This is a genomic window from Streptomyces sp. NPDC005017, assembly GCF_042873115.1.
Taxonomy (GTDB): Bacteria; Actinomycetota; Actinomycetes; order Streptomycetales; family Streptomycetaceae; genus Streptomyces.
Genome location: NZ_JBIALD010000022.1, coordinates 1 through 56,545 on the forward strand (window position 1 = coordinate 1; position 56,545 = coordinate 56,545).

The following is a 56,545-nucleotide window of genomic DNA, read 5'->3' on the forward strand; positions in this document are numbered from 1 at the left end:
TCGCACCGTCCAGGCATACACACTGGAGGTGCAGATCATCCAGGACGGCGTCCTTGACACCACCCCCAAAACCTAAAAGCAACGGTGTTGCACGTCAAGGGACATGACCGGTGAAGGTCGCGTCCCCTGCGTGGTGTAGCCGATCACCCTTGCCGTCGCTTGCGGCCGTGAGCGTCCACGTCGTACAGGAGTTGGCACCCGTGAGGGTGATGGCGGTGTCGCACTCGGGCGTCTTGCGTCCCGAGGTGGGGGCCGAGTCGGCGGCGACGAGGCTTCCGGTGCGCCGCGGATGGCATCGACGGCCCGGGGCGTCGTGGCGGTCACTGCACCTCCGGCGCCGTTCACGGCGAAGGCCGGCCCGTTCCGGGAGCTGCGGCTGACACCGGCGGAGCCGCCCAGCCTGATCCGGTCTGCGGCCGCATGGGCGGTTTGGCGGACGGCGATGGGCAAGGCCATGGCGGCAAGGGTTGTGGCTGTCGGTGGGATGCGCCGTGTGCGACGAAGCGTCACAGGACCTCCGGGTTCTGCGAGTTGGCCTCTCCTCGTCGGGCCGCTCCTGTCGCTCCGGATGGCGCGTGTCGGGTTGGTATCGGAAGATACAAGTCATGCGGTGAGCCCAGTAGATGTAGGGGCCTTGGTGGTCACCTCACTCGCCTCGCGAGGCAGACTCTCAGGACAAAGCGCCATCAATCTCGAAGGCGGTGCCACTCGGGGCGCGTTACCTGAATGAAACGTGCGATACATCTAGCCAATTTTCGGCTCGCTCTGTAACTTCCCTGGTGTGCGGCCGGCGGCACAGGCGCGTCGGCACAGATCCCGAGAGGCTCCCTCACGATGAACGTTCGTCTCGCCCGGCGTGTCTCGACCGCCGCTGTGGCGGCCGTGGCCCTGACGACCCTGTCCGCCTGCGGGGACGGTGACGACGCCGCGCCCGCGGCGGCGGACGCGAAGGTCACCGTCGCCGGAACGGTGATCAAGAAGGACCAGGCCCTGCACGACCTGCTCCCGGACCGGATCAAGCAGGCCGGCAAGGTACGGGTGGCCACCGACGTGCCCTACCCGCCCTTCGAGATGTTCGTGAAGGAGGGCGGCAGCGAACTCACCGGCCTCGACTACGACCTGGGCCAGGCGCTCGGCGGGAAGCTCGGCGTGGCCTTCGCCTTCACCCCGCAGAAGTTCGACGGAATCGTCCCCGCGATCCAGGCCGGCAAGTTCGACGTCGCCATGTCGGCCATCACCGACAACAAGGAGCGCCAGCAGGTCCTCGACTTCGTCGACTACTCGCAGTCCGGCTCCGGCATCCTGGTCGCCGACGGAAACCCGGCCGCGATCACCGACCTGGACGCACTGTGCGGCCAGAAGGTCGCCGTGCAGGCCGCCACCAACCAGCTCGACCTGCTCAAGTCGCACCAGGCGGCCTGCACCGGCGCCGGCAAGAAGAAGATCGACATCCAGACGTTCCCCAAGGACTCCGACGCGCAGCTCGCGCTGCGCTCGGGGAAGGTCGTCGCGCAGGTGCTCACCAAGCCGGCCGCGGGCTGGGTCGCCAAGACCGCCGACGACGGAGGCGCCTTCGACCTGGTGGACGACCCCGCCGCCCCCGGCGGCTACAACGCCTCGCCCAACGGGATCGCGGTCAGCAAGAAGCTGCCCGAGCTGACCGACGCGATCCACAAGGCTTTGCAGGCCCTGATCGACGACGGCACCGTCACGAAGATCTACGACAAGTACGGCGTCGCCTCGATCGCGGTGAAGGAAGCCACCAAGAACGCCGCGGTGGACTGACGATGACCGACCTCAAGAACCCGGCCGCCGTGCGCTTTGACAGCGCACCGGCCGCTCCCGAACTCGAAGTCGTGCCGGTACGCAACTACGGCCGCTGGATCGCCGCGACACTCTCCCTGCTGGGGCTGGCCGGACTGATCGGCTCCCTCGCCAAGAACGACAACCTGCGCTGGGACATCGTCGGCGACTATCTCTTCGCCGGCCTGATCTTCGACGGCCTGGCCACCACGCTGTGGCTGACCGCCGCCGCGATGGCCCTCGGCCTCGGCCTCGGCACGCTGATCGCCGTGATGCGCCTGTCGTCCAGCCCCGTGCTCTACGGCATCGCCACCGCGTTCGTGTGGGTGTTCCGCGGCACCCCGCTGCTCGTGCAGATCATCTTCTGGGGCTATGCGGCCGCCCTCTACCAGTACATCAAGATCGGTGTCCCCTTCACCGGCATCACCTTCTTCCAGGCCGAGACGAACAGCCTGCTCACCCCCGCCGTCGCCGCGCTCCTCGCCCTCGGCCTGAACGAGGCCGCCTACGCCTCCGAGATCGTCCGGGCCGGCATCCAGTCCGTGGACCCGGGCCAGGCCGAGGCCGCGCACTCCCTGGGCATGCGGCCCGCCCTGACCATGCGCCGGATCGTGCTGCCGCAGGCGATGCGGGTCATCATCCCCCCGATGGGCAACGAGACCATCAACATGCTGAAGATGACCGCCCTGGTCTCGGTCATCGCCGCGCACGACCTGATGTCCAACATCCAGGACGTGTACGCGCAGAACTACCAGGTCATCCCCATGCTGGTGGTCGCGTCCATCTGGTATCTGGCGCTGGTGAGCCTGCTGAGCATTCCCCAGGCGTGGCTGGAACGCCGCTACGGCCGCGGCACCGCCCGCGCCACCGGCCCCACCCCGCTTGCGCGCATGCTGGGCGGCGCGGCCGGCCTGTTCGGCACGAAGAACCGCGCGGCCGGCCTGTCCGGCACGAAGAACAAGGAGGACGGCCGATGACCGCGGCCATGGTGCGGGCCGAGGGCGTGCGCAAACACTTCGGCAGGCTCGAGGTGCTCAAGGGCATCGACCTCACCGTCGAACGCGGACAGGTGTGCTGCCTGCTGGGACCCTCCGGCTCCGGCAAGTCTACGTTCCTGCGCTGCATCAACCACCTGGAGAAGGTCGACGGCGGAAAGCTCACCGTCGACGGCGAACTCGTCGGCTACCGCCAGCAGGGCAGCAGACTCCACGAACTGCGCGAGCGTGAAGTGGCCGCGAGACGACGGGACATCGGCATGGTGTTCCAGCGCTTCAACCTCTTCCCGCACATGACCGCACTCGACAACGTCATCGAGGCCCCCGTCAAGGTCGCCGGCGTGCCCAGATCCCAGGCCCGCGAGCAGGCCCAGCAGCTGCTGGAACAGGTCGGCCTGGGAGACCGGGGCCACCACTACCCGGCAGAGCTGTCCGGTGGCCAGCAGCAGCGCGTCGCCATCGCCCGCGCGCTGGCCATGAAGCCCAAGCTGATGCTCTTCGACGAGCCGACCTCCGCCCTGGACCCCGAACTCGTCGGCGACGTCCTGGACGTCATGCGGCAACTGGCAGCCGACGGCATGACCATGGTCGTCGTCACGCATGAGATCGGCTTCGCCCGCGAGGTCGGCGACACCGCCGTCTTCATGGACCAGGGCGTCGTCGTCGAGGCCGGCGACCCCCGCCGGGTACTGGTCGACCCGGAGCAGGAACGCACCCGCGCCTTCCTGTCCAAGGTCCTGTGAGCGCCCCGCCGCAGCAGGAGCTGTCCGCACACCTGCTCCACCTCGCCCGCTCACGTCACGCCCCGTTCCTCGACGACCTGCGCGAGCTGGTGTCCATCGACTCCGGCTCCTACGACGCCGACGGCGTCAACCGCGTCGCCGACTGGGTACAACAACGCCTGCGCCGCACCGGATTCACCGTGGAGCGCGTCACCCTCCCCACCAGCCAGGGCCACCGGGCGGGAGACGCCCTCGTCGCCCGCAAGAAGGGCACCCTGAGCACGTCGGACGGCGGACGGCGCATCCTCCTCGCCGGCCACATGGACACCGTCTTCGAGCAGGGAACCGCGGCCGCGCGCCCGTTCCGCCTGCACGGGTCCATCGCCCACGGCCCCGGAGTCAGCGACGACAAGGGCGGACTCCTCGCCGGCCTGACGGCCCTGGAGATCCTCGACGAACACGGCGTCACCGCCTACGACGAACTGATCTTCCTCGCCACGCCGGACGAGGAGATCGGCTCCCCGGCCAGCCGCCCCCTCATCGAGACCACCGCCCGCGGCGCGCACTACGGCCTCGGCCTGGAGTGCGCCCGGGAGAACGGCGACCTCGTCATCGGCCGCAAAGGTGTCGCCGACTTCAAGATCACCGTCACCGGCCGGGCCGCGCACGCCGGCATCGAACCCGAACGCGGCGCGAACGCCGCCCTGGCGGCCGCCCACCTGATCGTCGACCTGCAGGCCCTCAACGGCCGCTGGGACGACGTCACCGTCAACGTCGGCACCGTGCGCGCCGGCAGCCGTACCAACATCGTCTGCCCCGAGGCAGAACTGCGCCTCGAAGTACGGGCCGCCACGACGGCCGACGTCGAGCGTGTACGCCGGGCCATCCGGGAAGCCGCCCACCACCCCGCCGTCACCGGCACCAGCATCACCGTCGAACAGCTCGACCTGTGCCCGCCGATGGAAGTCACCGGCGCGTCCCGGCACATGCTCGAACTGGCCCGCAAGGCCGCCCTGCCCCTCGGTCTGGACCTGGACGCGGTCCGCACCGGCGGAGTCGGCGACGCCAACCTGATCGCCGGAACGGGAGTGCCCACCCTGGACGGCCTCGGCCCGGTCGGCGGATCCGACCACACCCCCGAGGAATGGCTCGACACCACCAGCGTCCCCCACCGCATCGCCGTCCTGGCCGCGCTCATCACGGCCCTGGGCAGCGCCGGGAACACCGCGACCTGACCCCGCCGCTCACGCAGGCACTGCAACCGGGACGGCGAAGACACCGTCCCGCCCCGTCCTCCGGCAGCCCTCCCGTCTCTGCCGGAACCGGCCGGGGCCGCCGCCAACGTCCGGCGGCCCCGGCCACCACCGCCGTCCAACCCCTGGAGACACCGATGCGCGCACACTCCGGCCCCACCCGCCGCGCCGCCCTCGCTGGCAGCCTCGCCCTCACCCTCCTCGCCGCCGCACCCGCCGCAGCCGACTCGGCCACCGAGCGCCCCTCGGCGAAAGCCGGCTCGCTGATTCTCGTCGGCGGCGGCCTCAAGGAGAACAACACCCAGGTCTACGGCGAGATCATCCGACGCGCCGGAGGACCCTCCGCCCGCATCGGCGTCATCACCGCCGCCTCCGTGCCCCAGAGCCAGGACCCGCACGCCGACGACCCCGACCGGTGCAGCAACTCGGCCTGCAACGGCGCCTACTACGCAGACCTGTTCACCCGGCACGGCGCCGCGCACGCCGAATGGATCCCCCTGGACCTCGACCACATCGACAACGCCGACTCCGACACGGTCGTCGCCCAGGTCAACTCCATGACCGGCTTCTTCTTCGGCGGCGGAGACCAGTACCGCTACGTCCAGACACTGCTGCGCGGCCCCCGGCAGACCGACTCCAAGGTCCTCGCCGCCATCCGCGCGAAGCTCGCGGGCGGCGCCGTCGTCGCCGGTTCCTCCGCCGGCGCCCAGATCGCCTCCGGCCCGGACATGGTCAGCGGCGGGGAATCCTACGAGGGCCTGCGCGACGGCAGCGCTCCCGGCTACTTCGACGACCCCACCCGCCTGGGTTACCTCCCCCACGGAGGCTTCGGCTTCCTGCGCTCCGCCCTCATCGACACCCACACCGGCGCCTACGGACGTGAAGGCCGGGCCTACCGCCTGGCCGCCGACACCGGCCACGACCGCGTCTACGCCTTGGAGGAGAACACCGCCATCGTCGTCGACAACCCCGGCACCCGGCACGAGCACTTCACCGTGCTGGGCCCCAACGGGGTCGCCGTACTCGACCTGCGAGACGCCCACGCCGCCACATCCGCCGCCGGATGGACCCTGCGCGGAGCCCGCTACAACTACCTCACCGACCACGACCGCTACGACGCCCACACCTGGCAGACCCAGCCCTCGGCAGACAAGCACCGACTCCTCCCCACCGGCACAGCCCCCGTCCCGGTCAACACCGACGTCTTCTACTCCACCGCCAACCCCGCCGGAACCCCCTACTCCTTCCGGACCACGGCCCGCGCGCTCGCCGCGACCCGCGCACAGAACACCGCGACCGCCACCACGTTCGAGACCGGCCCCGGCTTCGACGTCACCTTCACCAAGCCGGTCCGCTTCGCCGCCTGGACCAGCGACGGCACCACCGCCCAGACGCTCCTCAACCTGCGCATCACCATCGCGCCCCGCTGACGAGGCCGGGGCGGGAACAGGTCACTTCGGCCTGCCCCCGCCCCCACGCCCTGCGCCCGCCCACGCACCCGCACGGCCAGGCTGCCGCCTGCCCGGCCGTCAGTGCACAGAGGGCCGACGCACCCCGCTGAAGCGCAGCCGGAGCCGGATCACAACAGCCCGGTGCGCCGGGCGACACTCTCCGCGTCCTTCATGCGCTGGTGCGCATCGGAGCCCAGCCGTTCGAGCACCGAGGAGATCAGCGTCTCGATGACCGCGAGCGTCGGAGTGAGACTGTCGTAGGCCGAGCCCGAGGAGACCTGGCTGATGAGGACGACGTCGGCGTGCGCCGAAGCGGGGGAGAGCCACGGATCCGTGAACACGATGACCTTCCCTCCCCGCTCGCGGGCCAGTTCCGCGACGAGGGTGACGTCCTCCTCGTAGCGCCGGTAGTCGAAGACGACCGTCACGTCTCGGCGCGCGAGCTGAGTGAGGAACGACGTCCTCTCCACGTCCCGGTCCGGGAGAAAGGCGACCTGGTCACGCACCTGCATGAGGTGAAGACCGAGGTACTGGGCCAGCAGGTGAGTGAACCGGCCCCCGGCCAGGTGGACGCGGCGCCTGGGATCGCTGAGCAGTTCGGCCGCGGTGTCGAAGTCGTGCGAGGAGACTTCCCGGAAGGTCTGGGACAGCGCCTGCTGCAACAGCGTCAGCCGTGGTTCCAGCGCCACCTCGCGGCCCACCGCGTCCGCAGTGGCTGTCAGCGTGGATTCCGCCGACTCGTACAGGGTGATGGGCGAAGCGTTGCGGGCGTCGAGCTCCGCGCGCAGCGCCGCCTGAAGGTCCGGGAAGCCGCGGTATCCCAGCCGGGACGCGCAGCGAAGGACAGTGGGCGTGGAGACCGCGGCACGCTCGGCGATCGTCGCGACCGTTTCGAACACCGCGGCCGGATAGCCGGCCAGCAGCACGCGGGCGACCTTGCGTTCGGCGGGACTGAGATCACCCAGCCGACTACGGATCTCGTCGGCCAGTGTGCCGCTCATGGTGCGGTCCTCCCAGGATGTGTGCCTACGGAACGGTGACAAGGCCGCCGCTGCTCGGATGCGCGGATGGCATCACACCCGCCACCACCGCGGCCGATCTCCGGCCCTCGGCGCGCCGGCGGCCGCGAGACAGTACAGAAGCCGTGTCCTTCCGAAGTAAATGTACCGCCTGTTACGGCCTGTGGGTAGGTGCCGGCCGGCGGGTCGGACGGCGGACCTGACCCGGGGGAGATGGCCGCCCCCCGACTCCCGTGTCGACAGGCGCGCCCCGGGTACTTGGCCCGCGAGCGACACGTACTCGTCCGGCCTCCCACGCGGCGGGCCCCGCGACCGATAGGAGTGCTCATGACGCGGCATGCCGACGACCAGGCGTCCACTCGTCCAGGAAGTCCCACGGAACTGCGGCTGGCGACGGCGTCGAACGGCCCGGTACCGACCGGGGTGCCGGACGGACAGAACCTGCCGCACGACAGGACCCAGGCGATCCTGGAGGCCGCCAAACAGGTGGGAACCCTGCTCAAGCAGCAAGGACACCGCTTCGCGCTCGCCGGCAGCGTCGCCGCGTACGCCCACGGCACGAGTGCCGGGCTGCAGCACGACGCCGACTTCTGCGTGCGGGCGGAGGACGCCGAGCCGGTCGCCGCCACGTTGCGCGGTGGCGGACTTCGGGTGTGGACGCCTCCGGAGGACTGGCTGGTGAAGGCCGAGTGCTTCGGCCAGGACGTCGACATCATCTTCCAGTTGGCGCACCGGCCGGTCACCACCGAGATGCTCGACCGGGCGACGGAGATACCGGTCGACTCGGTGCGGATGCCGGTCCTGTCTCCCACGGACCTGGTGACGAGCCTGCTTTCCGCGTTCTCCGAGCACTCCTGCGACTTCGGCTCGGTCCTGCCCCTTGCCCGCTCGCTGAGGGAGAAGATCGACTGGCAGGAGGTGCGGCGCGAGTGCGGTGAGGAGCCCATGCCGGCCGCGTTCCTCTACCTCGTGGAGCGTCTCGGTGTCATCGCGCCTCAGGAGGAACAGGCATGAGCAACCTCGACTACCGCGTCGCTCATCTGCGTGAGCGCCTCGCGGAGGGTCCACTGGCCGAGCTGGGCGTTCAGGTCGTGGTGCACGGGGACTCGGTGCTGGTGACCGGGAGCGTGCCGTCCACGTACTGCCGTGACGAGGTGGAGCGGATCGTGGGGGAGACGCTCAGCGAACTGCCGCTGCACTGCGATCTGGTCGTCGCCGCGGCGTCGACCCCGGACGAGGCCGAGGAGCTGGCATGATCCGTGTCGCGGCCGTAGGGGACATCCACATGGGGCCCGACAGCCAGGGAACGCTGCGACCGGCGTTCGAGACCCTGGAGGAGTGCGCCGACGTACTGCTCCTCGCCGGTGACCTGACCCGGCACGGCACCCCCGAGGAGGCTCGGGTGGTGGCGCGGGAGATCAAGGATCTGGCCGTGCCGGTGGTGGCGGTACTGGGAAACCACGACCACCACGACGAGAAGCCGGAGGAGGTCATGGCCATCCTCCGGGACGGCGGCGCCCGGGTGCTGGAGGGGACCGAGACGGTCGTGGAGTGCGCGCGAGGCCGTATCGGGGTGGCCGGCACCAAGGGCTTCGGCGGCGGTTTCGTGGGCCGCAGCGCGGGAGAGTTCGGCGAGCCGGTGATGAAGGAGTTCGTCCGCTGCACCCGGCGCAGCGCGGAAGGCCTGCGCGGCGCCCTGGAGCGCCTCGGCGAGCAGCACTGCGACGTACGGGTCGCGCTGACGCACTTCTCTCCCGTGCCGGACACGCTCGCCGGAGAGCCGCTGGAGATCTACCCGTTCCTCGGCAGCTACCTGCTGGCGGAGGCGGTCGACACGGCCGGTGCCGATCTGGCCGTGCACGGCCACGCCCACGCCGGCACGGAACACGGTCTGACCAGCGGCGGCGTGCGCGTGCGCAATGTGGCCCAGCCGGTGATCGGACGGGCCTTTCACGTGTACCACCTGCACGCGCCCGAACGGATCCCGGCAGCCGGTCCCGCGCCGTCGGCGCGCTGACCGCGGCCTCGCAGCGCGCGGATGCCTCCGTCGTGCCCGGTCCCGGGACTTCCTTCCGACCCGCGTCATCGCCCGAAGGGCGGGTCTGCGCCGTCCGGGGACACAGGGTGGGTGCGCAGCAGGAGGATGGCGATGTCGTCGGTGTAGTGGCCGGTGGGGCGCCCGTGGCGGAGGAGAGAGTCGATGAGCTGGTCGAGGTTCTGCCCGTCGTGCCTGGCCAGTTGACGGGCGAGGTCGTTCGCCGCCTGCTCCGGATCGGATCTCGGGGTCTCGGTCAGTCCGTCGGTGTAGAGGGCGAGGGTCGTGCCCGGGGGAAGCGGCAGGACGGTGAGGGGGCAGGTCAGATCGGGGTCCACTCCGAGCAGGGGGCCGGGGTCGAGTTCCAGCGGGCCCGACGTCAGTCCCGAGTGGTGCAGCAGCGGCGGGGGATGCCCGGCACTGGCGAGGACGGCTTCCTGTCGGGCCAGGTCGAGATGGGCGTAGAGGCAGGACACGAGCAGGTCGGTCTCGAGGTCGGCCAGGACGCGGTTCGTGCGGGCGAGGACCTGGTCGGGCGGGGCACCGGCGGAGGTGTGGATGGCGGTACGGACCTGGCCCATGAGCGCGGCGGCCGGCACGTTGTGGCCCTGGACGTCGCCGATGACGGCCACGGCGTTGGTGGCGTCCAGCCGGAAGACGTCGTAGAAGTCGCCGCCGATGTCCATGCCGCGGCTGGCGGGCAGATAGCGGGCGGCGGTCTCCAGGCCAGGCAGGGCGGGCAGGCTGGCGGGCAGGAGGGCCTGCTGGAGCCCGTGGGCGAGATCGCGGGTGGCGTCGTAGAGCCGAGCCCGGTCCAGCGCCTGGGCGATCAGTCCGGCGAGGGAGGTCAGCACGGCACGTTCGTCCGCGCTGAAGTGGTGCGGGTGGTCGTAGGACAGGATGCAGCAGCCGACGGCGCGTCCGGAGACGGTCAGCGGCAGGAAGGCCCATGACTGCTTGCCGCTGATCCGGGGTGCGCGGGGATAGCGGCGGGCCATGTCGTCGACGTTGCTGAAGAAGGACGGGGTGCCGTCGGCGAGTACCTGTCCGGCCGGGGTGACATCGGTGTCGAGGGGCAGGCCGTCGAGCCGGTCGATCGTCCGGGCGTCGTAGCCGTGGTGCCCGGTGATCCTCAGGCGGCCTGCGTCGGCGGCGGACAGGACCAGGCCGTCGGCGCCGAACGCGGGCAGCACCTGGTCCGCGACGAACTCGACCACGTCGCGGACGGCGACCGTCTCGGTCAGCGCGGCCGCGAGGTGCACCAACTGGTAGAGCCGCCCCGCCTGCGCGGCACGCCCCGGAGCGGAGGCCACGGCCTCCCCGGCGGCAGCGAGCTCATCCGGTGCCGGTGCCGTGGCGGGGGTGATGCGTACGCTGATGCCGCTGGCGTCGGGATAGAGCCGGAACTCCAGCCGGGTGTCCGGGGGGCGCACGGCGGTGAAGGCGACCGGGTGCCGGCTGATGACGGCGGTTCGGTAATGGTCTTCGACCACCGCGTCGTCGAGCCAGGGCAGGGAGTGCCAGGGCCGTGTGCCCAGCAGTCGGTCGGCTTCGAGGCCGAGCAGGGATTGCGCCGCCGAGGTCACGAGGACGATCCGGCCCTGAAGGTCCATCCCCAGGGCGCCTTCGGGCAGCCGTTCGAGGTAGTCGGCCGCGGCATGGGGCGACGGCACGCCGTGCGCGTGGGCGACTGAGGCGAGTGATGTGAGGCGGGGCTGTGCGGGGACGACGGGCGGCTGGGGGGCCTCCTCGATCACACGGGCGATGCGCCGTGCGGCAGAGCTGATGTGGCCCCGCTCGCGGCGTGTGGCGTTGGCTGGATGACTGGCCGGCCACAGCAGGAGCAGGGCTCCCCAGCAACGGCGCCGCCCCTGCAACGGGGCCGCGGCGAGCGCGAGGCGGTAGGGCAGGGTCGCGGCGGCACGTGGATAGGTCCGGGCCAGTTCGGCCTGGCTTCCCACCCAGATCAGGCGGTCCTCGCGCACGGCGTCGTTCACGGGGACGGCGGCACTCAGCGGCAGCCGCCGCCAGGGCTGGGCCGTCTCCATGGGCACACCGCACAGCACCACGAGATCCTGCACCTGTGCGGCCTCGTCCAGCAGGTAGATCCCGCCCCCCGAGGCTCCGGTGCGGCGCACGCAGTCCACGAGTGCCTCGTCCAGCGGCCCGTCGTCGGCGCGCCGCTCACCGCGACCGGTCACCGCGCGGTCCGGTCGGTCTGGACGGGCGCTCCCCGCTACCGGCCGGTGCCGGGACAGCGGCAGCGGCGACGGGCGGACGCGGCTGATGGTCCCAGGCCGTGCCGGACAGGGCGGGGGTTGTTCCGCAGATTCCGCGAAGCCCGTCTCTCATGTTCCGACGATACGCCCGAAACGAACATGAATGAGCGGTGTGGGTGGCTGGCTCCTGCGCCCGGCGGCGCAGGCACCGTGTGCGTCGGGGCTGCCGCTGGGTGGCCTTCGAGCGGGTGGAAGCCCGCGCCCGCCACCGCAGCGACGTAGCAGTCCGCCACCCGTCCGGCCGCCTTGATCACCCGCCGAGCTCCCCAGCTGATCACACGCCGTCGGTCCTGACTGCGGAGAGTCAGGGATGCGTAGGGAGCGAGCGGCAGATGGCCCGGAACCGGTGGCCCGGAACCGGTGGCCTGCCACCGGCCGGGTGACCGCAGGCGAGTCCGACGGTGTGTACCGGCGGGAAGGGGAAACGGCAGGGCGAGGATGCGTGGGTCAGTCTCGCTTCGTCCACGGGAGTCGTCGGTGCTCGAACGTAAAAAGGTCAAGGGCCGTACGCAGGTCACCTTCGTCCTTCCCGACGACAGCCCGATGGGGCCGGTCAGTGTGGTGGGGGACTTCAACCACTGGAACCCGGCCGCGCACCCGCTGCAGACACGTGGTGACGGCACCCGCGCGGCCAAGGTGGTCCTCCCCGTGGGCGGCAGCCACGCCTTCCGCTATCTCGCGGACGGCGGACACTGGTTCGACGACGACCAGGCCGACGGCCACGACGGCGGCAACAGCCGCGTCCACACCTGACAGGGGAGCCTGCGCATGGGCGTCATCGTGCCGCTGCGCGAGGACCACGGAACGGTCGAGAAGCGAGACCCGCTCGCCGTACCCAGCGCCGCCTCCGAGTGACCCAGCCACCGCCCCGGCGGACCGGGCACCGCTGGTACGGACTGCTTGTGGCGTGTGCGATGGTGCTCGGCCCGGCCGGGTGCGCAGGGCCGTCCGCACGGCAGAACGCCGCCGCCGCGGCGGCGACCGCCTTCGCGGCCGCCGTCGCGTCCGGCGACCACGTGCGGGCCTGCCGGCTGCTGGCTCCCCAGACCCGCGAGGAACTCGTCCAGGACGAGCAGAGGGACTGCCCAGCGGCGCTCGCCTCGCAGGAACTGCCGGGAGCAAGCGGTGTCGAGGACGTGCAGTCGTACGGCCGGCAGGCGATGGTGCGCATGCCGGGCGACACCCTGTTCCTGTCGCTGTTCACCGTCGGCTGGAGGGTCGTCGCCGCAGGCTGCACACCACGGCCCGAACGCCCCTACGACTGCCTGATCAAGGGGGCGTGAGGAATGCGGCTGCTGTTCGTCGCCTGCCTGGTGGTCATCCTGGGCGGGCTCGGCTACTGCATCACCATCGGGGTGCTCCAGCGTTGAACGGGAGCCGTGAACCGCGCGGAGGGTTCTGGCGGGAGAACAGCCTGACCCTCACCTTCGGCATCGCCTTCCTGGTGGTTCTCGCCTGCCAGGCCGTCGCCGGGCACGCCGAGTTCAACGAACAGATGACGGTGGACGGCCTCGAGCCGGTCGGCTTCGCCGACTACCTGGCGTCCTCGGACTTCGCCGTGGACGTGACCGAGAACTGGCAGTCGGAGTTCCTGCAGTTCTTCCTCTACCTCTTCGGCACCGTCTACCTCGTCCAGCGCGGCTCCCCGGAGTCGAAGAAGGTCCACAAGGTCGGCATCGAGAGCGAGCGGGAACAGCGTATGGGCGAGCACGCCCGCCCCGACTCGCCCCGCTGGGCCGGAACCGGAGACTGGCGCCAGAGCCTCTACGCCCGCTCCCTGGGCACCGTCATGGGCGGCCTGTTCGTGCTGTCCTGGCTGGCGCAGTCCATCACCGGCACCGCCGCCTACAACGAGCAGCAGCTCCGCCGGCTCGAGGACCCGGTCACCTGGGCGGGCTACGTCGCCACGGCCGACTTCTGGAACCGGACCCTGCAGAACTGGCAGTCCGAACTCCTGGCGGTGGCAGCCATGGTCGTGCTGTCCATCTACCTACGCCAGCGCGGCTCCCCCGAATCCAAGCCGGTCGGCGCCGCCCACACCACCACCGGCATCGAAGGCTGACCCGCCCCTGCCCGTGCACCCGGCCGGTGAACAACACGACGCTCCCCCTGCCCACCGAACGGAGCGCGCCGGGCCGCACCTTTCCAGGCCGGAGGCAGGGGAGCGGGGTGCGGTGACGTGGCCGGGCGCGTGTCGAGGTGGCAGCCTCGGGCACAGCCCCGGCCGCACCTCATCCCATCGGCAACCGGTCAGCGGCCGAGGGCGTTCTCGAGCTGCTCCTTGGACATGGAGGCGCGGCCGTGGATGTTGCGCTTCTTCGCCTCCTGGTACAGCTGGTCCTTCGTCGGTCCCTGTGCGCCGCCGTGTGAGCGTTGCCCGCCGCGCTGGGATGCGGACTTGGGGCCCCGGGTGGAGGTCTTGTTCGCCGTCTTCGACTCGCCGGACCTGGCCCGTTCCCTGTTGACGGTCCGGGCCGCGTTCTCCTCGGCCCGGCCTGTTCCCTCCCCACCGCTGTGTCCGTCGCTGTGGAAGGAGTGGTGGGCGCCCGGGTCGTCCTGCTGTAGTGCCTCGTCCACGTCGGAGGCCGGGCCGTACCGGCCGGTGTCCTGATGGTCCGGGGCCTGGCCGTGTGCGGACTCGGACGGGTATGGCTTCTTCGTCATGAGATGGATCTGCCTGTTCGGCGGGCCGGCGTGTGGGCACCGATGCCCGGGGCCAGAGACGTGCCGTGGATGGCGCTGCCGGCTGGGCGTCAGACGATCAGTGTCACGGCCATGGCGATCAGCCCGATCACCACCAGCGCGACCACGATCATGATGAGGACGAGGGGCATGGCCCCCCAGCCCTTGCGCAGCTCGGGCGGCTCCGGATGGGAGATGCCGTGAGTGCCTCCTTCGGCTGGCGGCGTCTCGCCGGGTGCCGGTCCGCCGCCCGGCTGTAGTCCGGAGGTCCGCCTCGGCTCGGGGTCGGGAGTCGTCATCACGCACGCTCCTTTCTCGGCTGTCCGAGTACCCATGGGCGGCCGGTCCCCACGGAGTCCGGCAAGGAACCCCAGAGGCGGTGCCGTGCCAGCGGCAGCCGCCGACGACCGGCTGTGTCAGGAGTGAAGGGCCGTGGCGCTGGGCACTTGGGGCGCAGGCCGAGAGCGGCGAACGGGGAGCCGGTCCGGTGCAGGTCCTCCTGGTTCGGACCGTGTGCCAGGAGAGCCGCGACACCTGCCGGTCAGTCGATGCCGCCGCGTTCGCAGATCTGCCGGGCGACCTCGCGGAGCTTGGTGTTCTGTTCCTGGGAGTAGCGGCGCAGTACGTCGAAGGCCTGGTCCTCGGTGAGGTGGCGGGCGCCCATGAGGATGCCCATGGCCTCACCGATGACGTGCCGCGTGGCGACGGCGTGTTCCATCTGGGCGTGCGTGCGGGCGCTGGAGAAGGCGACCGCGGCATGGGAGGCGAGCAGCCAGCCGGCCGTCTCACTGTCCTCGGTGAACGCACCCGCCTTACGGGAGTACAGGTTCAGCGCGCCGAGTTCTTCCTCCTCGGTGTACAGCAGGAAGCCCATCATGCTGCCCACCCCGAGGTCGTGGGCCTGCGGCGCGTAGGCCGGCCAGCGCTGGACGTTTGCGGTGAGGTCGGCGATGCGGAAGACCCGCTCGCCCTGTGAGGTGCGGGCGGCGTCGAAACAGGGCCCCTCACCCAGCTGCTCCTGGAGCCGGTCGCTGTCGACGACCAGCTGCTCGGTGGGCGCGAGGCTCTCCACCCGGTGATCGTGCAGCACGAGGATCCCGGCCGCGTCACAGCCCTCCACCAGCTCCGTCGCCGACCCGGTGATCCGCCCCAGAGTGGCAGCCACCGAGTCCTGCGCCAGAAGATCCCGCGCCATCGACGCCATCTGCTGCGCGAACCGGCCCCAGTCCACTTCCACCCTCCACACGAGTCCTTGGCCCAGCATTTCACGCAGGCCCTGACCACACCGAACACGCGCAGGCGGCGTGTCGCCAGTCGCACGAGGCGCCGGGCGGGCGGCGACAGACCGCCGAGCCTGAGCCGTCCGTGTGCGCGGGCGGTCGCCCGGTGCGATGTGACGTGGTCGTTGGCTCCTCCCTGCAGAGCACCTGTCGCGCAGCGTCGTTGCGAATGCGGGCGAAAGACGGCTGCAGGGCGCTGCCCATGCAGCGCCCTGCAGAGTGGCGGGTTGTCAGCTGGCCGGCATCAGGACGGTGTCGATGATGTAGACGTTGGCGTTGGCGGTCTTGACGTTGCCGCAGACGACCTTGGCGGAGTCGTTGACGGTGTAGGACTCGCCGGAGCCGGAGGTGCTGAGCTTCGACTTCTCCAGCGTCTCGAAGGTGCCGTTCGCCAGGTCGGCGGGTGCCAGCTTCTGGCCGACCACGTGGTAGGTGAGGATCTTGGTCAGCTGCTCCTTGTCATTGAGGACCGCGTCGAGGTCCGCCTTGGGGATCTTCGCGAAGGCGTCGTTGGTCGGCGCGAACACGGTGATGTCCTGGGCGTTGTTGAGGGTGTCCACCAGACCGGCCTTCGTCACCGCGGCGACGAGCGTGGACAGCGCCGGGTTGTTGGACGCGGCGGTGGCCACCGGGTCCTTGGCCATGCCGTCGAACGAGCCCGCGCCTTCGGCCGGGACGCCGGAGCAGGCGGGACCGAAGGGCTCGTCGTTCATGGAGGTGTCGGAACCGCTCATCCCGTCCTCGGAAGCGGGCGCGGAGGCCGCTGTCGGGGAGGAGTTGTCCTGCGCGGAGTCCTTGCTGTCGTCGGAGCAGGCGCTCAGGGCGAGCGGCAGCACGGCCGCGGCGGCCAGGGTCACGGCGGTACGGCGGATACGGGTGTTCATCGTGTCTCTCCTGTTGAGGGGTGCAGCCGTAGCTGCTTGAAACGGGGACGGGAAAGGTGGCTCGGGGGTCACTCGACGGTCACGACCACGGAGTGCCATCCGCTGGCGCCGTCGGGGACGGTTCGGGTGCGTTCGCCGGTCTGTGTCCGGCCGGTGCGGTCGGTGGCACGCACGGTGAGGGTGTGGGTGCCTTTGGCCGCCGCCCAGGGCAGGGACCACTGCCGCCAGGTGTCGCGGGAGTCCTCGGCCGCGAGCCGGGCCTGCTGCCAGGGGCCGTCGTCGACGCGGACTTCGACGGTGTCGATGCCGCGGTGCTGGGCCCAGGCGACCCCGGCGACCATGACGGTGCCGGCCGCGGGGCGGGCGAAGGGTTTGGGGGTGTCGATGCGGGACTGGGTCTTGACGGGTGCCCTGCGGGCCCAGCCGCGTTTGACCCAGTAGGGGTCGTAGGAGGCGAAGGTGGTGAGCTCGATGTCCTCGATCCATTTGCAGGCCGAGACGTAGCCGTACAGGCCGGGTACGACCATGCGGACGGGGAAGCCGTGGTCGAAGGGGAGCGGTTCGCCGTTCATGCCGACGGCGAGGAGGGCGTCGCGGCCGTCCACGAGGTCCTCGACGGGGCTGCCGATGGTCATGCCGTCGACGGAGCGGGCCACGAGCTGGTCGGCCGGACCGCCCGCGGACGGCGGCCGTACCCCGCACTCGGCCAGCAGGTCGGCCAGCCGGACGCCGGTCCAGCGCGCGTTGCCGACATAGGGGCCGCCGACCTCGTTGGACACGCAGGTCAGGGTGATGTCCCGCTCGATCAGCTCCCGGCGCAGCAGATCGTCGTAACCGAGGACGACCGGCCGGCGCACGCCCTTGCCGTGGATGCGCAGCCGCCATGTGGTGGCGTCGACCTTGGGCACCACCAGGGCGGTGTCGACGCGGTAGAAGTCGCTGTTCCGCGTCATGAAGGGGCCGACCCCGGCAATCCGCAGCCCGGCGCCCCGGGGCACGGCCCGGGCGGGGGAGCCGGGCGCGGGAAGCCTCACGGCCGCCCGCGAGGCGACGGCACCACGGCCGCGGGCGCCGGCCAGCGCACGGCCGAGCAGTCCGGCGCCGACGGACGCCACCGCGGTGATGCCCGCCGCGACGACGAAGCCGCGCCTATCCCAATTCCCTTCGGTGGAAGCATCGTTCGCCTGGCCGGTGCCGAACCCACTGCCGGGGCTTCGATGTGTGAGGCGGCCGACGAGGACGTACAGCACCACGGCCCCGACGGCGGCTCCGCACAGTGAGGGAAGCGCGTCGCCGACACCGGCCGAGTCCGGCCGCCCGGTCGCGGCGGCCGCGCCCACAACGCCGAACACCAGCACCCCGGCCGCCCCGGCGCGCCGAAACCGCAGCGCGGCCACCCCCGACGCGAGGGCGAAAAGCGCCAGCACTGCGAGAATTCCGAGCCGCAGCACCAGCTTGTCGTCGCTGCCGAACGTGCGGATCGCCCAGTCCTTCACGGCCGTGGGAGTGCGGTCGATCGCCGCACCGCCGACCGCGACCAGGGGACCGGCTTGCACACGCACCGCACCCGCCACCGCCTCGGCCACCGCGAGCGCCGCGCATCCGGCCAGCGCACCGCTCAGCGCACTCAGGGCGGTTCGCGCCGGGCGGCGAAGTTCGCGTGCGGTGTTCTTCTCGGATTCGCTCACGCCGGGAATCCGTTGCCCGAGCGCCGGGCGGATTGGTCGCTCACCCGATCGAGTGAGTTCCCGCCCGCGACCAATCCGCGACTGCGCCGGCTACGGAGTACAGCAACTCCGCTTCTGCTTCACCGGGTTGTGAAGACGGGTGGGAAAGCTGGGGGAGCGCTTTCGCGGAATCGGGACTCCGCGCCTTCGCCGTGTGGGTCCGGCTCAGCCGTCGCCGTCACGCCCGGTGCCGACCGCGGGTCGTCTCCCAGGTTCGCTGCTGCACGTTGCGGTACCAGCGTCGGTGCACCGCCGGTTCGACGCACAGCACGGCGGCGCCTGCGATCGTGCCGACCAGAAGGGCCGGGTCTCCGCCGCCGTTGAGGAACGCCCCGACGCAGGCGGCGGCAATGGCGAGCGCAGCAGGGGCAGCGGGCCGAGGCCGATGACCACGGCGGGGGCGCCGGCCCGGAAGGGCAGGGCGAAGTACGCCGTGAGTGAGACCAGCACGACGGCGGTGCAGAGGGCGAGCGGGAACAGGTAGCCGTAGTCCCCGGCGGCCAGCGTGTCGAAGGTCTCGGCCCGGTCGGACGCGGTCAGCAGCACGATGGCGGCGGTCAGCGCGGGGGCGGGCAGCAGCACGGCCCCGAGGGCCGGCCCGCGCCGTGGCCCGGTGTTTGTGGATACGGGGGTCACGGTCGGCGTAGGCGCGGAATCCGCTGAACGACGCGTCGGTGAGGCCGAGTAGCGCGAGCAGTATGGCGGGCGTCATCCGGTGGCCTCGGCCAGTGCTGCGGGCCGACCAGGCGGCGCGCGGCCCGTCCCAGCGCCAGGCGGGTCGAGTGCGCCGTCCTGGTCCGCGGGCAGCTCGGCAACGATCCGGGACCCGCGCTCGTCTTCCCTCTCGAGAAGCTGCTGGATCACCTCGGCGCGCCGGACAGGGAGCCGGCGGCCGCTGCGTGGGTCCACCGCCGTGACCAGGTCGGAAATCTCAAGCAGGTGCACGAAGCAGAACACTGCGGCCTTCCCGTGCCGAGCCCGGCGGGCTGGCCGCCCCGCCTGTGGATTGGCCGCTGCCTCCGGGAACGTTTGTGCACATAGGACAGCGTTCCGGCGCGTTCGTGACGGCCGGTGGGAGTGGCCTGCGGATTCTGGTGTGCTCCGTCCGGGTGGGCGTCCGGCTGCCGGTTGGGCCGTGCGGGTGTCTTTCGCCGCGGGCACCCGTCCAGGGCGTCAGCGGTGACGGATTGCTCCCAGATGCCCCGACGATTCCGCGTCCGGGGCAGCCAACTCTGGGAGAGACGATGCGTAAACGCACCCTCGCGGCCGTCGGCCTGATGCTCGCCGCCTCGGGCGCCGCACCCGCCCTCGCGGCCGGCGACCACACGCCCGCGGTCAAGCACACCGGGCTGACCGCCGTCGGCCTCACGAAGGACCAGCGCCTCGTCGAGTTCGACGTCCGCAGGCCGGCCGGCGCCTGGCGGCTGGGCAAGGTCTCCGGTCTGACCGGGGACACCCGGCTCGTCGGGATCGACTTCCGCGTGCAGAACGAGCGGCTGTACGGCGTCGGCGACAAGGGCGGCATCTACACCCTCGACACCACCAACGCGAAAGCGAGGAAGGTCTCCCAGCTGACCGTCGCGCTGTCCGGCACCGCGTTCGGCGTGGACTTCAACCCGGCGGCCAACCGGCTCCGGGTCATCTCCGACACCGGGCAGAACCTGCGGCACAACATCGACGACCCCGCCGCCCCGCTCACCACCACCGTGGACGGCACGCTCACCAACCCCACCACCCCGCCGTCCACCGCACTGGGCGTGACCGGCGCCGCCTACACCAACAACGACCTCAACCCGGCGACCGCGACGACGCTGTTCGACCTCGACACGATGGCCGACCGGATCTCGCTGCAGTCCCCGGCCAACGCAGGCACCCTCGCCCCCACCGGCAGCCTCGGCGTCAACGCCGACCTCGACGCCGGGTTCGACATCTACTACAACCCCGCCGCCGGGACGAACCACGGCTTCGCGGCCATCGGCACCGCAGGCGCCTACCGCCTCTACAGCGTGAACCCGCTCAACGGAAAGGCCACCGACAAGGGCTCCTTCCCGAAGAAGTACCAGGTCACCGACCTCGCACTCCCCACCGACCAGAACTAGCCCCGCCGCACGCGACAGGCCCGTCGGCCGGCGGCTCGGCAACACGGCGTCGGACGGGCGGCAGTGTGTCCCGTGTAGATCCGTGACGTGACAGCCTGGCCCGGAGCTCGGCCCCGGGCTCTCGGGCCAGGTGGATCGCACGAGTCATCACTGGCAAACCCGAACGGACCAGCTTCGACACGGGTCACGTCGTCGACGTGGCGTCGGCCAGTGGCTTCTGAGCGTAGGCGCGGAGCACGAGGGACGTGGTGACGGGACCGTATCGGGCAAGTGCGTCGACGACTTCTTCGAGTCGTCCTGCCTGCGGGCAGTACACGTCGAAGATGAGGCAGTCCTCCCCGGTGACCCGGAGGGTGGAGGTGATATCGGAGGTCCGGGAGGCGAAGTCCAGGGCGCGTGGCAGCAGGGCGTGCGTGGTGCGCAGCCGGATGACCGCGTGGATGTTCAGACCCAGGGCTGCCGGGTCGACCACGGCTCGGTAGCCGGTGATGACGCCGGCCTTCTCCAGCCGTTGGATGCGCGCGCCGGCCGCGGGCTGCGAGAGTCCGACGCGGCGCCCTACCTCCGCGCCGGTCAACCGGCCGTCGGTCTGGAGCAGGGCGAGGATGTCCCGGTCTATCCGGTCGAGTGATTCCATCGTTGTCCGCACCATCTTCCTTGAGATCACTTGCGTCACCGCCGCTGCCCCGACGCGCCCAACAGAATCTGCGTCAGGCGCTTCCGCGATCGTAGGAGCGACGAGTGAAACGGTGGTGGGCAGTGGTCGCGTACGTCATCGTCCCGGGCATCGACGGCTCGGACGGGCAGCACTGGCAGACGGTGTGGGAGCGGCAGTGGGGCGCCTCGGCGGTGAGGATCTCGCCTGCCTCGTGGTCCGCCCCCGTGCTGGACGACTGGGTCGACGCCGTCCAGGAGGCGTACGACGTTGCTTCCGGGCGGGACAGCCGTGTTGTGCTGGTGGCCCACAGTCTGGGTTGCTGGGCCGCGTCAGCCTGGTTGAGCATGAACCCCTCGACTCCGACGGGCGGGGCATTGCTCGTCGCGCCGCCCGACCCGCACGGGCCGGCGTTTCCCCGCGAGGCGGCCGCGACGTTCGTCGAGGTGTCGGTGCAACCGTTGCCGTGCCCGGCCCTGGTGGTCGGCAGCACCGATGACCCGTACTGCACCCCCGAGGCTGCCGCCGGGTTCGCGGCGCGGTGGAAGGCGCGATGGCACCCGGCAGGCGCGTGCGGACACATCAACTCCGCAAGCGGCCTGGGCGCGTGGCAGCACGGCCGTGAACTCCTGGACTCGCTGACCCAGTAGTGATCAATCTCCGTACGGCCGTCACGAGTGCTCCGCGGGGGTCGAGCGCTACAGCGAGGGATCGCTTGGTCGTCCGTGCGGGTCTACCGGGTCTCACCGGCGACGTGGGGCCGCCGCTCCTGCCCGCTGAGGACGAGGCGGATCACCCTGGCCTGGGCGCCGGGCCGAAGGGCTCAGGGCTGTGGACCCGGGCGTGCTGTCGGCGAAGTCGCGGTGGGGCGAGGGGCGTGCTGTCCTGGAAGTGCATACAGGGGAGCGCACCGATGCGGCATCTCCGGAACTCCACCCGCGGCTCTGCCCGGCCGCCCGCGCCCACCGCGCGGGGCGGGGGACTGCTGCCGGCGCGGCAGCTGGCGGTCGCCTGGTCGCTGATCGTCCTGATCACGGTGCCCGCGTGGGTCCTGACCGTCGGACAGGCCCGGGACATGGGGGTCGAGCCCGGCACGATGGGGATGGCGCTGCCGCTGTTCCTGGTGCTCTGGGTCACGATGATGGCGGCCATGATGCTGCCGTCCATGACACCTGTGGCCCTTACCTGGGTGCGGGGAATCGGGTCGCGGTCCTCCGGGTGGAGCCGGGCAGGACACACCCTGGAGTTCGTCGCCGGATATCTGCTGGTGTGGACCGTCTTCGGGCTGCTCGCCTATACGGCTCTCCACGTCACCGGCGACCTGGTGGACGACCACCCGACGGCAGGACGCTGGATCGGCTCTGTGGCCTTCCTGCTGGCGGGCCTGTACCAGCTGGGCCCGCTCAAGAACGTCTGTCTGCGGCACTGCCGCGACCCCATGAGCCAGCTGGTGCGCTACGCCGGGTTCCGCCGGCCCGCCCGCGATCTTCGGGTGGGCATCCACCACGGCGGCTACTGCGTCGGCTGCTGCGCCGGACTGATGGTGGTCCTCGTCCCCCTCGGCGTGATGAACGTGGCGGCGATGGCCGGGCTGGCGACAGTGATCTTCGTGGAGAAGCTGTGGTCACGAGGGCCGCAGCTCGCCCGGACGGTAGGCGTCGTCTTCCTCGTCCTCGCCGTCCTGGCCCCGTTCCAGGACTGGCTGCTGCCGGGACTCCAGGAAGCGACGCCCTCGATGGACGGCATGTGAGGACCTGCGGCAAGCTGGAGGACAGAGGCCGCCCTGCGACAGGTGTGCGGGCTCGGGACACGCGGTCTCGCCATTCCGAAGAAGCTCCCTCGGGCTCGACGGGAGGGAAGCGAGATGACGGAACAGAGCACCACCGCGACCCGCTGGCATCTGGCCGGCGACTGGTTCGACGTCTGCAAATGCGCCATACCGTGCCCCTGCACGTTCGCGCAGCCCCCGACCTACGGCGACTGCGAAGGCGTGCTGGTCTGGCACATCCGTGAGGGCAACTACGGCGACGTACGGCTCGACGACCTGAACGTCCTGATGCTGGGCTCCTTCGTGGGCAACGTCTGGGCCGGCGAGCACAGCGACGCCTTCGCCGCGGTCTTCCTCGACGAACGCGCCGACGACCGGCAGCGCGCCGCGCTCGGGACCGTCTTCGGCGGTGAGGCGGGAGGCTGGCCGGCACAGTTCGGGGAGATGCTCCAGCCGGAGATGCGCGGCATGGACATCGCGCCGATCAACGTGGAGATCGACGAGGAACTCGCCACCTGGCGAGCCGAGATTCCCGGCCGGGTCACGGCCGCCGCCGAGGCGCTCACCGGCCCGACCACCCCGCAGGGAACCCGCGTCCAGGTCCACAACGCCCCGGGCGCCGAGGTGGGACCGGGCCAGGTCGCCACCTGGGGACGGGCCACCGCTGACCGCGCCGACGCGTTCGGCTTCTCCTGGGAGCGCTCGGGGAAGTCGAGCAAGCACTTCCCCTTCGACTGGACGGGACCCGACTAGCACGCCGATCCTCAGCGCAGGGAACGGAACCGGGGCAGGGGCACCGGCTGTTTCACTGTGCCGTGCCGTGTGGGAGGCCGACCGGGGTGGTGAGGGCCTGCTCCGCCCAGATGGTCTTGCCGCGGGGATTGTAGCGGGTGCCCCAGTGCGTGGCGAGCTGGGACACCAGGAACAGGCCGCGACCGCCCTCGTCCGTGGTGGCCGCGTACCGCAGGTGCGGGGCGGTGCTGCTGCCGTCCGTGACCTCGCAGATCAGGGCGTTGTCGCGAAGCAGCCGAACCCGGGCGGGCGCCGTGCCGTAGCGGATGGCGTTGGTGGCGAGTTCGCTGAGGATCAGCTCGGTGGTGAAGACCAGGTCGTCGAGGTCCCACTTCTCCAGCACGGCCGTCGCCCAGGTGCGCAGCTCCGCGACGGCCTCCGGGTCGAACGGGATGTCCCGCTCGGCGATGTTCTCCGGGTCGATCGCCCGGGTGCGGGCGATCAGCAGGGCCACGTCGTCCTGCGGCTGGGCAGGCAGCAGGACGTCGATCATCGCTCGGCAGTTCTCCTCGGGCTCCCGCCGGTGGTCGGTGAGGGCGTCGCGCAGCCGCTCCATGCTCGCGTCGAAGTCCCGGGCGCGGTCCTCGATCAGCCCGTTGGTGTAGAGGACGATCTGGGTGCCCTCGTCCAGTTGCAGTTCTGTCGTCTCGAAGGGCGCACCCCCTGTCCCCAGCGGCGGCCCGACCGGCAGGTCCGGGAAGTCGACGCTGCCGTCCGGGCGGACCAGCGCGGGGGCGGGGTGGCCGGCCCGGCTGACGGTGCACAGCCGGGTGACCGGGTCGTAGATCGCGTACAGGCAGGTGGCGCCGGAGACGCCCGTCCCGGAACCGTCGTCGCTCTCTTCCCGGTCGATCCGGTCGACGAGCTCGTCGAGGTGGCCGAGCAGTTCGTCCGGTGGGATGTCGAGCGCCGAGAAGTTGTGGACGGCCGTGCGCAGCCGGCCCATGGTGGCCGCGGCGTGCAGTCCGTGGCCGACGACGTCGCCCACGACGAGGGCGACGCGGCTGCCGGGCAGCGGGATGACGTCGAACCAGTCGCCGCTGACCCCGGACTGCGCCGGAAGATAGCGGTGGGCGACGTCCAGGGCGCTCTGCTGCGGCAGGGCGCGCGGCAGCAGGCTGCGCTGCAGGGTCACGGCCATCGCGTGTTCCCGGGTGTACCGGCGGGCGTTGTCGATGCTGACCGCCGCCCTCGCCACCAGTTCCTCGGCCAGCGACAGGTCCTCCTCGTCGAACGGCTCGGGCTTCTGCGTCCGCCAGAAGTTGGCGACGCCCAGGATGATGCCGCGCGCCGACAGCGGCGTGGTGATCAGTGAATGCACGCCGTGGTCGACGATCCGGCGCGCCCACTGCGGGTCCTGCGCCTGCCACCCGTCCGCCGCCGAAAGGTCCGGCACCACCTGGGAGAGGCCGCTGTCGAAGCCCTGGGCCTGCGGCGTGGACGGAACGAAGGTGATCAGCTGGCCGCGGGGGTAGAAGGGGTGGTCGTCGCAGATCCCGCTGACGGCGACGCGGCGCAGCTCCATGCGGCCGCTGGACGGCTCGTCGCCCTGCAGCACGGGGTCGGCCAGGTCGACGGTGACGAAGTCCGCGAGTCCGGGGACGGCGACGCGGGCCAGTTCCTCGGCGGTGTGCTCGACGTCGAGGGTGGAGCCGATGTCGGTGCCGGCCTCGTAGAGCAGGGCCAGCCGTTTGCCGGCCGCCTCGGCCTTGCCGGAGACCGCCGTCAGCTCGGTGGAGTCGCGGATCGTGGCGACCGTCCCCATGGCGCCGCCGTGGCGGTCGGTCGGCCGCTGGTTCACCACGAGCAGCCGCCCGCCGGCCCGGTGCACCTCGTCGGCGGCCGGGCGGCCCGACAGCAGCAGCTCGCGGGTGTCGGGGGAGAGCCCCGCCAGGTCCGCCGCGTGCCGGCCCTCCGCGTCGGCCGGCAGTCCCAGCAGCTCCTTCGCCTCGTCGTTCGCCAGCACCAGCCGCCTGTCCTGCCCGACGATGACCACGCCCTCGCGCACCGCGTGCAGCACCGCGTCGTGGTGCTCGTACATGCGCGTCATCTCTTCGGGGCCGAGCCCGTGGGTCTGGCGCTTCAGCCGCCGGGCGGTGAGGGCGCTGCCGGTGGTGGCCAGCGCCAGCGCGGCGGCTCCGGTACCGAGGATGATCGGCAGTTGCTCGTTGCCCGCGGCGGTGACGTTCTTGACCTTCATTCCGGCCGAGACCAGGCCCACCACCGTGCCGTCGGGGGTCTTCACGGGCACGACCGCCTGCATCTCATGGCCGAGTGGCCCGTGCACGCTCTCGGTGTAGACGCGGCCGGCCAGGGAGGGCTCGATGGTGCCGACGAAGCGTTTGCCGATCCGGTCGGGCATCGGGTGGGTGTAGCGGATGCCCTGAGTGTCCATGATCACGATGAAGTCGACGCCCGCCTCCTCGCGCGCCGCCTCGGTCAGCGGCTGCAGTGTCTTCGACGGGTCGGACGAGTTCAGAGTGTCGGCGAGGCCGGGGGAGTGTGCGAACGCCTGCGCGACCGCCACCGACCGGTTGCGGGCCTCTTTCTCACTGGCGCTCCGGGATTCCAGGACCAGTGCCAGGATCGCCCCCAGCACCAGCAGAACCACCACCGCCACCTGCACGGCGAACACCCGACCGGCCAGACTCCGGGGGCTCCTCGCTCCGCGTGACCGCTTTGAGGTGCCCTGGGAACGTTTGGCGCGTTCGACCATGGCTCCTTCCTAGCATCGCACCACCCCGGCGGTCACCAGGCAGAACAACATTGGCGCCGAGAACGTCGCCGTAGGCAGCCGGCTCCGCCCCGGTCGGCGCCGTCGGCAGGTAGCGCAGCGTGGCCGGCGACGACTCACCGGTGACCGATGCCCCCGCCGCTCCTGCCGGCCACCCTCGCCACCGTTGCACTGCCCGACGCGAGCGCAGGTAACTGCTGGGGCGCTGCCTGCGGCGCCAGCGCGGCCGCCGCCGGCGGCAGGACCCGGCTTCTCCTCGGCGCCGCTGTGCGGGCCGCCGGGCGGACGGCCTCGTCAGGATCACGGGGTCGCCGAAGGCGGTCGCTCACGGCCGCCGGGCGGACGGCCTCGTCAGGACCGCGGGTCGCGCAAGGCGGTCTCGTTCGGTCGCCAGGCGGCGCAGGTGCGGATGAGCTGCATCCGGGTCAGATCGGGGACCTGGTGGGTGAGTTCCTCGAGTGCCAGGACAAGGAACAGACCGCCCGGCCGCACCGCTGCGGCGGACATGACCTGTGGAGCGGCTGTGAGTCTTCGCCATCCGGACGTAACGGACTGTTACTAGGCGGTAGCACCTTGTTGAACTCGATTTGTGCCCGTACGGCACTTGAAGCATCCCTTCCGGCCATGAATGATCGGGCACTCCAGCGCCCGTTGGACGGACGCGAGTGATCCCTGGCACCACCGACACCACGGTGCCGCGTCCCGTCCCGACCAATCGCGATCCGATGGTCCTCAGCGCCGGTTTCCGCCCGCCTCGTCTCCTCCGGGCCTGCCACGCTCCCCCTTTCCATGAGGATCTGATGACACAACACATACCGGAGGCGGTGTTCTGGTGCCTTGCCGCGGTCTCGCTCGCCGGGCCGTTGCTGCTGGTCCGCCAGTACCGGATCACCGCCGTCCTGCGCCGTCGACTCACGGCCCGGGAAGCCGGCCTGCTCGCGCGTGAGGAGGAGGTCCGACACCTCGCCGAGGTGCGGCTGCCCGCTCTCGCCGAGGCGTCCCGCCGATCCGAGCCCGTACCAGGCCCGCTCGACCCGGAACTCGCCGCAACGGAGTACGGCAGGGACCTGCAGAAGATCGTCGAGCAGTTCACCGACGCCGACTTGTCCGCACAGTCCCGCGCGGACAAGTCGGCGAAGGCGACGCTGAAGACGGCGATGCGAGCCATGCAGGCCCTGGCGAACGAACAGCAGCTGTCCATCTCGGACATGCAGGACCGCCACGACGACCCCCATATGCTCCAGGACCTCCTCGAGATCGACCACGCCAACGCGCAGTTCGGCCGCAGGGCACAGGCCATCGCCGTGCTGTGCGGCTCATGGCCGGGACGCCAGCGGGCCGCGTCATCCCTGCTCGACGTCGTACGCGGTGCGACGTCGAGGATCCGGGACTACCGGCGCGTCAACGTGAACTCCCGGGTCGACATGGACGTCGTCAGCCGAGCGGTCGAGCCGGTCGTCCTCGCGGTCGCCGAACTCCTGGACAACGCCGCGCGGCACTCCCAGCCCAACACCACCGTCGAGGTCGCCATCCAGCCCGCCCACAGCGGCGTCAGCATCGTCATCGACGACGCCGGCATCGGCATGGAGGCGCTCGAGACCGAGGAGGCCACGCGTCGCCTGTCCGGCCTGGATCACATCGACATCAACCGGCTCAGCGACCCGCCGCAGTTCGGATTCGCCCTCATCGGCGTACTCGCCGCCCGGTACGGATTCACCGTCTCGGTCGACACGCAGTCCCCGTACGGCGGCGTGCGGGCCGTGCTCTTCCTCCCCAACGAGCTCATCAACCGGGTGCGTTTCACGGGTCCGCCAGTCCCCGTGCAGGGGGCGAGCGCCCCGGACACCCCGAAGCCGAAGCCGGTCACGCCCGGCGCACCGGTGGCCCCCGCCGCCGAGGAGGCAGCCGCCCCACCGGCTCCCGTCGTGCCCCTCGTCCTCACCGGGCCGGCCGACGCAGCGTCGGCCCTTCCCGAACCGGAGGCGGCGCAGTCGTCCACCGCGGGTGGCCTGCCCAAGCGCCGGCGACGCACGGCGAAGCGCGAAGCAGTGGCCGACCGCGCGGCCCCGGCCTCCTCCGACGCCTCGCTGGTCCGCCCCGCGGCCGAGGCCGCCTCCCGCATGGGCGCCTTCGCCCGCGGCACGCGCTCCGGCCGCGACGCCTCAACCGACACCGAAGGGAACGACCAGCGATGACCGGCCAGATGACCAACGGACTCGGATGGATGCTCGACGAGGTCCTCAAGGTCCCGGAAGCCCGCCACGCGATCCTGCTGTCCGCGGACGGCATGCTCCGGGCCCACTCCCAGGGCATCGAGCGCGACGAGGCGGAACGCCAGGCAGCGGCGTTGTCCGGCCTGCAGTCGATCAGCCGGAGTACCGGCGAGTTCTGCTCGCGGGAGCCCTCGCCCTGGCAGCAGACACTGGTCGAGTTCGTCGACGGGTACGTCTTCCTGGTGGCCGCCGGCGCCGGCGCCTATCTGGCGGTCTCCGCCGGCCCGGACGTCGACATGGAAGCCGTCAGCTACAGCATGCACAAGCTCGTGGACCGGTTGGGCAAGGAGCTGACGAGTCCACCGCGGCGAACCACCGAACCCAGCACACCGGACGAGTCAGGCACGGCATGACCCCGCCACGCCCCCCGCGCGACAAGGGACTTGTGAGGCCCTACGTCGTCACGGAGGGCCGCGCCCATCCGACGCGCAACACACTCGACATCGTGACGCTGGTGACGGCCGTGAACAACCGTCCCCTGGGCGGCCTGAGTCCGGAGAAACGCCGTGTCATGGAACTGTGCCGAGGAGGAGCACTGTCGGTCGCCGAAGTCGCCGGCCGCCTCTGTCTGCCGATGAGCGTCACCAAGATCCTGCTCAGCGATCTCATCGACAGCGGCCATGTCATCGCCCGGCCCCCCGTCCCCAAAGCGCAACTGCCCGACGCCCGACTCCTCCAGGAGGTACTGGATGGGCTCCGAAGCCGTATCTGAACCGCTCTACGTCGCGGACACGGTCACCACCGCGGTGAAGATCCTCGTCGTCGGCCACTTCGCCGTGGGCAAGACGACGTTCGTCGGAACACTCTCCGAGATCCGGCCGCTGCGCACCGAGGAGACGATGACGCAGGCCGGCGAACTCGTCGACGACCTCGAGGGAGCGCCCGGCAAGACCACGACGACGGTGGCCATGGACTTCGGGCGCCTCACGCTCAGCGAGTCCCTGGTGCTGTACCTCTTCGGCGCCCCGGGGCAGAAGCGGTTCTCCCAGCTGTGGAAGGACATGCTGTGCGGAGCGCTCGGCGCGCTGGTGCTCACGGACACCCGGAGACTCGACCAGTCCTTCGACATCATGGGGCTGCTGGAAGATCACGGCATCCCGTACGCGGTCGCCGTCAACCGGTTCGACGGCGCGCCGCCCTTCCCCGACGAGGAGATCCGCGAGGCGCTCGACCTGCTCCCGGAAACCCCTCTGGTCACCTGCGACGCGCGGGAGGGCACCTCCTCCACCAAAGCACTGATCTCCCTCGTCGAGCACCTCCAGATCCGCACCCCTCAGGAGCAGGCATGACGACGCCCCGACCCGCCGCGGGTGACGCCGCGCCTCCTGCCGGCTGCCCGGCGCACGTCGACGCACGGACGGTCGAGCGCCTGTACGGCCCGGAGTTCGCCGCCGACCCCATGGCGTCGTACACCCGCATGCGGGCCCATGGATCCGTGGCGCCCGTGGAGATAGCACCCGGCGTGCGCGCCTCACTGGTCACCGGCTACGAGACCGCCCTGATGGTGCTGCGCAGTCCGGGCAGCTTCTCCAAGGACGCACGCCGATGGCGGGCCCTCGCCGAAGGGACCGTGTCGGCGGACAGCCCGGTCGTGCCCATGATGATGCACCGGCCGAACGCCCTGTGGGCCGACGGGGACGAGCACACCCGGCTGCGTGGCGCCATCACCGACAGCCTCGCCCGCCTGGACCCCGACGCGCTCAAGGGATACGCGGAGCACAGCGCGGACACCCTCATCGACCGGATCGCACCCAACGGACGGGCGGACCTGCTGGGCGAGTACGGTGCGGTCCTGCCCCTGCTGGTCTTCAACCAGCTCTTCGGCTGCCCTCCCGACGTCGGGGACAAGCTGGTCGAGGGGATGTCCGGGATCTTCGACGCCGACGCCGACTCCGAGAAGGCGAACGCGGTACTGACCGAGGGCGTCGCCGAGTTGGTCGCACTCAAGCGGGAACAGCCGGGGCGGGACGTGACGTCCTGGCTGATGGCCCACCCCGCCGGGCTCACCGACGAGGAGATGATGCATCAGCTGGTCCTCCTCATGGGCGCGGGCACCGAGCCCCAGCAGAACCTGATCTGCAACGGGCTGCGGCTCCTGCTGTCCGACGACCGGTTCGCCGGTGATCTCGCAGGCGGCAGCATGCCCGTCGAGGACGCCATCGACGAGGTGCTGTGGAGCGACCCGCCGATCGCGAACTACGCGGTCCACTACCCGCTCCAGGACGTTGAGATCGACGGGGTCCTCGTCCGCGAGGGCGAGCCCGTCCTGATCAGCCTGGCCGCCGCGAACACCGACCCGGGCCTCGCGAGCGACCGCCGTGCGGGCAACCGCGCGCACCTCGCGTGGAGCGCCGGCCCCCACACGTGTCCCGCGAAGGGCCCCGCCCGGTCGATCGCCGCGGTCGCCCTGGAGAAGCTTCTCGACCGACTCCCCGACATCGAGCTGGCCGTTCCGGTCGAGGAGTTGGAGTGGCGGCAAGGTCCCTTCCACCGGGCTCTGGCCGCTCTGCCCGTCCGCTTCCCGCCGATCACTTCCGCCGTCCGGACCTCAGCGGACCGCGATCGGACGACGGATCCGGTCCCGTCGCCATCCGCCCCTATGGCCACGTCGTCGACAGCGAGCGAACCCGGATCCGTGAGCGCGGCCCGACCGCGCTGGTGGAACCTCCTGGCGAGGTGGCGCCACCGGCGACAGGCCACGTGAGCGGTCTCGATCACCCATCCGGAAGCCGTTCGGTGCCCACACCGGGGACCGTGGGGGGCCGGCCCCTCTGGCGCAGGTCAGCTGTCGTCTCGAGTGAGCACGACCACGTCGTCGCCCATCCCGATGACGAGGTCCGGCCCGACGGCCGCCACGCACTGGGCTCGCGCCGGTAGTCCGACCTTCTCGCGGAGCCGGACTTCGGCGAGATCCCAGACGTACACCGTGCCGCTGTTGTCGAGGGTGATGGCGTCCGTGCGACCGTCCCCGGTGGCGCACGCGACCGCCAGCACCCCCGAGGCGTGATCGGGGAGGGTGGTCCGCAGGGTGCCGTCCGTGAGATCCCAGACCCGTACGACGGTGTCGTTCCCGCCTACGGTCAGGGCGTGCGGGCGGCCGTCGACGACGGTGTGCGCGAGCGTGCGGATCGAGTAATGCCCGGTGGGCACGGTGGCGGTGACGCGCCGGCCCTTGGCGGTGAACCTCCAGACCCGGAGTGCGCCGTCGTCGCTCCCGGTGACCAGGTGGGGGCGGCCGTCGACGGTGACGGACTCCATGCCGCTCACCGCCGAACGGGTGCGGTCGGTGAGGGACGGACGGCCGGTGGCGTCCGCCGGGTCCCACACCCGCACGGTGCGCTCCTGGTCGGAGGTGACCACGTGCGGGCGGCCGTTGACGTCGGCCCACGCCACGGTCTCCACCCGATGGTCGTGTCCGGGCAGGCTCCGCAGCCCGGTCCCGGCTGCGAGGTCCCACACCCGGGCCTCGCTGCAGCAGCCCCCGGTGACCGCGTGAGGGCGGCCGTCCACCGTCGAGCACGCCAGCACCTCCACCCTGTGCCGGGTGGGAAGGACGAGTCGTTCCGTCCCGTCGGCGAGGTCCCATACCCGCACCGTGGTGTCCCCGCCGGTCACGGCGTGCGGGCGGCCCTCGATCGTCACCGCGTGCACGGCCTCCACGGTTTCGGTGTGACCCTTCCGCGCGACAGGCGGGAGAGCGTCACGCAGGTCCCATACCCGGGGGCGCGCGGAATGCCCGCCGCTCACCGCGTAGGGGCGGCCCCGGGCCTCCGCGCAGGCCAGCACGTCCACGTAACCGTGGTGTCCGGTCAGGACCGCGCGCTGTGAGCCGTCGGTCAGGTCCCATACCCGGACCGTGCGGTCGCCACCGGTGGTCACCGCGTGCGGGCGGCCGTCGAGGACGACGCAGGTCACCGCGGAGATCCACGAAGTGTGCCCGCTCAGCAGGGCGCGCTCAGAGCCGTCGGTGAGGCACCACACCCGCGCCGCGTCCTCGCCGCCGCTGCCGGTGACGGCGTGGGGAATGCCGTCGATCACCGTACAGGCCACGGAGTAGACGGCGGACGTGTGGCCCGTGAGCACGGCCTGCTCGACGCCCTTGTCCAGGTCCCAGACCCGTACGGTCGTGTCGTCACCCCCCGTCACGGCCATGGGGCGGCCGTCGACTTCGGCGAAGGCGACCGTCCGTACCGTGTCGGTGTGGCCGGTCATCCGGGCACGCACCGAACCGTCGACCAGATCCCACATCCGGACCACGCGGTCCTCGCCCGCCGTGACCGCGTACGGCCGGCCGTCGATCACCGTGCAGCCCACCGCGCGCACCCAGCCCTTGTGCCCGCCGAGAGCCATGCGTACGGCCCCGGTGTCGAGGTCCCACACCCGCACACCGCCGGAACAGGTCCCGGTCACCACGTGGGGGCGCCCCTCGATCTCGACGCAGTCCAGCGCGTACACGCCGTCGTCCTCGGTGATCACGAGGTGCTCGGTACCGTCCACCAGGTCCCACACCCGCACGTGCGAGTCGTAGCAGCCGGTCACCGCATGGGGCCGTCCGTCGATGACGGCGCAGGCGGCGGCGTCCACGCCCAGCCCCGCCTTGGCGAGGCGCAGCGCCGGGTGGACCATCGTGCCGGTGGCCCAGCGCGGCCGCCACGGCCGGACGCGGGACAGCTCCCGGGCGAGGCCGATCTCGCCGTGGCGGGCGGCGTCGACGGCGAGGATGTCCCGCCGCTCCGGCAGGCCGACGGTGGCGTGGACGTCCGCCGAGGCCCGGTAGACGCTCCGACGTATCCGCCTCTCTTCAGAGAACCGCCCCTCGGGCGGGCCGGAGGTGTTGAGGGCACGCAGAAGTCCGCCGGGGTCGGCGTGGACCAGGTACTCGGCGTCCTCCAGCAGCTCGTCCAGGACACCGCCCGCACTCGCGTGCGTGGCGAGGTGCCGGACGATGTACGGGGCGGCAGCCGACCAGTCCCGGCGCCCGGTGCCGCCGTCCGCGGGCACCTCGGCCAGCAGCGCGGCGGTGATGGCCCGTTGCGCCTGCTGCTCGCCGGCCTGATCTCCTCGGTCGCGCAGCCCCAGGGCCTCGGCCGGGTCCCGGAGCCGGTAGTCGGAGGCCGTCGGCGTCACCGTCTCGCTCAGGCGCCCACCCCACCGCTCCCGGCACTCGTCCACGTCCTGAGTCGTCCACGGGCGCCCCGACAGGGCGCGGGCCAGCACCGCCCACAGGGCCGCAGGCAGCCCGGCGCCCTCCGCAAAGGCCAGCGGCCGCAAAAGCGTGGGCAGGTCGTCAGCCGCCGCTCCGCGCTCGTCAGATGCGCTCCCCACCGCCACCACACGCTCCTCTTCGGTCCGCCCCACCCCGACCTGTCCACAAGGCAGCGGGGTCATTTCCTGTCCAGGACCCTACCGACGGCCACTGACAGCGACGGCGGTCACGCTCCGACCGGCTATGTGGCTCGGGGATGTCAGCGGCGGGGAAGGGCGGTGCCGGGGGCTGGGTGGGTCCCGCGGCGCGAGTGACCGCCGTCGCGGGCGCTCAGCCGTGCGTCGCGGCCGCCCCTGTTCCGTTCATACGCGCAGGCGGGCGGACAGGCCCTCGAAGTAGCTGCGGTGCACGGCCGCCAGGTCGACCTTTTCGGGGTCGAGCAGCCACAGCAGGTGGGCGCCTTCGAGGAGGGCGGCCGTCTCCGCTGCCAGGACCTGCGGATCGAGGCCCTCCCGGGCCGAACCGTCGGCGACGGCACGAGCGAACAGGGCGGAGAGATGACCGCGCAGCGCCCGGCCGCGGCTGTGGAACTTCTGCCCAGTGATCGTAAAGCCCTACTCGAGCATCGTCTCCGGCAACGGACGGATCGTTCCCCGGGGCTTGTGATGCGTGTGTCGGAGGATTCTCTTCGAAGAGGCGCTGGACGGGGGCGGCGGGGTCTTCGGCCGACCCCGACCGCCGCGATGTCGTCCGCGTCGACGAACGCTTCCCGGCCGCCGCCGCTCGGGACCGTGATCACTCCGCCGGCGACCGGGAGGTGATCGTCGGCGAAGCCCTGCACGACCCACGACGACACCGCGCTGCCCGGATCCCGTGGCGTACGGTCCGATGCCCCGGCCGCCCACCGCCCGCAGCGGATCTCACCGAAACCCGGCGGTGCCGCCGTCCGGCCGGGACATCCGAACCGATACCGGGAATCAGGCCGCGAGGACCTCCTGCTCGCGGTCCAGCGCCTTGACCTTGGGCTTCTTGTTCGGCAGCGAGAGCCGGACGACCTTGTGCCACGCGGAGAACACCTGCTTGGGCAGCGGCCCGGTGACGTACTCCAGCTCGTACTTCTCGAACAGCGCGCGCACCTTCACCGCGACCTCGGCGTACCGGTTGCTCGGCAGGTCCGGGAACAGGTGGTGCTCGATCTGGTGCGAGAGGTTGCCCGTCATGAAGTGCATGGCCTTGCTGCCGCTGATGTTCGCCGAGCCCATCATCTGGCGCAGGTACCACTGGCCGCGCGTCTCGCCCTTGATCGACCGGCGCTCGAAGACCTGCACGCCCTCGGGGAAGTGCCCGCACATGATCACCGAGTGGGACCAGAGGTTGCGGACCAGGTTCGCGGTGAACGTGGCGGCGAGCGTGGTGAGGAACGACGGGCCCGACAGCAGCGGGTGGATCACGTAGTCCTTGAGGACCTGCTTGCGGATCTTGCGGCCCACGGCCTTGGCCCGCGCCCGGAACTCCGGGTTCTTGCGGCGGCGCTTGCTCAGGTTCCTGCCGAGCTCCAGGTCGTACGCGGCGATGCCGTACTCGAAGAAGCAGGCGTTGACGAAGTTCCACAGCGGCTGGCCGAGGTGGAACGGGTGCCACCTCTGGTCCTCGTCGACGCGCATGATGCCGTAGCCGAGGTCGTTGTCCTTGCCGAGCACGTTCGTGTACTTGTGGTGCAGCTCGTTGTGCGAGTGCTTCCACTGGTCGGCCGGCGAGACGTGATCCCAGTCCCAGGTGGTGGAGTGGATCTTCGGGTCCCGCATCCAGTCCCACTGGCCGTGCAGGATGTTGTGGCCGATCTCCATGTTGTCCATGATCTTCGCCACGGACAGTCCGGCGGTGCCGAGAATCCACGCGGGCGGGAAGAACGAGAACAGCAGCACGCCCCTGCTGACCAGCTCGAGCTTGCGCTGCGCCGAGATGACCTTGCGGATGTAGGCCGCGTCCTTCTCGCCACGGCTGGCGATCACCTCGTCGCGGATCGCGTCCAGCTCGCGGCCGAGCTCCTCGATCTGCTCCGCGGTCAGGTGGGCGGTGGGGTCGATGGCGGTCAAGGTGTTCCTACCGTTCGATGTCGCAGGGGCCCGCGGCGGCGGACACGCAGGTCTGGATGAGGACGCCCGGTTCGGCCTCGGTGATCTCGCCGGTGCGCAGGTCGCGGACGGCGCCCGCCTTGAGCGGCGTGGTGCAGCCGAAGCAGATGCCCATGCGGCACCCGGAGGGCATGAGCACTCCGGCCGCTTCGCCGACGTCCAGCAGAGGCGTGGTCCCGTCGGCGTCGACGCTCTTGCCGGTGGTGCTGAACGTGACCTCGCCGCCGTCGCCAGCGACGACGATGCTGGGGCGGAAGCGTTCGGTGTGCAGGCGCTCCTCGAGGCCGTGCTCGGCCCAGTGCTTCTCGGCGGCGTCGAGCAGTCCCGCGGGCCCGCAGGCCCAGGTCTCGCGCTCGGCCCAGTCGGGTACGAGTTCGTCGAGGCGGGCGATGTCGAGCATGCCGTCGGTGTCGGTGTGCACCTCGGTGAGCTGCAGCTTCTTGTCCGCGACCAGGTCGTGCAGCTCGTTGCGGAAGATCACGTCGTGCGGCTGCGGCGCGCTGTGGACCATGACGACGTCGTCGAATTCGGTGTCTCGCAGCATTCCCATGACGGGCGTGATGCCGCTGCCGGCCGTGAGGTAGAGCACCTTGGCGGGCTTGGTCCGCGGCAGTACGAAGTCACCGGTCGCCTGGTCGAGGTGGATCAGCGTGCCCGGTTGCGCCCTGCGGACGAGGTGGTTGCTGACCTTGCCGTCCGGGATCGCCTTCACGGTGATCGTGAGGCGGCCGTCCTGGCGCTTCGCCGGTGAGGTGAGCGAGTAGGCACGCCACAGGCGCACCCCGTCGACGTCGACTCCGATCCGCACGTACTGACCGGCCGTGTGGCCGCGCCAGCCCCGTCCCGGTCTGATCACGATGGTCGCGGCGTCGCCCGTCTCGGGGTGCACGGCCTCGATGCGCCCCCGCAGGTCGGCGCCCGCGCGCATCGGGCTGACCAGGTCGAGGTAGTCAGACGGCAGCAGCGGCGTCGTGACCATCTCCAGTAGTTTCCACGCGCTGCTGCGGAGGGCTGTACTCGTCATGACTCCAGCTTGCTGCGCCTCAGGGCGTAAAGTCCTGACCGCAGGACGTAAATCTGGTCAGCAAAATTGTTCGCAGGGAATAAAAAGTGAGCCATGTGATCAGGAGGGCCAGCGAGCTGGCCCTGGACGAGACGACGGTCACCGTACTTCGGGCCGGGCTGAAGGCCACCGCCGACGAGGTCGTCCAGGCGATCATCGACGAGGTCCCGCCCTACGCCAACGCCCTCTCGGGCCACATGGGCGCCACCATCCGCCGAGCCGTCCGCACCGCCCTGGGCCACTACCTGGACCTCGCGAGCGGGAACGCCACGGGCGGTGACGGCGGTGACGCGGCCTACGAGCTGGGCCGCGGCGAGGTCCGCGACGGCCGTTCGATGGACGCCCTGCTCAGCGCCTACCGCGTCGGCGCCCGCGTGGCCTGGCGATGCCTGGCGGCGGGGGCCGTACCCGCGGGTCTGCCCGCCGCCGAGGTCGCCAAGTTCGCCGAACTGACCTTCGCCTACATCGACGAGCTCTCCGCCGCGAGCGCCGCGGGCCACGCCGACGAACTGGCCGCCCGGGGCAGGGCCCACGAACTCCACCTGGAATACCTGGCCCGCGACCTCCTCGCCGGCGCGAGCCCGGACGTGCTCCTCGTCTCCGCTCAACGGGCAGGCTGGCAGCCTCCGGTTTCACTGACCGCGGTCCTGCTGCCCGCCGCCCAGGCCCGGCCCGCCTACCGCACGCTCGACCCCAGCACCCTCGTCCTCGACGATCTGCCGGACGCCACCGGTGTGCTGCTCGTCCCCGACGCCGACCGATCCCATCTCTTGCGGCAGCTGACCGACCGCACCTCCGTGGTCGGCCCCACCCGGCCATGGATTCGAGCGTCCACCTCGTACGCACGAGCCGTACGCGCCCGCTCCCTCTCCTCCGATATCCGCGACACCGAGGACCACCTGCCCGAGCTGGTGCTGAGCGCCGACGTGGACGCGTTCGCGGACCTGCGTGCCCGAGCCCTCGCACCGTTGCGGACCCTGCCTGTCGCGACCGCACGGCGGCTGGAGGAGACGCTGCGGGAGTGGCTGCTCCACCAGGGCAGGCGGGACGAGGTCGCGGCGGCGTTGTTCGTCCATCCCCAGACCGTCCGGTACCGGATGACGCAGCTGCGGGAGCTGTTCCCGGACCTCGCATCGCCACACCGGGTCCTCGAACTGACGCTGGCGGTGGGTCTCCGGGGCGGCTGACCCGTATGCCGACCGTCCACGACCGCAGACAAGGCTTCGGAAAACCCGCCGGGGGCTGTCCCCGAGAGGCGCGGCGGCGGATAGGTGTGCGACGGCCCGTGCCTCCCTTCCGGCCGGTCAACGGACGACCGACCGGAGAGGCCTGACGCACCGTGCGAGGGATGATGGGGGTGGAATGACGGAACGTGAGGTCAGGAGCTTCCATGGTGAAGAGGGTCCACCGACCCCGTGAGGACGCGGAGTTCGATTTCATCCTCGGGGTGAGCGGAGTTCCGGTCCTCGCCTACTTCACCGGGACGTGGCCCAAGGCGATCGAGCCCTGCCGGGTGATGGACCTCGTCGTGGGAGACGTCGCCGACGACTACACGGGCCGCCTGACGGTCGTACGCGCCGACATCACGCGTTGTCCGGCCGCAACCCGGCGATACGGGATCACCGGCGCCCCGTCCTACGTCCTGCTCAAGGAGGGCGAGGCGGTGGCGCGCGGTACCGGGCCTATGACCAACGCCGACGTACGGAAGCTCCTGGACGACCACCTCTGAGCGGCCGATGCGGCACGTGGTCGCGACGCCCGTCGCGTCCCCGCAGGCGTCAGCCGCGGCTGCCGGTGTCGACGAGGTCGGCCCAGCGCGTGATCCCCTCGGTGTCGACGCGCACGCCGCAGCGGGCCGCCAATGCGGCGACAATGTCGATGCCGCGGCCGTGCTCGTCCGGGTCCGGGTTCTCCCACCCGTCACCGGCGAGGACGGGTCCCGCGTCGGTCACTTCCACGCGCAGGGCCCGATGTCCGTCGAGGCGGACCCACGACAACCGCAGCGTGGCCGGTGGCAGGGCGTGGACCAGTGCGTTGGTCAGGAGTTCCGAGACCACCAGGAGTACGTCCATGGCGGCGTCGGGGCACAGGCCCCACTCGGCGAGTACGTGGCGGACCTGCCCGCGGACGGCGGGCACGGCCCCCGGGCTGTGGGGGACGGGGCAGACGTGATCGGCGCTGTGGGGGCCGAGGCGGTCGACTGGCGTGGGGTCGACGATGTTGAGCTGGGCGGTCATCTGCCCTCCTCGACGAACGGTGCCGACGGGTGCCGACTGCACGCACGCTATGAAGTGATGTGGGGCCGGTCAATAAACGTCGTTCGGCATTGCCGAACGCTGGTTGCGATTGAGGGAGGCCTCGGTGCCATGGCCGATGTGGGACGGGGAACGCGGATCTAGAATCGCGGTATGGCCGGTCCCGTCCAGTCCATCGAACGGGCGGCGGCGATCCTCCGTCTGCTCGCCGCGGGCCCCCGTCGGCTGGGGCTCGGGGAGGTGGCCGCCTCGCTGGGGCTGGCCAAGGGGACGACGCACGGCATCCTGCGCACCCTTCAGCTCGTGGATTTCGTCGAGCAGGACGCGGCGACCGGGAAGTACCAGCTCGGGGCGGCTCTCCTGCATCTCGGCACCAGCTACCTCGACGTGAACGAGCTGCGGTCGCGCTCGATCAACTGGGCCGACGCCCTGGCCGCCCGCAGCGGCGAAGCGGTCCGCCTGGGCACTCCCCTGGAGGGCAGGGTGCTCATCATCCACCACGTCTTCCGGCCGGACGACACCCTCCAGACCCTGGACGTGGGCGCGCTCCTGCCCCTGCACGCCTCCTCGCTCGGGAAGGTGCTGCTGGCGTTCGGCACCGCCAACCTCGACTCGGCGGTCGACGCAGGGCTGGAGGCGTACACCCGGCACACCCTGGCCCACGCCGACGAGCTGACCCGCGCCCTCGCCGAGATCCGGGAGAACGGCTGGGGCGCCGAGGTGCAGGAGATGAGCATGGGAGAGGCCGGCGTCGCCGCGCCCATCAGGGGGCACGGTGGTCTCGCGGTGGGCGCCATCGGCCTGTCCGGCCCCGTCGAGCGGATCTGCGACGTCAGGGGCCGGCCGGAGATCAAGCTGCTCACGCTGCTCCGCGAGGCCGCCTGGGCGATCTCGAAGAACCTGGGGGCCGCCCGCTGGTAGGTCCCTCGCGCAGCGCACCCCGACGCATCGGAAGGCGGTCCGGATCATGGTCGAACGGTATGTGATGGCCATCGACCAGGGCACCACCTCCACCCGGTGCATCCTGTTCGACCACCGCGGGCGACTGGTGTCCGTGGCCCAGCGCGAGCACCAGCAGTTCTTCCCGAAGCCGGGCTGGGTCGAGCACGACGCCCTGGAGATCTGGCGCAATCTGCGGCGCATCGTGCCCGAAGCCCTGTCCGGCGCGGGCGACGGCGTCGCCGCCGAGGCCGTCTCGGCCCTGGGCATCGCGAACCAGCGCGAGACGACCGTCCTGTGGGACCGGCACACCGGCACCCCGCTGAACAGGGCGATCGTCTGGCAGGACACCCGCACCGCCCCGCTCGTCGAAGAACTGCGCAGCGACCCGGGCGACGCGTTCTTCCTGGAACGCTGCGGCCTGGCGCCCTCGACCTACTTCTCCGCCCCACGGATCCGCTGGCTCTTCGACCACGTGCCCGGCCTGGGACAGCGGGCCGCGAACGGCGACGTCCTGTTCGGCACGATCGAGTCCTGGCTGATCTGGAACCTCACCGGAGGGACGGAGGGAGGCCGACACATCACCGACGTGACCAACGCCAGCCGCACGATGCTCATGAACATGAGCACGCTCGAATGGGACGAGGAACTGCTGGGCTTCTTCGGGATCCCGCACGCGATCCTGCCCGAGATCCGCTCCTCGGCGGAGTGGTACGGCGAGGACCGCTCGGTGCTCGCGGGCAGGCCCATCACGGCCGCGCTCGGCGATCAGCAGGCCGCGCTCTTCGGGCAGACCTGCTTCTCCCCGGGCGAGGCGAAGTGCACCTACGGAACCGGCAGCTTCCTGGTGCTCAACACCGGCACCGACGTCGTCCGGTCCAGCAACGGGCTGCTCACCACCGTCGCCTACAAGATCGACGAGCAGCCCGCGGTCTACGCGCTGGAAGGCCCCATCGCCGTCACGGGCGCCCTGGTCCAGTGGTTCCGCGACCGCCTGGAGATCATCAGCAGCGCACCGGGCATCGAGACCCTCGCCCGGACCGTCGAGGACAACGGCGGCTGCTACATCGTCCCGGCGTTCTCCGGCCTCTTCGCACCCCACTGGCGCAGCGACGCACGCGGCGTCATCGTCGGCCTGACCTCGTACATCACCAAGGGGCACCTGGCCAGGGCGGCGCTGGAATCCACCGGCTGGCAGACGAAGGAGGTCGTCGACGCCATGAACGCCGATTCCTCGCTCACCCTGAGAGAGCTGAAGGTCGACGGTGGCATGACGTCCGACAACCTCCTCATGCAGATCCTGGCCGACGTCCTCGACGTGCCGGTGGTGCGGCCCATGGCGGCCGAGACCGTCTCCCTGGGCGCCGCCTACGCCGCAGGACTGGCCGCCGGCTACTGGGCGGACCTGGAGGTGCTGCGCGGCAACTGGCACCGGGCGGCCCAATGGCTGCCGGACATGGACCCCACGCGACGGGCGTCGGAGTACGAGAACTGGCAACGGGCCGTCGAACGGTCCCTGGGCTGGATCAGACCGCCGGACGACTCATAGCCCGTGTGCGCCGGACGTCGCGTACGGTCCCGCTCCGCCCCCGCAGATCCCGCCCGCCCTACGCGCGGCCGCCAGACCGGCGTCGGCACCTCGGCTCCGTGCCGAGGTCCGTGGCGCACCCGCGGGGCGAGGCCGGCCGTCGGGTGCGGCGGCGGCCCCCGGCCGGGCACCTGCCCGGCGAACGTCTTGCCCGAGCAGGAGGCCGCCTCGCCGACGACCCGGCGCACCCGCAACGACATCCCGACGAGCTCGCCCGACGTGGTCGGGTCTGCAGAACTGTCGTCCCCACCACACACGGTCGAAACGATCTCCGGGCGGCTTCGGCTGTCATCACTCGAGGTTCAACTGTCTCGTTGCGTGCTCGACCACAAGCCGTGGACCAGCGCCCGTTCTCGTGAACAGAGCCAGGCCACCGCCCGGGACGGGTGCCCGCTCAGCCGTTCCGGCCCAGAGGGCGGCGCGCGGTGACCAGCCACGCCACACTGCGCAGCCATACCGCACCGCCCGCTTCGTGAGCCCGCAGGACGTCGGTCAGGGTCGAGGAAGCGAGCGCGTGCTGCTGCGCTTCCGCCTGGACCAGCATGTGGTGTCCGGGACCGGAGTCCAGCATGAACGCCGCGGCTTCGGCCGCGTCCCGCCCCCAGTTGCCGGCCGCCTCCACCCGTACGGCTTCAGCACCCTCGAATCCGGCGGCGGCAAGGATGCCGAGCACGTGATCGCGGTCCGTGAGTGAGAACATCCCTGGCGCTCCTGGCTTGCCGAAGTCACCGGTCGGCAGGATGCCGCGCAGCGCGCGGAATGCCTGGAGCCACTCGTTCTCCTCGGGTTCTGCCGCGCAGATGAACGCCGCACGGCCGCCGGGGCGCAGAGCACGGCCGATGTTGGTGAAGGCGGCGACGGGGTCGGCGAAGAACATGATGCCGTAGCGGCTGATGGCCACGTCGAATGCGGCGGGTGCGAAGGGGTGTACCTGGGCGTCTCCCTGGCTGAAGGACACGTTGGCCGGCCCCTCCTGCCGGGCGCACGCGCGGGCCCGGTCCAGCATGGGCTCGGACAGGTCCACGCCCAGGGCCCGGCCGCCGCGGGCCCGTTCGGCGGCCAGCCGGGTGGTCTGGCCCGCGCCGCAGCCGATGTCCAGGACAGCGTCCCCGTCACCGATTGCAGCCGCGTCGAGGAGCGGCCGGTTGAAGCCTTGGTTGATGAAGTCCCAGCGGCTCTGGTTGCGTGCCCACTGGCTGCCTTCGTAGCCGTTCCATGCCTGTACCTGACCGCTGTCGGCGACGTGATCCATGCGATGCCTCCAAGCCGCCGCCTGCCCGTGGGGAGGCGGCATCTAGAATGGGCGTATGCCCAAACAGTATGGGCGCTCGCCCATACTTGCAACGGATTCTTCGAAGGGAGCTCTTGATGTCACCGCGTGGAGTGGCGATTCCCGATCTGCGGGACCGGCTGTTCACGGCCGCGGAACGGGTCGTGGTGCGCGACGGCGCCTCGGCCCTGACGAGCCGGGCGGTCACGGACGAGGCGGGCTGCGCCAAGGGGGTCCTGCACACCCACTTCTCGGGTCTGGACGAGTTCATCTCGCAGCTCGTCCTGGACCGTTTCGCGCGCAGCGCCCGGCACGCCGAAGAGCTGACCGGGCGAGCCGGGCAGGGCCGCGTGTCGGACAATCTGGCCGAAGTCGCGCTCGCACTGCTGGATTCCCTGCCCGCGGCGGTCGTCAGCCTCGCCATGACCCGGCCGGGCGCCTCGCTCCACACCCGCCAGGCACTGGAGGCGGGAGCGCCGGGTTTCACCGCCATGCAGGAGTCGATCGTCGGCTACCTGGAAGCGGAACGGCACCTCGGGCGAGTGGCCCAGGACATCGACGCCGTCACGACCGCGCTGGCGCTCGTCGGCACGGTCCACCACCTGCTGATGACCCGCAGCCCCGACGACCCCTCAGACGCACGGCAGACCGCCGAACGCCTCGTCGCGCTGCTGCTGGGCGAGCCTTCACACCCGGCACGCCCGTCGTAGCGCACTCGCCCGACCCTGCGCCTGGTCGGCGGCGAGTGAGGTGTTGTGGGGCACGGTGCCGGGGGAGTGGTGTTCGCCCGGCTCGTCGTCCTCGGCGTGGGTGTCGGTCCACTCCTGGGCGGTCTCCGCTCCCTTGCCTTCGCGTGTCGCGCGCGGCCGCCTGCCAGTCGCGCCCAGACGCAGTTTTCCGCCCTGCTCGTGCCGGGCACAAAGCGGGCCCCGACGTGAACAACGGGAGTGCAGGCCGCGGGCCGCGCAGCGGCTGTTGTGGAAAGGGCCGACCGGGCGCGCGAGGACGTTTCCGCCGGCCATGAGGGCCTGCTCAGGCGGCACCGGCTGGCCCCATTGCCACCACCAAGACCGCCGCCGATAAGGGTCGATAGCCTGACCGGCATGAGTGACGGCATCGCGTGGACAGGCGCACACCATCACATCCCTTCATCGGCCGTGCCCGGCATGCTCAGCGGCATCTCGCTGACCCTGGCCCGAGGCGTGGAGACGGACGAGTTCCTCATCAACCTGGGCGCCGACCTCGACGAGTTGGCCGGGCACACCCCGTGCAGGGAGCTGCGCGCACCGGCCGGGCGGCCGGGCCGGCCCTCCCCCCACCTCAACCGCGCCATGTCCTGATGCCCCTGGGTGACGCGCTGAGGTGCCGGACGCCAAGGGCGGGCAGGAGTCGAGTCAGCGGTCGACCAGCCGTGGACGCGGGGCCTCACCCGTGGATTCCGCGTCGGTGTCGTCGGTGCCGACCGGGCCGCGGGGAAGCATCCGGTCCAGCCACTTCGGCAGCCACCAGTTGGTCCGGCCGAGGAGTGTCATGGTCGCCGGTACCAGCACCATGCGTACGACCGTGGCGTCGATGAAGATCGCGGTGGCCAGGCCGAGCCCGAACATCTTGGTGGAGGGGTCCTCGGCGACGGCGAAGGACAGGAAGACCGCCACCATGATGAGGGCGGCCGAGGTGATGATCCGGGCGGTGCGCGAGACGCCCTCGACGATCGCCGTGCCGTTGTCGCCGGTGCGCAGGTACTCCTCGCGTACGCGGGAGAGGAGGAACACCTCGTAGTCCATCGACAGGCCGAACAGGATGGCGAAGAGGAACATCGGGATGAACGACACGATCGGGACCGTCGCCTCCAGCCCGATGAGTGCGCCTCCCCAGCCCCACTGGAAGACCGCGACCATGATGCCGTAGGACGCGCCGATGCTCAGGAGGTTCAGCAGTACCGCCTTGAGCGGTACGACGACCGAGCGGAAGACCAGCATCAGCAGCAGGAACGACATCGCCAGCACCGCGGCGACGAACACCGGCAGGCGCTGGCTGGTGCGCTGGCCCACATCGGACAGGCTCGCGGCGGCGCCGCCGACGTGGGCCCTGGCCGGGGCGTGCCCGATCGCCGCGGGCAGCACGTCGGTGCGCAGCCGGGCGATGGTGTCGGCCGTGGCCTTGTCCTGGGGGCTGGTGGTCGGGAACACCACGAGGGTCGCGATGCCGGTGACCCGGTCGACGTGCGTCGGCGCGACGGACGCGATGCCCGGATCCGCCGCGACCGCCCTGACGAGTCGGTCCAGCGCTCCCGGATCACCGGTGGGGTCCGCGGCGATGACGAGGGGACCGTTGGTGCCCGGGCCGAATCCCTCGGCGACGAGGTCGTAGGCACGGCGCTCGGTACGGCTGTGGGGCAGTGAGCCGTCGTCGGGCAGGCCGACGCGCAGGCCGAGCACGGGCAGCGTCGCGGTCAGCAGCAGCCCCGCCGCGCCGACCGCGTACGGCACCGGGTGCCGGCTGACGTGCCCGATCCAGCGACGCCACCCGGCGGCGTGGGCGGCGCCCGCCGCCGGGCCCCGCCGCCGCTTCCTCGTCCGCAGAGCCCGGCCGATCCGGCCGGCCCGGGCCAGGCGCGGGCCCGCCGCGCCGAGGAAGGCCGGCAGCAGCGTCACCGACGCGAGCACCATCGTCAGGACGACGACCGAGACGGCGACCCCGCCCACCGTCATGAACGGCACGTTCGCCACCGCCAGGCCGAGGATCGACACGACGACGGTGCCGCCGGCGAAGACCACCGGCCGCCCCGCCGTCGCCACCGCTCGTCCGGCAGCCGCCTGCGGACCGAGCCCGCTCGCGAGGTACTCCCGGTGCCTGGCGAGCACGAACAGCGCGTAGTCGATGCCCACTCCGAGCCCGACCATGCTCCCCAGGACCGGTGCGAAGGTGGGGACCTCCGTCACCCCCGCCAGTACCGTCATCGTGGCGACCCCGACGGTCAGCCCGAAGACCGCCATGCCGATCGGCAGCGCGGCGGCGACGAGCGAACCGAACGCCAGGAACAGGATCGCGGCCGCGGCGAGGAGACCGATCAGCTCGCTCGCGCCGCCGTCGGGCTCGGAGAAGGCGTAGAAGAGGCTCCCGCCCATCTCGACGCGCAGCGGCAGCTCGGCGCGCAGCCGGTCGCCGAGATCGACGAGGGCGTCGAGGTCTCCGGCCGACAGCCGGCTCTGGTCGGGGTACTGCACCCGGACGACCGCGATCCGCCCGTCGGCCGAGACGAGGCCGCCGCGCACGGCGGTGTCCCCGCCCGCGTCGAGCGCCCCCGCCGGGTCACTCGTGCCGAGCACGTGCGGCAGCCGCTTCACCTCGGCCCGCAGCCGCGTGAGAGCGGTGCGCGCGCCGTCGTCGTCGAAGAACGTCGCACCGGCGTCGAGGGGGGTGACGACCACCTGGGCGGTCATCCCCTCCTCGCCGGTGCCGGCCCGCTCGATCAGTTCCGCGGCCCGCTGGGAGTCCAGTCCCGGAGCGGTCATGGAGTCCGCGGTCCGCCCGCCGAAGGCGACGGCGGCGAGGACGGCGAGCGTGGTGGCGACCAGCCATGCCGCGATCACCCGCCAGGGATGGCGGGCGGCGCCTGCGCCCAGGCGCAACAGGGCTTTCGAGAGCATCGGGTCCTCCAACCACCTCGTCGGCCGTCCTTGTACGGCCGCCGATGCCGAGGCTCGTCGCCACGGCGCTCCGCGGCATCGGCCCGCGGGCCGCGGATCCGTCGGCCCCGGGGCGGAGTGACGACCCGTCCTTTCGGCCGATGCGCGGCACGCCCCGGTCTCTAGGCTGGGAAGCGTGCTCCGAGACGACCTGCGAACCCTGTGGACCGAACCCCGGCCGCCCGGCGCGCCCGCCCGGGTGCGTCGGGACTGGGCGCTGCTCGCCGCGGGCCTTGCCGGTGTGGCGCTGGAGGCTACCCTGCGCGAGGACGTCGTGTGGCGGCCGGTGGCGGTGGTGTTCGCCGTATGGCTGTGCCTGCTGCCCCTGTGGCGCCGGACCCGCCCGCTGGCGATGGTGACGCTGGCGTTCGGCTCGGTGGCGCTGCTCGCGGTGGCTTCGTTCCTCACCGCATCGCGCGAGCCCGTCGGCCTGTACACCGGCGCGGTCGTGCTCGTGCTGGTGTACGCGCTGCCCCGGTGGGGATCGGGACGGGAGGTCGTGCTGGGCGGCGTGGTGATCCTCGCGGTCGGCACGCTGTGTGTCGTCGTGGACGAGACCTCGGTCGTCGAAAAGGTCGTGGGCCTCGTCTTCCTGCTGCTGCCCGGCGTGGTCGGGGCCGCCGTGCGGTTCCGGGTGACCGCTCGCGAGCGGCAGTTGGACCAGGTGCGCTCCCGCGAGCGCGAGCAGCTCGCCCGGGAACTGCACGACACGGTGGCCCACCACGTGTCGGCCATGGTGATCATCGCCCAGGCGGGCCGGGTGCTCGCGGGCACCGACCCGTCCGCCGCCGTCGAGGCGCTGGAGGGGGTCGAGGAGGAAGGGGCGCGCACGCTGGAGGAGATGCGCGCCATGGTGGCCGCGCTGCGCGACCGCGGGGTCGGCGCAGAGCTGGCGCCCCCTGCCGGAGTCGCGGATCTGGAACGCCTGGCGCGCACCCCGGGTGGTCGCCTCAGGGTCGACCTGGGGCTCGACGGCGAACTGGACGCGCTGCCCCCGGCCGTGGACGCGGCCGTCTACCGGATCGTGCAGGAGTCGGTGACCAACGCGCTGCGCCATGCGGTCGACGCGACCGAGCTCGTCGTGCGGGTCGCCGCGGAACGGCACTCAGTTCGGGTGAGCGTGCGCGACAACGGCCGGCGCACCGGCCGGGGCCGTGACGGATACGGACTCACCGGACTGCGCGAGCGCGCGACGCTGCTCGGCGGCACACTACGAGCCGGCCCGGGTACCGACCGGGGCTGGCATGTCGAAGCCGAACTGCCGGGAGCGAGGAGCGAGAGCGGTGTCCATTCGCGTCCTCGTCGCTGACGACCAGACGATCATCCGCACCGGGCTGCGGATCATGCTGAACGCCCAGCCCGGCATCGAGGTGGTCGGCGAGGCCGCCGACGGGCGGGAAGCAGTACGTCTGGCCCGTGAACTACGCCCCGACGTCTGCCTGTTCGACATCCGCATGCCCGTACTCGACGGGCTCGAGGCCACCCGGCTGGTCGCCGGCCCGGGCGTCGCCGACCCGCTGGCCGTGGTCGTCATCACCACGTTCGACCTCGACGAGTACGTCTACGGCTCACTGCGTGCCGGCGCCCGCGGATTCCTCCTCAAGGACACGGGACCGGACCTTCTGGCGCAGGCCGTACGGTCGGCGTCCGACGGTGAGGCGCTCATCGCGCCCAGCGTCACCGTCCGTCTGCTCCAGGCATTCGCGGACCTGCCCGCCGGCCGGCCCGTGGCCCAGCCGGTCTCGCCCGTCACCGCCCGCGAGGAGCAGGTGCTCCTCGCCGTCGCCCGCGGGCTGACCAACACCGAGATCGCCGACGCGCTGCACATCAGCCTCAGCACGGTGAAGACGCATCTGGCCAGCCTGATGGCCAAACTCGGCGCCCGCAACCGGGTCGAGATCGCGATGTGGGCCTACGAAACGCGCCGTATCCTCCCCGGAACCTGAGCAGGGTGCCGGGCCATGGCCCATGAGTCCCCGCCCGGACATCGGTGCACCGGCCGGCTCACGTCGGCTCCACGTGCCTCGCCCGCCCCTGAGCGTGACGTACCAGGAGGCCACCCAGCGCCGCGGCGGCGAGCACCCGTACGAACCACGGCGTCGCATCGCCCTCCTTCGGGGGCCCTGTCCAGTCGCCCCCTGGAATCAGCCAACTCCGGGAACCGCGACCGAGGGGATTCCGGCTGGGGGAGAATGGGCGGCGATGACCGCCAGCACCGCCGCCGCCCAGCACCTCCGCCCGCACGGGTACGGACCCTTCGCCCACCTCACCGTGCAGAACACGGATCTCTACCGTCACGTGATGCGGACCTTCGTGACGGCCAAGGAGCGGTTCGCCGTGCATCTGCGGCCCGAGGACGTACACGCCGCCCTGCCGGCCGAGGCCCGGCCGGCGGAACTGGACACGGTGGTGAAGGCGCTGGACAGTCTGGTCGGCTGGGGGAATCTGCGTGCCGATCCCGACACCGCCCGCGTCACCGCCGTCGAGGACTTCTACCGCAAGCGGTTCATCTACCAGCTCACCCGGGCCGGGGAAGCGGCCGAGGAGGCGCTGGGCGTCTACGACGAGGCACTCGGGCGGCGTGGCGCCCTGCAGGCCGTCGCCCTGCACGACATCGTCACCCAGCTGCGGGCCCTCCTCGTACTGGCCGCCGAGGAACAGCCGGATCAGGCCAAGGTCCATCTGGCCCTTGACACGCTCGCCGGCCGCTTCACGGCCCTCGCCGACAACGCAAGGGCCTTCATGGGGTCGCTGCAGCGGACCATCGATCTCCACGACGTCGAGGAGGAGGTCTTCCTCGCCTACAAGGACCGGCTCATCCAGTACCTGGAGCGGTTCATCCAGGATCTGATCACCCTCGGCGGGCGGATCGCCCGGCTGATCCTGGAACTGGAGGCCGCCGGGAACATCGAGTCGCTGCTGCGCGCCGCGGCCGGCCGCGAGGCCGTGGACGCCGCGCCGGAGGAGGCCGGGCACGCCGAGCGACAGGCGTACGAGCGGTGGGCCGGACGCTGGACCGGGCTCGTCGCGTGGTTCATCAGCAGAGAGGGGCGCGAGTCGCAGGCCAGACTGCTGCGCGGCCGGGCCCTCGGCGCCATCCCGCAGCTCCTGGCCGTCGTACGGGTGCTGAACGAGCGCAGGGCCGGGCGTTCCGACCGGTCCGCGGACTTCCGTACTCTCGCCCGCTGGTTCGCCGAGGCGCCCGACGACGACTCCCGGCACCGGCTGTGGCGCGCCGCTTTCGGTCTCTACCCCGCCCGGCACCTCACCGTCGACGCCGAGACGCTGGCCGCGCGAATGGCACTGCCCGTGCCCGCGGCCACCGCGTGGGCCGAGGCCGAGCCGCTGCGGATCAGCCCCCAGCTGCGCCGTACCGGCAGCTATGAGCGGCGCGGCAAGCCGCGCAAGGTGGAAGACCGGGAAGGGGCGCGCCGCAGGCTCGCCGAGGTGGCCTCCAAACAGGCCGCCGAGACCGCGGCGGCCCGCGCCCGGCTCGTCACCGACGGAATCACCCGGCTCTCCGGGCTGGGGGAACTCGACCCCGTGTCCTTCGGTCTCTTCCTCCAGCTGCTCGGCGACGCGCTGGCCACGTGGCGACCCGGAATGCGGCACACCGTGGCCACCAGCAACGACGGCTCCATGGAGATCCGGCTGAGCGCGCTCGCCGACGGCGGCACGGCGGAGATCCGGACGCCCGGTGGCGTGTTCCGCGGTCCCGACCACCTCATCGAGATCGTCGACCTGACGGCGGAAGGCGGCAGGCCTTGAGCACATCCCTGGCCGAGGTACTCGACGGGCAGCACGCCGCCGACCTCCGCAAGGCGGCCCGTGCCCTGCTGGGACAGCCCCTGCTGCTCGCCCGCGGCCGGTACGCCGACGAGTTCCGACTCGTCCGCCGCCATGCCTCCGAACTGCGTGAATGGTTCGACCGCAACACCGGCTGGGTCCTTCACACGGACGCCGAGACCGCCCGCCTGCACAAGATCCCCGGCGTTCTCACCGACCCCACCCACCCCGCGCGCGAGGCGACCCGTGCGGCGGCCCCCTTCACGCGCCGCCGCTACGTCCTGCTCTGTCTCGCCCTGAGCGCCCTCGAACGCGGTGAGGCCCAGATCGCGCTCGGCCGTCTCGCCGATCAGGTCGTCCTCGACGCGGCCGACCCCCACCTCGTCCGGGCGGGCATCCACTTCACCCTGGACCGCCGCGACGAGCGCCTCGATCTGGCCGCCGTCGTACGGCTCCTGCTCGCCATCGGGGTGCTGAGGCGGGTCGCCGGCGACGAGGACGCGTACGTCAGCGGAGCCGGCGACGTGCTGTACGACGTGGAACGGCGGGTGCTGGCCGGGCTGCTCGCCGCGCGCCGCGGCCCCTCCACCGTCGACGCCGAACTGCCCGCGGACCGCCTCACCGAACTCGTCGCCGAGACCGCCCTGGACAGCGACGAGCTGCGCTTTCGCGCGATCCGCCGCTCCCTGACCCGCAGGCTCCTGGACGACCCGGTCCTCTACTACGACGAGCTGACCGACGCCGAGCTCGGCTACCTCACGCGCCAGCGGGGCTTCCTGACCGCCCGCGTCACCGAACTGACCGGACTGGTGGCCGAGGTGCGGGCCGAGGGCATCGCGATGGTCGACCCGGACGACGACCTCACCGACGTCAGGATGCCCGAGCAGGGCACCCACGGTCACATCACGCTGCTGCTCGCCGAGTACCTGGCAGCGGCGCGACGACTCGTACCCGCCGGCGAACTGGCGCTCCGTGTCCGGGAACTCGCCGCCGAACACGGCGGATTCTGGGCCCGGTCCGCACGGGAGCCCGGTATGGAAGCCGAACTCGTCGAACAGGCCGTCTCCCGGCTCGCCGCCCTCGGGCTGGTCTCCCGCACCGCCCACGGCGTGGCGCCGCGCCCGGCCCTCGCCCGGTACGCGGTCGGCCAGACCGTCGTACTCGAACCGGGCGCCGCACGTACGCCCGCGCAGCGAAAGGCCGACAAGCCGTGACCCGCCTCCCCGACCCGCGGCGTTCCCGCTGGCAGCCCCTGCGCATCGGACTCGTCGACCTCTTCCACTACGACGTCGAGGAGTTCCATTTCCGCGACGGACGGCTGCTGCTGCGCGGCAACAACGGCACGGGCAAGTCCAAGGTGCTCGCCCTGACCCTGCCCTTCCTGCTCGACGCGGATCTCAGCGCACGCCGGGTGGAGCCCGACGGGGACCCCGGCAAGCGGATGGAGTGGAACCTGCTCCTCGGCGGCGAGCATCCGCACTCCGAGCGGCTCGGCTACACCTGGATCGAGTTCGGCAGGCGCGACGAGACCAGCGGCGAGCGGCACTTCCGTACGCTGCTCTGCGGACTCAAGGCGGTCAGCGGGCGCGGTATCGCCCGTCACTGGTACGCGCTCACCGAGCAGCGCGTCGACCACGGGCAGGGGGCCGCCGAGACGTCACTGCGCCTGCTCGACGCCACCGGTACCGCCCTGTCCCGGGACCGCCTCGCCGAGGCCGTCGCAGGGCACGGCATGGTGTACGACCAGGCCGGGACCTACCGCAGGGCCGTCGACGAGGCACTCTTCGGACTCGGCGAACAGCGTTACGGCGCCTTGGTCGACCTGCTCATCCAGCTGCGCCAGCCCCAGCTGTCCAAGCGTCCCAACGAGGCCGCCCTGTCCCGGGCCCTCACCGAGGCACTGCCGCCCATGGACCAGGCGGTCATCGCGGACGTGGCCGAGGCGTTCCGCTCCCTGGACGAGGAGAAGGAGGAGCTGGCGGCCGCCTCCGCCGCCGAACGGGCCGCCTCCGCCTTCCTGGAGCACTACCGGCGTTACGCCCGGATCGCCACCCGCCGGCGCGCCCGCCTCCCCCGCGCGGAGCACTCCCGCTACGAGCACCTCCAACGGGACCTCGCCGAAGCCCAGGACCGGCGGACCCGCGCCCAAGAAGAGCGGGCGGCCGCCACGGAACGGATCGCCGCCCTGGAAGAGACCTCGGCCCGCCTGCGGGCCCAGGACGCGGCCCTGCGCGAGGGCCCCGAGATGCGCAGCGCCCGGGAACTGGAGCAGGCGGCGCAGACCGTGCAGCGGACCCGTCACGTCCTGGACCAGACGCGGGACGACCGGGACCGGGCCGCCGGCCTGCACACCAGGGCGCTCGGCAGGCTCGCCGCCGCCGAGAAGGCATCGCACACCACGGACCGTCTCGTCGAGGACGCCCTCCGCCAGGCACGTGAGGCGGCCGGGGCCGCACGGGTCGAACTGCCCGCTGCGCCCGAGCCCGAAGAACCCGAACTGCGGCGCGCGGCCCAGGAGGTGACGGACCGCGGGCTGCGGGCCCTCGCGCACACCGAGGACCTCGCGGAGCGGGCCGAGCGCGCGGCCGACGCACGGCGCCGGGCATCGGTCCGGCTCGACGAGGCGGACAGCGATCTCGACCAGGCCGTCGCGTCGCAGGACCGGGCGCAGGACGCCGCCGCGCGGGCGGGAGGGGCCCTGCTGGACGCCGTACGCGAACACGTCGGCTCCTGGACCGAGCTGGCCTGTCCCGACCTCCCCGGCCTGCTCGACGAACTCCAGGAATGGACGCAGCACCTCGACGGCCCCTACCCCGCCCGCACCCGTGCCGCGCGAGCTCACGGCGCCGCCTCCGCCCACCTGGCCTCTCTCGCGGCCGAAGCGACGCGCCGGACGGCGGAACTCGCGCTACGAGCAGAACGCCTGCGTGAGGAACTCACCACGCTCGAGGCCGGCGGCGGACAGGCCCCCCAACCCCCTCCCACCCGCACACCCGGCCTGCGGGAGGGGCTTCCCGGCGCGCCGCTGTGGCGACTGGTGGACTTCCGCGACGACTGCCCGGAACAGGAGCGGGCCGGGCTGGAGGCGGCGCTGCAGGCCTCCGGACTGCTCGACGCGTGGGTGCTCCCCGACGGCTCCGCGCTCGCCGCCGACGGGTACGACGTCCTGCTCTCCCCGGCGGCCGGACCGACGGCCGGGCCCTCCCTCGCCACTGTGCTGCGCCCGGCTCCCGGCGACGGCGACGCGCGGGCCGCTGCGGTGGGGGAGGACGCGGTGCAACGGCTCCTCGCCGCCATCGGCGCCGACGACGACGGCCGGACCGGTACCTGGGTGACGCCGGACGGGCGCTTCCGCGTCGGCGCGCTCACCGGCCGCTGGGCCAAGGCCGCCGCCGAGTACGTCGGCGAGGGGGCGCGGGAGACAGCGAGACGAGCCCGCGTCGCGGCCCTGCACGCGGAACTCGGCCTGTTGCGGACGGACGCGGACGCGGCCGAGGCGCAGGCCGCGCAGGTCGCCGAGCGGCGCGGCACCCTCGACGCCGAGCTGGCCGGCGTACCGGACGAAGGCGCCCTCGCCCGGGCCCACGCCCAGGTGACCGCCGCCGCCGAGTCGGTGCTCCGCGCGCGCCTGCGGCGCGAGGAGCGCGCCGCCGACCTCCGCGAAGCGGCCGGGCTGGCCGACCGGAGCGCCGCCGAACTCGCGGCCACCGCCGCCGAACTGGGCATGCCCGCCGACCGGGCGGGCCTCGCCGGGGTACGCCGCGCCCACGGCTCCCTCGCCGTGGCGCTGGCCGCCCTGTGGCCGGCCCTGCGTGGACGCGTCGAGGCGGCTCGCCGGACCCAGGAGGAACGCGCCGAGGCTGAACAGGCGGCGGAACGGACCGCGGAACTCGCCCGGCGTTGCGAAGACGCCGGACGCGAGGCGGCGGCTTCGGAGGAGCGTCACACCACGCTGCGCTCCACCGTCGGGGCGGCCGTCGCGGAACTCCAGCGACGGCTCACCGAGACAGCCGACGCCCTGCGCGGATGCGAGGCGGACCAGCGGCTCGCCCGCAGGCAGGAGGTCGAGGCGGACCGCGAGGCGAGCAGGGCCGAAGGGCACATCGAGCAGCTGGAGAAGGGACTCGCCGAAGCGGCCGAGGCACGGGCGGAGGCCGTCGCGGGCCTCCAGCGGTTCACCGCCACCGGCCTGATCACCGTAGCCCTGCCGGACCTTTCCGTGCCGCCCGCGGGCGACGGTCCCTGGGCGGCCACCCCGGCGATCGCGCTCGCCCGCGCCATCGAGTCGGCCCTGGCCTCGGCCGACGACTCGGACGGCGCCTGGGAACGCGTGCAGCGCCGGCTGAGCGAGGAACTCAAGACCCTCCAGGACACGCTGTCCCGGCACGGGCACACCGCCTCCGCCCGGATGGTGGAGGACGGCATGGTCGTCGACATCGTCTACCAGGGCCGCGAACGCGCCGTACCCGAGCTCGCCGAGGCACTCACCACGGAGGTGGGCGAGCTCACCCGCATCCTCTCGGCCCACGAACGGGAGATCCTCGAGACACACCTGATCACCGAGGTCGCGGGTACCCTCCAGGAACTCATCGGGGCCGCCGAACGGCAGGTGCGCGACATGAACGCCGAGTTGGAGGACCGCCCCACGTCCACCGGCATGAAACTCCGGCTGGTCTGGCGGGCCTCCCGCAAGGCTCCCTCCGGCCTCGCCCCGGCCCGTGAGCGGCTGCGCCAGTCCGCTGACGCCTGGACACCGCAGGACCGCACGGCGGTGGGCGAGTTCCTCCAGGCCCAGATCGCCCGGCAGCAGTCGGAGGACACCTCCGGCAGCTGGCTCGAACACCTCACCGCGGCCCTCGACTACCGTGCCTGGCACGAGTTCGCGGTCGAGCGGCACCAGCACGGCCGCTGGGTCCCCGCCACCGGCCCGGCCTCCGGCGGAGAGCGGGTCCTCGCGGTGTCCGTGCCGCTGTTCGCCGCGGCCTCCTCGCACTACGCCAGCGCGGGCAGCCCGTACGCGCCCCGCCTGGTCACCCTCGACGAGGCGTTCGCAGGAGTGGACGACGACTCACGGGCCAAGTGCCTGGGCCTTCTGCACGCGTTCGACCTCGACGTGGTGATGACCAGCGAACGGGAGTGGGCCTGCTACCCGCAGGTGCCCGGCGTCGCCATCGCCCAGCTGTCCCGAGTCGACGAGGTGGCTGCGGTGCTCGTCACCCGCTGGGAATGGGACGGCGGCCGGCGGCTGCGGCGCGCGGACCCGGTGCGGTCCCCGGACCACACGGACGCGGAGCCGCAGGCCGCCGGACGGGAACCGTCGTGGAACTGACATCCGGCGACGAGCCGGTGGACGAGGCGAGGCTGCGCCGACTGCTGGGCGGCCCCGACCTCGACTGGCTGGTCGCCCGGGCGCGCCGACGGCTGGAGCGCGAACAGCCCCTTACCGGGCCCGTCGCCCTTACGTCGCCCACACCGGCCCAACGCGTGTCGGTCGAGCGGCTCCTGGGGCGCTCCCCCGGCAGCGGACGCTCCCTGAGCGTCCGGCTCGACGAGGTGGACGCCGTCCTGCGGCGGTCCGGAATCAGCCCCGGTGGCCTGGCCGCGGCCGTGGCCCTGCTCACCGGGCCGGTCGTGGCGCTCGGCCCGGCCCGCGAAGCCGAGGAGAGGGCCTGGGGCGAGGCGTACGCCCCGGTCGACGCCCTCGCCGACCGGGTTCCGGTGCTTGCCCCATGGGCCGCCAGGCTACGGGCGGACGGCCTGGTCCGGCGCCTCGCCGTCACTCCCGCCGCCGCCCGGGACCTCCTCGGCCTCGCCGCCGTCGCCCTGGCCTCCCTTCCGGCCGACCCGCCGATCTCGCTGCCGGCCTTCGCGGCCAGGCGACTCGGTGGTGCCCACGCACTGGACGACGGTACGTCCCTGGCCACCGTCACCCTCTCGGGCATCCGCGCGCTCACCGGCTTCCCCGACGGACAGGGCGCGCAGTGGCGCAGGGAGGCATGGGCCTCGGCGGGCCTGCTCCGCGACGAGTTGTCCTCGACCGTCCTCACCCTGAACCTGCGGGGCACTCCCGCCCTGGACTGGGCCGCCGACGCGGGCGAGCCCGCCGTACTGACCCTGCGCCAGCTCGTCCGCGGCCCGCTTCCCGCCCCGGTCACATCCGTGC

The 56,545-nt window shown here is 71.8% G+C and carries 51 protein-coding genes (1 of these 51 cut by a window edge); 32 read left to right on the forward strand and 19 right to left on the reverse strand.

What is annotated here, in order from left to right; genetic code table 11:
- Nucleotides 1–834 precede the first annotated feature (834 nt).
- From ACFYR0_RS27925 to ACFYR0_RS27945, 5 genes are all read left to right on the forward strand, one after another.
- Nucleotides 835–1,785: an ABC transporter substrate-binding protein gene (locus tag ACFYR0_RS27925; protein ID WP_389333744.1), complete on the forward strand. Its 951-nt coding sequence runs from the start codon at nt 835–837 to the stop codon at nt 1,783–1,785.
- 2 nt (nt 1,786–1,787) lie between these two features.
- Nucleotides 1,788–2,780: an amino acid ABC transporter permease gene (locus ACFYR0_RS27930; protein ID WP_389333747.1), complete on the forward strand. Its 993-nt coding sequence runs from the start codon at nt 1,788–1,790 to the stop codon at nt 2,778–2,780.
- The gene (locus tag ACFYR0_RS27935; RefSeq protein ID WP_389333750.1) at nt 2,777–3,541 is read left to right on the forward strand and encodes an amino acid ABC transporter ATP-binding protein; all 765 of its coding nucleotides are present in this window, start codon (nt 2,777–2,779) and stop codon (nt 3,539–3,541) included. The genes ACFYR0_RS27930 and ACFYR0_RS27935 overlap by 4 nt, the downstream gene beginning before the upstream one ends.
- Complete coding sequence (locus ACFYR0_RS27940; RefSeq protein WP_389333753.1) at nt 3,538–4,755, forward strand: M20 family metallopeptidase; 1,218 nt, start codon at nt 3,538–3,540, stop codon at nt 4,753–4,755. Before ACFYR0_RS27935 ends, ACFYR0_RS27940 begins: the two co-directional genes overlap by 4 nt.
- A gap of 155 nt (nt 4,756–4,910) precedes the next feature.
- Complete coding sequence (locus tag ACFYR0_RS27945) at nt 4,911–6,203, forward strand: cyanophycinase (RefSeq protein WP_389333756.1); 1,293 nt, start codon at nt 4,911–4,913, stop codon at nt 6,201–6,203.
- Nucleotides 6,204–6,352: 149 nt separating this feature from the next.
- Here ACFYR0_RS27945 and ACFYR0_RS27950 read toward each other — a convergent pair whose 3' ends face one another.
- On the reverse strand, nt 6,353–7,225 hold the full coding sequence (locus tag ACFYR0_RS27950; RefSeq protein WP_389333759.1) for a MurR/RpiR family transcriptional regulator: 873 nt from the start codon (nt 7,223–7,225) through the stop codon (nt 6,353–6,355).
- Between the two features lie 345 nt (nt 7,226–7,570).
- Between ACFYR0_RS27950 and ACFYR0_RS27955 the strand changes: the two genes are divergently transcribed.
- Genes ACFYR0_RS27955 through ACFYR0_RS27965 form a run of 3 tightly spaced genes read left to right on the forward strand, consistent with a single transcriptional unit; the run spans nt 7,571 to nt 9,260 of the window.
- Nucleotides 7,571–8,257 (forward strand): hypothetical protein, encoded by a 687-nt coding sequence (locus ACFYR0_RS27955; protein WP_389333762.1) that lies wholly within the window; start codon nt 7,571–7,573, stop codon nt 8,255–8,257.
- Complete coding sequence (locus ACFYR0_RS27960; RefSeq protein ID WP_389333765.1) at nt 8,254–8,499, forward strand: hypothetical protein; 246 nt, start codon at nt 8,254–8,256, stop codon at nt 8,497–8,499. The genes ACFYR0_RS27955 and ACFYR0_RS27960 overlap by 4 nt, the downstream gene beginning before the upstream one ends.
- The gene (locus ACFYR0_RS27965; protein ID WP_389333768.1) at nt 8,496–9,260 is read left to right on the forward strand and encodes a metallophosphoesterase; all 765 of its coding nucleotides are present in this window, start codon (nt 8,496–8,498) and stop codon (nt 9,258–9,260) included. The genes ACFYR0_RS27960 and ACFYR0_RS27965 overlap by 4 nt, the downstream gene beginning before the upstream one ends.
- 65 nt (nt 9,261–9,325) lie before the next feature.
- On the opposite strand, the gene ACFYR0_RS27970 is transcribed toward ACFYR0_RS27965, so the two are convergent.
- Entirely contained in the window at nt 9,326–11,479 is a 2,154-nt protein-coding gene (locus tag ACFYR0_RS27970) for a SpoIIE family protein phosphatase (protein ID WP_389333771.1), read from the reverse strand.
- Between the two features lie 555 nt (nt 11,480–12,034).
- On the opposite strand from ACFYR0_RS27970, the gene ACFYR0_RS27975 reads away from it, so the two are divergent.
- From ACFYR0_RS27975 to ACFYR0_RS27985, 3 genes are all read left to right on the forward strand, one after another.
- The gene (locus tag ACFYR0_RS27975; protein WP_389333774.1) at nt 12,035–12,310 is read left to right on the forward strand and encodes an isoamylase early set domain-containing protein; all 276 of its coding nucleotides are present in this window, start codon (nt 12,035–12,037) and stop codon (nt 12,308–12,310) included.
- Nucleotides 12,311–12,408: 98 nt separating this feature from the next.
- Nucleotides 12,409–12,840 carry a hypothetical protein gene (locus ACFYR0_RS27980; protein ID WP_389333777.1) on the forward strand — a complete coding sequence of 144 codons (432 nt, stop codon included), beginning with the start codon at nt 12,409–12,411 and terminating at the stop codon, nt 12,838–12,840.
- An 83-nt stretch (nt 12,841–12,923) separates the two neighbouring features.
- Nucleotides 12,924–13,619, forward strand: a complete 696-nt coding sequence (locus ACFYR0_RS27985) for a DUF6766 family protein (protein ID WP_389333780.1) — start codon at nt 12,924–12,926, stop codon at nt 13,617–13,619.
- A gap of 188 nt (nt 13,620–13,807) precedes the next feature.
- On the opposite strand, the gene ACFYR0_RS27990 is transcribed toward ACFYR0_RS27985, so the two are convergent.
- The 7 genes from ACFYR0_RS27990 to ACFYR0_RS28020 form a co-directional block, all read right to left on the reverse strand.
- A complete protein-coding gene (locus ACFYR0_RS27990) occupies nt 13,808–14,221 on the reverse strand; it encodes a hypothetical protein (protein WP_389333783.1) in 414 nt (137 codons plus the stop codon).
- Between the two features lie 89 nt (nt 14,222–14,310).
- Nucleotides 14,311–14,538: a DUF6480 family protein gene (locus tag ACFYR0_RS27995; RefSeq protein ID WP_389333786.1), complete on the reverse strand. Its 228-nt coding sequence runs from the start codon at nt 14,536–14,538 to the stop codon at nt 14,311–14,313.
- Nucleotides 14,539–14,780: 242 nt separating this feature from the next.
- Nucleotides 14,781–15,443, reverse strand: coding sequence for a GAF and ANTAR domain-containing protein (locus tag ACFYR0_RS28000; protein ID WP_389334084.1), 663 nt, complete (start codon nt 15,441–15,443; stop codon nt 14,781–14,783).
- Between the two features lie 306 nt (nt 15,444–15,749).
- Nucleotides 15,750–16,403, reverse strand: coding sequence for a fasciclin domain-containing protein (locus tag ACFYR0_RS28005; RefSeq protein WP_389333789.1), 654 nt, complete (start codon nt 16,401–16,403; stop codon nt 15,750–15,752).
- Between the two features lie 68 nt (nt 16,404–16,471).
- Nucleotides 16,472–18,091, reverse strand: a complete 1,620-nt coding sequence (locus tag ACFYR0_RS28010; RefSeq protein ID WP_389333792.1) for a molybdopterin-dependent oxidoreductase — start codon at nt 18,089–18,091, stop codon at nt 16,472–16,474.
- Between the two features lie 204 nt (nt 18,092–18,295).
- A complete protein-coding gene (locus tag ACFYR0_RS28015; RefSeq protein WP_389333795.1) occupies nt 18,296–18,712 on the reverse strand; it encodes a hypothetical protein in 417 nt (138 codons plus the stop codon).
- Between the two features lie 126 nt (nt 18,713–18,838).
- Entirely contained in the window at nt 18,839–19,087 is a 249-nt protein-coding gene (locus ACFYR0_RS28020) for a hypothetical protein (RefSeq protein ID WP_389333798.1), read from the reverse strand.
- 287 nt (nt 19,088–19,374) lie between these two features.
- Between ACFYR0_RS28020 and ACFYR0_RS28025 the strand changes: the two genes are divergently transcribed.
- On the forward strand, nt 19,375–20,229 hold the full coding sequence (locus ACFYR0_RS28025; RefSeq protein ID WP_389333801.1) for a DUF4394 domain-containing protein: 855 nt from the start codon (nt 19,375–19,377) through the stop codon (nt 20,227–20,229).
- Between the two features lie 184 nt (nt 20,230–20,413).
- Here ACFYR0_RS28025 and ACFYR0_RS28030 read toward each other — a convergent pair whose 3' ends face one another.
- Nucleotides 20,414–20,866, reverse strand: a complete 453-nt coding sequence (locus tag ACFYR0_RS28030; RefSeq protein ID WP_389333804.1) for an Lrp/AsnC family transcriptional regulator — start codon at nt 20,864–20,866, stop codon at nt 20,414–20,416.
- A 104-nt stretch (nt 20,867–20,970) separates the two neighbouring features.
- Between ACFYR0_RS28030 and ACFYR0_RS28035 the strand changes: the two genes are divergently transcribed.
- The 3 genes from ACFYR0_RS28035 to ACFYR0_RS28045 all read left to right on the forward strand — a co-directional run bounded on the left by ACFYR0_RS28035 (nt 20,971) and on the right by ACFYR0_RS28045 (nt 23,405).
- A complete protein-coding gene (locus ACFYR0_RS28035; RefSeq protein ID WP_389333807.1) occupies nt 20,971–21,534 on the forward strand; it encodes an RBBP9/YdeN family alpha/beta hydrolase in 564 nt (187 codons plus the stop codon).
- A 263-nt stretch (nt 21,535–21,797) separates the two neighbouring features.
- Nucleotides 21,798–22,634, forward strand: a complete 837-nt coding sequence (locus ACFYR0_RS28040; protein ID WP_389333810.1) for a DUF2182 domain-containing protein — start codon at nt 21,798–21,800, stop codon at nt 22,632–22,634.
- 114 nt (nt 22,635–22,748) lie between these two features.
- Nucleotides 22,749–23,405, forward strand: coding sequence for a DUF1326 domain-containing protein (locus tag ACFYR0_RS28045; protein WP_389333813.1), 657 nt, complete (start codon nt 22,749–22,751; stop codon nt 23,403–23,405).
- A 52-nt stretch (nt 23,406–23,457) separates the two neighbouring features.
- Here ACFYR0_RS28045 and ACFYR0_RS28050 read toward each other — a convergent pair whose 3' ends face one another.
- Together ACFYR0_RS28050 and ACFYR0_RS28055 are read right to left on the reverse strand one after the other, a co-directional pair.
- Entirely contained in the window at nt 23,458–26,160 is a 2,703-nt protein-coding gene (locus ACFYR0_RS28050) for a SpoIIE family protein phosphatase (RefSeq protein WP_389333816.1), read from the reverse strand.
- Nucleotides 26,161–26,529: 369 nt separating this feature from the next.
- Nucleotides 26,530–26,685 carry a hypothetical protein gene (locus tag ACFYR0_RS28055; RefSeq protein ID WP_389333819.1) on the reverse strand — a complete coding sequence of 52 codons (156 nt, stop codon included), beginning with the start codon at nt 26,683–26,685 and terminating at the stop codon, nt 26,530–26,532.
- A gap of 293 nt (nt 26,686–26,978) precedes the next feature.
- Between ACFYR0_RS28055 and ACFYR0_RS28060 the strand changes: the two genes are divergently transcribed.
- From ACFYR0_RS28060 to ACFYR0_RS28080, 5 genes are read left to right on the forward strand one after another with little or no spacing between them, the layout of a single operon-like run.
- Nucleotides 26,979–28,373 (forward strand): ATP-binding protein, encoded by a 1,395-nt coding sequence (locus ACFYR0_RS28060; RefSeq protein WP_389333822.1) that lies wholly within the window; start codon nt 26,979–26,981, stop codon nt 28,371–28,373.
- Nucleotides 28,370–28,804, forward strand: coding sequence for a roadblock/LC7 domain-containing protein (locus ACFYR0_RS28065; RefSeq protein WP_389333825.1), 435 nt, complete (start codon nt 28,370–28,372; stop codon nt 28,802–28,804). The genes ACFYR0_RS28060 and ACFYR0_RS28065 overlap by 4 nt, the downstream gene beginning before the upstream one ends.
- A complete protein-coding gene (locus tag ACFYR0_RS28070; protein ID WP_389333828.1) occupies nt 28,801–29,163 on the forward strand; it encodes a DUF742 domain-containing protein in 363 nt (120 codons plus the stop codon). The genes ACFYR0_RS28065 and ACFYR0_RS28070 overlap by 4 nt, the downstream gene beginning before the upstream one ends.
- A complete protein-coding gene (locus ACFYR0_RS28075; RefSeq protein ID WP_389333831.1) occupies nt 29,141–29,740 on the forward strand; it encodes an ATP/GTP-binding protein in 600 nt (199 codons plus the stop codon). The genes ACFYR0_RS28070 and ACFYR0_RS28075 overlap by 23 nt, the downstream gene beginning before the upstream one ends.
- Nucleotides 29,737–31,155 carry a cytochrome P450 gene (locus ACFYR0_RS28080; RefSeq protein WP_389333834.1) on the forward strand — a complete coding sequence of 473 codons (1,419 nt, stop codon included), beginning with the start codon at nt 29,737–29,739 and terminating at the stop codon, nt 31,153–31,155. Before ACFYR0_RS28075 ends, ACFYR0_RS28080 begins: the two co-directional genes overlap by 4 nt.
- Before the next feature lie 77 nt (nt 31,156–31,232).
- On the opposite strand, the gene ACFYR0_RS28085 is transcribed toward ACFYR0_RS28080, so the two are convergent.
- From ACFYR0_RS28085 to ACFYR0_RS28100, 4 genes are all read right to left on the reverse strand, one after another.
- Nucleotides 31,233–33,776, reverse strand: coding sequence for a WD40 repeat domain-containing protein (locus ACFYR0_RS28085; RefSeq protein ID WP_389333837.1), 2,544 nt, complete (start codon nt 33,774–33,776; stop codon nt 31,233–31,235).
- Between the two features lie 243 nt (nt 33,777–34,019).
- Nucleotides 34,020–34,262, reverse strand: a complete 243-nt coding sequence (locus ACFYR0_RS28090; RefSeq protein ID WP_389334087.1) for a TetR family transcriptional regulator C-terminal domain-containing protein — start codon at nt 34,260–34,262, stop codon at nt 34,020–34,022.
- A 372-nt stretch (nt 34,263–34,634) separates the two neighbouring features.
- A complete protein-coding gene (locus tag ACFYR0_RS28095) occupies nt 34,635–35,753 on the reverse strand; it encodes a fatty acid desaturase family protein (RefSeq protein WP_389333840.1) in 1,119 nt (372 codons plus the stop codon).
- A gap of 7 nt (nt 35,754–35,760) precedes the next feature.
- The gene (locus ACFYR0_RS28100) at nt 35,761–36,816 is read right to left on the reverse strand and encodes a ferredoxin reductase (protein WP_389333843.1); all 1,056 of its coding nucleotides are present in this window, start codon (nt 36,814–36,816) and stop codon (nt 35,761–35,763) included.
- 86 nt (nt 36,817–36,902) lie between these two features.
- Here ACFYR0_RS28100 and ACFYR0_RS28105 point away from each other — a divergent pair, with 86 nt between their 5' ends.
- Both ACFYR0_RS28105 and ACFYR0_RS28110 read left to right on the forward strand, forming a co-directional pair.
- The gene (locus ACFYR0_RS28105; RefSeq protein WP_389333846.1) at nt 36,903–38,042 is read left to right on the forward strand and encodes a PucR family transcriptional regulator; all 1,140 of its coding nucleotides are present in this window, start codon (nt 36,903–36,905) and stop codon (nt 38,040–38,042) included.
- A gap of 203 nt (nt 38,043–38,245) precedes the next feature.
- On the forward strand, nt 38,246–38,584 hold the full coding sequence (locus tag ACFYR0_RS28110; protein WP_389333849.1) for a thioredoxin family protein: 339 nt from the start codon (nt 38,246–38,248) through the stop codon (nt 38,582–38,584).
- 49 nt (nt 38,585–38,633) lie between these two features.
- On the opposite strand, the gene ACFYR0_RS28115 is transcribed toward ACFYR0_RS28110, so the two are convergent.
- On the reverse strand, nt 38,634–39,092 hold the full coding sequence (locus ACFYR0_RS28115; protein WP_389333852.1) for an ATP-binding protein: 459 nt from the start codon (nt 39,090–39,092) through the stop codon (nt 38,634–38,636).
- A gap of 171 nt (nt 39,093–39,263) precedes the next feature.
- Here ACFYR0_RS28115 and ACFYR0_RS28120 point away from each other — a divergent pair, with 171 nt between their 5' ends.
- Both ACFYR0_RS28120 and glpK read left to right on the forward strand, forming a co-directional pair.
- Nucleotides 39,264–40,031: an IclR family transcriptional regulator gene (locus ACFYR0_RS28120; protein ID WP_389333855.1), complete on the forward strand. Its 768-nt coding sequence runs from the start codon at nt 39,264–39,266 to the stop codon at nt 40,029–40,031.
- Between the two features lie 46 nt (nt 40,032–40,077).
- Nucleotides 40,078–41,598 (forward strand): glycerol kinase GlpK, encoded by a 1,521-nt coding sequence (gene glpK, locus ACFYR0_RS28125; protein ID WP_389333858.1) that lies wholly within the window; start codon nt 40,078–40,080, stop codon nt 41,596–41,598.
- A gap of 433 nt (nt 41,599–42,031) precedes the next feature.
- On the opposite strand, the gene ACFYR0_RS28130 is transcribed toward glpK, so the two are convergent.
- The gene (locus ACFYR0_RS28130; RefSeq protein WP_389333861.1) at nt 42,032–42,889 is read right to left on the reverse strand and encodes a class I SAM-dependent methyltransferase; all 858 of its coding nucleotides are present in this window, start codon (nt 42,887–42,889) and stop codon (nt 42,032–42,034) included.
- 116 nt (nt 42,890–43,005) lie between these two features.
- Here ACFYR0_RS28130 and ACFYR0_RS28135 point away from each other — a divergent pair, with 116 nt between their 5' ends.
- The gene (locus tag ACFYR0_RS28135) at nt 43,006–43,617 is read left to right on the forward strand and encodes a TetR family transcriptional regulator (protein WP_389333864.1); all 612 of its coding nucleotides are present in this window, start codon (nt 43,006–43,008) and stop codon (nt 43,615–43,617) included.
- Between the two features lie 393 nt (nt 43,618–44,010).
- Nucleotides 44,011–44,247 (forward strand): hypothetical protein, encoded by a 237-nt coding sequence (locus tag ACFYR0_RS28140; RefSeq protein WP_389333867.1) that lies wholly within the window; start codon nt 44,011–44,013, stop codon nt 44,245–44,247.
- A 54-nt stretch (nt 44,248–44,301) separates the two neighbouring features.
- Here ACFYR0_RS28140 and ACFYR0_RS28145 read toward each other — a convergent pair whose 3' ends face one another.
- Nucleotides 44,302–46,557, reverse strand: a complete 2,256-nt coding sequence (locus tag ACFYR0_RS28145; protein ID WP_389333870.1) for an MMPL family transporter — start codon at nt 46,555–46,557, stop codon at nt 44,302–44,304.
- Nucleotides 46,558–46,732: 175 nt separating this feature from the next.
- Between ACFYR0_RS28145 and ACFYR0_RS28150 the strand changes: the two genes are divergently transcribed.
- The 6 genes from ACFYR0_RS28150 to ACFYR0_RS28175 all read left to right on the forward strand — a co-directional run.
- A complete protein-coding gene (locus ACFYR0_RS28150) occupies nt 46,733–47,905 on the forward strand; it encodes a histidine kinase (protein WP_389333873.1) in 1,173 nt (390 codons plus the stop codon).
- Nucleotides 47,880–48,542 (forward strand): response regulator transcription factor, encoded by a 663-nt coding sequence (locus tag ACFYR0_RS28155; RefSeq protein WP_150497990.1) that lies wholly within the window; start codon nt 47,880–47,882, stop codon nt 48,540–48,542. The genes ACFYR0_RS28150 and ACFYR0_RS28155 overlap by 26 nt, the downstream gene beginning before the upstream one ends.
- Nucleotides 48,543–48,798: 256 nt before the next feature.
- The gene (locus ACFYR0_RS28160) at nt 48,799–50,364 is read left to right on the forward strand and encodes a TIGR02677 family protein (protein WP_389333876.1); all 1,566 of its coding nucleotides are present in this window, start codon (nt 48,799–48,801) and stop codon (nt 50,362–50,364) included.
- Complete coding sequence (locus ACFYR0_RS28165; protein ID WP_389333880.1) at nt 50,361–51,596, forward strand: TIGR02678 family protein; 1,236 nt, start codon at nt 50,361–50,363, stop codon at nt 51,594–51,596. Before ACFYR0_RS28160 ends, ACFYR0_RS28165 begins: the two co-directional genes overlap by 4 nt.
- The gene (locus tag ACFYR0_RS28170; RefSeq protein WP_389333883.1) at nt 51,593–55,711 is read left to right on the forward strand and encodes a TIGR02680 family protein; all 4,119 of its coding nucleotides are present in this window, start codon (nt 51,593–51,595) and stop codon (nt 55,709–55,711) included. Before ACFYR0_RS28165 ends, ACFYR0_RS28170 begins: the two co-directional genes overlap by 4 nt.
- A protein-coding gene (locus tag ACFYR0_RS28175) for a TIGR02679 family protein (RefSeq protein ID WP_389333886.1) crosses the window boundary here: on the forward strand, nt 55,702–56,545 show its 5' portion. The gene runs 401 nt beyond the window's last position; only the first 844 of its 1,245 coding nucleotides appear in the window; its start codon is at nt 55,702–55,704; its stop codon lies off the right edge, out of view. The genes ACFYR0_RS28170 and ACFYR0_RS28175 overlap by 10 nt, the downstream gene beginning before the upstream one ends.

What these genes read in the sequence shown, in the direction of transcription:
- ACFYR0_RS28075 (WP_389333831.1), top strand. Translation starts at nt 29,141, where the DNA reads ATGGGCTCCGAAGCCGTATCTGAACCGCTCTACGTCGCGGACACGGTC.
- ACFYR0_RS28100 (WP_389333843.1), bottom strand. Translation starts at nt 36,816, where the DNA reads ATGACGAGTACAGCCCTCCGCAGCAGCGCGTGGAAACTACTGGAGATG.
- ACFYR0_RS28065 (WP_389333825.1), top strand. Translation starts at nt 28,370, where the DNA reads ATGACCGGCCAGATGACCAACGGACTCGGATGGATGCTCGACGAGGTC.
- ACFYR0_RS28005 (WP_389333789.1), bottom strand. Translation starts at nt 16,403, where the DNA reads ATGAACACCCGTATCCGCCGTACCGCCGTGACCCTGGCCGCCGCGGCC.
- ACFYR0_RS28030 (WP_389333804.1), bottom strand. Translation starts at nt 20,866, where the DNA reads ATGGAATCACTCGACCGGATAGACCGGGACATCCTCGCCCTGCTCCAG.
- ACFYR0_RS28140 (WP_389333867.1), top strand. Translation starts at nt 44,011, where the DNA reads ATGAGTGACGGCATCGCGTGGACAGGCGCACACCATCACATCCCTTCA.
- ACFYR0_RS28115 (WP_389333852.1), bottom strand. Translation starts at nt 39,092, where the DNA reads ATGACCGCCCAGCTCAACATCGTCGACCCCACGCCAGTCGACCGCCTC.
- ACFYR0_RS28145 (WP_389333870.1), bottom strand. Translation starts at nt 46,557, where the DNA reads ATGCTCTCGAAAGCCCTGTTGCGCCTGGGCGCAGGCGCCGCCCGCCAT.
- ACFYR0_RS28055 (WP_389333819.1), bottom strand. Translation starts at nt 26,685, where the DNA reads ATGTCCGCCGCAGCGGTGCGGCCGGGCGGTCTGTTCCTTGTCCTGGCA.
- glpK (WP_389333858.1), top strand. Translation starts at nt 40,078, where the DNA reads ATGGTCGAACGGTATGTGATGGCCATCGACCAGGGCACCACCTCCACC.
- ACFYR0_RS28025 (WP_389333801.1), top strand. Translation starts at nt 19,375, where the DNA reads ATGCGTAAACGCACCCTCGCGGCCGTCGGCCTGATGCTCGCCGCCTCG.
- ACFYR0_RS28070 (WP_389333828.1), top strand. Translation starts at nt 28,801, where the DNA reads ATGACCCCGCCACGCCCCCCGCGCGACAAGGGACTTGTGAGGCCCTAC.
- ACFYR0_RS27955 (WP_389333762.1), top strand. Translation starts at nt 7,571, where the DNA reads ATGACGCGGCATGCCGACGACCAGGCGTCCACTCGTCCAGGAAGTCCC.
- ACFYR0_RS28135 (WP_389333864.1), top strand. Translation starts at nt 43,006, where the DNA reads ATGTCACCGCGTGGAGTGGCGATTCCCGATCTGCGGGACCGGCTGTTC.
- ACFYR0_RS28040 (WP_389333810.1), top strand. Translation starts at nt 21,798, where the DNA reads ATGCGGCATCTCCGGAACTCCACCCGCGGCTCTGCCCGGCCGCCCGCG.
- ACFYR0_RS28050 (WP_389333816.1), bottom strand. Translation starts at nt 26,160, where the DNA reads ATGGTCGAACGCGCCAAACGTTCCCAGGGCACCTCAAAGCGGTCACGC.
- ACFYR0_RS27945 (WP_389333756.1), top strand. Translation starts at nt 4,911, where the DNA reads ATGCGCGCACACTCCGGCCCCACCCGCCGCGCCGCCCTCGCTGGCAGC.
- ACFYR0_RS28120 (WP_389333855.1), top strand. Translation starts at nt 39,264, where the DNA reads ATGGCCGGTCCCGTCCAGTCCATCGAACGGGCGGCGGCGATCCTCCGT.
- ACFYR0_RS27950 (WP_389333759.1), bottom strand. Translation starts at nt 7,225, where the DNA reads ATGAGCGGCACACTGGCCGACGAGATCCGTAGTCGGCTGGGTGATCTC.
- ACFYR0_RS28000 (WP_389334084.1), bottom strand. Translation starts at nt 15,443, where the DNA reads ATGGCGTCGATGGCGCGGGATCTTCTGGCGCAGGACTCGGTGGCTGCC.
- ACFYR0_RS27935 (WP_389333750.1), top strand. Translation starts at nt 2,777, where the DNA reads ATGACCGCGGCCATGGTGCGGGCCGAGGGCGTGCGCAAACACTTCGGC.
- ACFYR0_RS28110 (WP_389333849.1), top strand. Translation starts at nt 38,246, where the DNA reads ATGGTGAAGAGGGTCCACCGACCCCGTGAGGACGCGGAGTTCGATTTC.
- ACFYR0_RS27925 (WP_389333744.1), top strand. Translation starts at nt 835, where the DNA reads ATGAACGTTCGTCTCGCCCGGCGTGTCTCGACCGCCGCTGTGGCGGCC.
- ACFYR0_RS27990 (WP_389333783.1), bottom strand. Translation starts at nt 14,221, where the DNA reads ATGACGAAGAAGCCATACCCGTCCGAGTCCGCACACGGCCAGGCCCCG.
- ACFYR0_RS28060 (WP_389333822.1), top strand. Translation starts at nt 26,979, where the DNA reads ATGACACAACACATACCGGAGGCGGTGTTCTGGTGCCTTGCCGCGGTC.
- ACFYR0_RS27960 (WP_389333765.1), top strand. Translation starts at nt 8,254, where the DNA reads ATGAGCAACCTCGACTACCGCGTCGCTCATCTGCGTGAGCGCCTCGCG.
- ACFYR0_RS27930 (WP_389333747.1), top strand. Translation starts at nt 1,788, where the DNA reads ATGACCGACCTCAAGAACCCGGCCGCCGTGCGCTTTGACAGCGCACCG.
- ACFYR0_RS27965 (WP_389333768.1), top strand. Translation starts at nt 8,496, where the DNA reads ATGATCCGTGTCGCGGCCGTAGGGGACATCCACATGGGGCCCGACAGC.
- ACFYR0_RS28160 (WP_389333876.1), top strand. Translation starts at nt 48,799, where the DNA reads ATGACCGCCAGCACCGCCGCCGCCCAGCACCTCCGCCCGCACGGGTAC.
- ACFYR0_RS28080 (WP_389333834.1), top strand. Translation starts at nt 29,737, where the DNA reads ATGACGACGCCCCGACCCGCCGCGGGTGACGCCGCGCCTCCTGCCGGC.
- ACFYR0_RS28130 (WP_389333861.1), bottom strand. Translation starts at nt 42,889, where the DNA reads ATGGATCACGTCGCCGACAGCGGTCAGGTACAGGCATGGAACGGCTAC.
- ACFYR0_RS28045 (WP_389333813.1), top strand. Translation starts at nt 22,749, where the DNA reads ATGACGGAACAGAGCACCACCGCGACCCGCTGGCATCTGGCCGGCGAC.
- ACFYR0_RS27995 (WP_389333786.1), bottom strand. Translation starts at nt 14,538, where the DNA reads ATGACGACTCCCGACCCCGAGCCGAGGCGGACCTCCGGACTACAGCCG.